Annotated in this window: 28 protein-coding genes and 1 riboswitch (2 of these 29 cut by a window edge); of the genes, 8 read left to right on the plus strand and 20 right to left on the minus strand. The window is 70.3% G+C overall.

Features of this window, described 5'->3' with window-relative positions:
* From groL to ribB, 6 genes are all read right to left on the minus strand, one after another.
* Positions 1-475, minus strand: the 5' end (the start) of a protein-coding gene (gene groL / locus VFE82_RS14745; protein ID WP_325001073.1) for a chaperonin GroEL. It extends 1,172 nt beyond the left edge of the window; only the first 475 of its 1,647 coding nucleotides appear in the window; its start codon is at positions 473-475; its stop codon lies off the left edge, out of view.
* Positions 476-514: 39 nt separating this feature from the next.
* Entirely contained in the window at positions 515-805 is a 291-nt protein-coding gene (groES, locus tag VFE82_RS14750) for a co-chaperone GroES (protein WP_325001074.1), read from the minus strand.
* A gap of 306 nt (positions 806-1,111) precedes the next feature.
* The gene (locus VFE82_RS14755) at positions 1,112-1,612 is read right to left on the minus strand and encodes a C40 family peptidase (RefSeq protein WP_325001075.1); all 501 of its coding nucleotides are present in this window, start codon (positions 1,610-1,612) and stop codon (positions 1,112-1,114) included.
* 230 nt (positions 1,613-1,842) lie between these two features.
* The gene (locus VFE82_RS14760; RefSeq protein ID WP_325001076.1) at positions 1,843-2,892 is read right to left on the minus strand and encodes a hypothetical protein; all 1,050 of its coding nucleotides are present in this window, start codon (positions 2,890-2,892) and stop codon (positions 1,843-1,845) included.
* Positions 2,889-3,278 (minus strand): hypothetical protein, encoded by a 390-nt coding sequence (locus tag VFE82_RS14765; protein ID WP_325001077.1) that lies wholly within the window; start codon positions 3,276-3,278, stop codon positions 2,889-2,891. Before VFE82_RS14765 ends, VFE82_RS14760 begins: the two co-directional genes overlap by 4 nt.
* Positions 3,279-3,721: 443 nt before the next feature.
* Positions 3,722-4,387 (minus strand): 3,4-dihydroxy-2-butanone-4-phosphate synthase, encoded by a 666-nt coding sequence (gene ribB, locus VFE82_RS14770; protein ID WP_325001495.1) that lies wholly within the window; start codon positions 4,385-4,387, stop codon positions 3,722-3,724.
* A gap of 103 nt (positions 4,388-4,490) precedes the next feature.
* A riboswitch (FMN riboswitch) is annotated at positions 4,491-4,644 on the minus strand.
* Positions 4,645-4,693: 49 nt separating this feature from the next.
* On the opposite strand from ribB, the gene VFE82_RS14775 reads away from it, so the two are divergent.
* Positions 4,694-5,641: a DMT family transporter gene (locus tag VFE82_RS14775; RefSeq protein WP_325001078.1), complete on the plus strand. Its 948-nt coding sequence runs from the start codon at positions 4,694-4,696 to the stop codon at positions 5,639-5,641.
* On the opposite strand, the gene VFE82_RS14780 is transcribed toward VFE82_RS14775, so the two are convergent.
* The 3 genes from VFE82_RS14780 to gspF are packed head-to-tail and all read right to left on the minus strand — an operon-like array spanning position 5,642 to position 9,580.
* Entirely contained in the window at positions 5,642-7,393 is a 1,752-nt protein-coding gene (locus VFE82_RS14780) for an ABC transporter ATP-binding protein/permease (RefSeq protein ID WP_325001079.1), read from the minus strand. It lies immediately after the preceding gene.
* Between the two features lie 44 nt (positions 7,394-7,437).
* The gene (locus VFE82_RS14785; protein ID WP_325001080.1) at positions 7,438-8,340 is read right to left on the minus strand and encodes a 5'-nucleotidase; all 903 of its coding nucleotides are present in this window, start codon (positions 8,338-8,340) and stop codon (positions 7,438-7,440) included.
* A 16-nt stretch (positions 8,341-8,356) separates the two neighbouring features.
* The gene (gene gspF, locus VFE82_RS14790; RefSeq protein ID WP_325001081.1) at positions 8,357-9,580 is read right to left on the minus strand and encodes a type II secretion system inner membrane protein GspF; all 1,224 of its coding nucleotides are present in this window, start codon (positions 9,578-9,580) and stop codon (positions 8,357-8,359) included.
* Between the two features lie 154 nt (positions 9,581-9,734).
* Here gspF and VFE82_RS14795 point away from each other — a divergent pair, with 154 nt between their 5' ends.
* From VFE82_RS14795 to VFE82_RS14815, 5 genes are read left to right on the plus strand one after another with little or no spacing between them, the layout of a single operon-like run.
* Positions 9,735-36,590, plus strand: coding sequence for a tandem-95 repeat protein (locus VFE82_RS14795; RefSeq protein WP_325001082.1), 26,856 nt, complete (start codon positions 9,735-9,737; stop codon positions 36,588-36,590).
* Positions 36,587-38,605: a TolC family protein gene (locus tag VFE82_RS14800; RefSeq protein ID WP_325001083.1), complete on the plus strand. Its 2,019-nt coding sequence runs from the start codon at positions 36,587-36,589 to the stop codon at positions 38,603-38,605. The genes VFE82_RS14795 and VFE82_RS14800 overlap by 4 nt, the downstream gene beginning before the upstream one ends.
* Before the next feature lie 31 nt (positions 38,606-38,636).
* Entirely contained in the window at positions 38,637-39,551 is a 915-nt protein-coding gene (locus tag VFE82_RS14805; RefSeq protein ID WP_325001084.1) for an efflux RND transporter periplasmic adaptor subunit, read from the plus strand.
* 6 nt (positions 39,552-39,557) lie between these two features.
* Positions 39,558-40,883, plus strand: a complete 1,326-nt coding sequence (locus tag VFE82_RS14810) for an efflux RND transporter periplasmic adaptor subunit (protein WP_325001085.1) — start codon at positions 39,558-39,560, stop codon at positions 40,881-40,883.
* On the plus strand, positions 40,883-43,021 hold the full coding sequence (locus VFE82_RS14815) for an HlyD family efflux transporter periplasmic adaptor subunit (RefSeq protein WP_325001086.1): 2,139 nt from the start codon (positions 40,883-40,885) through the stop codon (positions 43,019-43,021). Before VFE82_RS14810 ends, VFE82_RS14815 begins: the two co-directional genes overlap by 1 nt.
* A gap of 1 nt (position 43,022) precedes the next feature.
* Here VFE82_RS14815 and VFE82_RS14820 read toward each other — a convergent pair whose 3' ends face one another.
* The gene (locus tag VFE82_RS14820) at positions 43,023-44,654 is read right to left on the minus strand and encodes an AMP-binding protein (protein WP_325001087.1); all 1,632 of its coding nucleotides are present in this window, start codon (positions 44,652-44,654) and stop codon (positions 43,023-43,025) included.
* 22 nt (positions 44,655-44,676) lie between these two features.
* Positions 44,677-45,156, minus strand: a complete 480-nt coding sequence (locus tag VFE82_RS14825) for a MarR family transcriptional regulator (protein ID WP_325001088.1) — start codon at positions 45,154-45,156, stop codon at positions 44,677-44,679.
* Between the two features lie 128 nt (positions 45,157-45,284).
* Between VFE82_RS14825 and VFE82_RS14830 the strand changes: the two genes are divergently transcribed.
* Both VFE82_RS14830 and VFE82_RS14835 read left to right on the plus strand, forming a co-directional pair.
* A complete protein-coding gene (locus tag VFE82_RS14830; RefSeq protein ID WP_325001089.1) occupies positions 45,285-46,547 on the plus strand; it encodes a class I SAM-dependent methyltransferase in 1,263 nt (420 codons plus the stop codon).
* The gene (locus VFE82_RS14835) at positions 46,547-46,870 is read left to right on the plus strand and encodes a DUF1840 domain-containing protein (RefSeq protein WP_325001090.1); all 324 of its coding nucleotides are present in this window, start codon (positions 46,547-46,549) and stop codon (positions 46,868-46,870) included. The genes VFE82_RS14830 and VFE82_RS14835 overlap by 1 nt, the downstream gene beginning before the upstream one ends.
* Positions 46,871-46,969: 99 nt before the next feature.
* Here VFE82_RS14835 and VFE82_RS14840 read toward each other — a convergent pair whose 3' ends face one another.
* The 9 genes from VFE82_RS14840 to VFE82_RS14880 all read right to left on the minus strand — a co-directional run.
* Positions 46,970-47,971, minus strand: a complete 1,002-nt coding sequence (locus VFE82_RS14840) for a tripartite tricarboxylate transporter substrate binding protein (RefSeq protein WP_325001091.1) — start codon at positions 47,969-47,971, stop codon at positions 46,970-46,972.
* Positions 47,972-48,221: 250 nt separating this feature from the next.
* Complete coding sequence (locus tag VFE82_RS14845) at positions 48,222-49,211, minus strand: tripartite tricarboxylate transporter substrate-binding protein (RefSeq protein ID WP_325001092.1); 990 nt, start codon at positions 49,209-49,211, stop codon at positions 48,222-48,224.
* A 121-nt stretch (positions 49,212-49,332) separates the two neighbouring features.
* Positions 49,333-50,580, minus strand: a complete 1,248-nt coding sequence (locus VFE82_RS14850) for a phenylacetate--CoA ligase family protein (RefSeq protein ID WP_325001093.1) — start codon at positions 50,578-50,580, stop codon at positions 49,333-49,335.
* A 21-nt stretch (positions 50,581-50,601) separates the two neighbouring features.
* Positions 50,602-51,534, minus strand: a complete 933-nt coding sequence (locus VFE82_RS14855; RefSeq protein WP_325001094.1) for an ABC transporter ATP-binding protein — start codon at positions 51,532-51,534, stop codon at positions 50,602-50,604.
* A gap of 134 nt (positions 51,535-51,668) precedes the next feature.
* Positions 51,669-52,994 carry an ABC transporter substrate-binding protein gene (locus VFE82_RS14860; RefSeq protein ID WP_325001095.1) on the minus strand — a complete coding sequence of 442 codons (1,326 nt, stop codon included), beginning with the start codon at positions 52,992-52,994 and terminating at the stop codon, positions 51,669-51,671.
* 91 nt (positions 52,995-53,085) lie between these two features.
* Positions 53,086-54,162: a branched-chain amino acid ABC transporter permease gene (locus VFE82_RS14865; RefSeq protein ID WP_325001096.1), complete on the minus strand. Its 1,077-nt coding sequence runs from the start codon at positions 54,160-54,162 to the stop codon at positions 53,086-53,088.
* Positions 54,163-54,173: 11 nt separating this feature from the next.
* Complete coding sequence (locus VFE82_RS14870; RefSeq protein WP_325001097.1) at positions 54,174-55,103, minus strand: branched-chain amino acid ABC transporter permease; 930 nt, start codon at positions 55,101-55,103, stop codon at positions 54,174-54,176.
* A gap of 5 nt (positions 55,104-55,108) precedes the next feature.
* Positions 55,109-55,939, minus strand: coding sequence for an ABC transporter ATP-binding protein (locus tag VFE82_RS14875; RefSeq protein ID WP_414708773.1), 831 nt, complete (start codon positions 55,937-55,939; stop codon positions 55,109-55,111).
* Between the two features lie 58 nt (positions 55,940-55,997).
* Positions 55,998-57,671, minus strand: partial view of an AMP-dependent synthetase/ligase gene (locus VFE82_RS14880; protein ID WP_325001099.1) — the 3' portion only. 273 nt of this gene lie beyond the right edge of the window; only the last 1,674 of its 1,947 coding nucleotides appear in the window; the start codon falls outside the window, past its right edge — the gene reads right to left on this strand; it ends in the stop codon at positions 55,998-56,000.

Raw genomic sequence — 57,671 nt, forward strand, 5'->3', positions numbered from 1 at the left:
CGATCGACTCGTCGCTGTTGGCCGAGATCGAGCCGACTTGCGCGATTTCCTTGGAGGTCGTGGTGGGCTTGGAGGCCTTCTTCAGCTGCTCGGTCAGGGCCAGGACGGCCTTGTCGATGCCGCGCTTGAGGTCCATCGGGTTCATGCCGGCGGCCACGTACTTCATGCCTTCGCGGACGATGGCCTGGGCCAGCACCGTGGCGGTGGTGGTGCCGTCACCGGCGTTGTCGCTGGTCTTGGAAGCGACTTCCTTGACCATCTGCGCGCCCATGTTCTGCAGCTTGTCCTTGAGCTCGATCTCCTTGGCCACGGACACGCCGTCCTTGGTCACGGTGGGGGCGCCGAAGGAGCGCTCGAGCACCACGTTGCGGCCCTTCGGACCCAAGGTCACCTTGACCGCGTTGGCCAGGATGTTCACGCCTTCGACCATGCGGGCGCGGGCGTCGCCGCCGAAAATCACGTCTTTTGCTGCCATTTGCTTTGACTCCGAATGTTCAGTTGAGGGGCGAAAGGATCACTTCTCGACGACTGCGAACAGGTCGTCTTCCTTCATCACCAGCAGTTCGTCGCCATCGACCTTGACGGTCTGGCCGCTGTACTTGCCGAACAGCACGCGGTCGCCCACCTTGATGTTCAGCGCAATGAGTTCGCCCTTGTCGCTCTTGCGGCCGGGGCCGACGGCCAGCACTTCGCCCTGGTCGGGCTTCTCGGCGGCGTTGTCGGGGATCACGATGCCCGAGGCGGTCTTGGTCTCGTTCTCCAGGCGCTTGACGATCACGCGATCGTGCAGGGGACGAAGTTTCATTGGTTCTCCTTGTCTGGTCGGGTTGACAACAAAAGGCGCCAACGGAAGTTAGCGCCTCTGAACTGACGGAAGAGGAGGCTGCAGCTCGACTGTTAGCACTCAACTTCGGCGAGTGCTAATCATAAGGGAAGCCGTGTCGGTTTCAAGCCCCCCGGCGTGTCGGACAGGCTGCCGTGGCGTGGACCACCGGGCAGCGCGCGACCCTGGCGTCAAGATGCCTGACGGTGGCGCCGGCCCATTTCACCGATGGGCCGGTCCCGCCGCGGCGGCCTCCAGAGCCGGCGCCAGCGTCGCGCGCGCCGAACGTCAGGGCCGCCGGTAGTCGAGCAGCCGGCTCTTCCAGTACCGCTCCCGGATGTCGTTCAGGCGGACGGTTCCTCCGGTGCTGGGCGCGTGCACGAAGCGTGACTCGCCTGCGTGGATGGCCGCGTGAGACGGTGAACCGTCGCTGCCGAAGATCACCAGATCGCCCGCACGCAACTGACTGGCGTCCACCGACGCTCCCCAGCGGCCGATCTGCGCGACGGTCCGCGGCGGCGAGATTCCTGCAGACCGCCAGTACACGTAGCCGATCAAGCCGCTGCAGTCGAATCCGGCCTCCGGCGTGTTCCCGCCATAGCGATATGGCGTCCCCACCAGGCCCAGCGCGAGGAAAGCGGCCTCACTGGCCTGCAAGTCCGACATCGGAGAGGGCCGGGGAACGCCGGCGCCCTGACGCCCCACGTTCGCTGGCCCGGCGCAGCCGGCCAGGCCAGCCAGGGCAATCCAGCCCGCGCCGGCGACGAGTCCCCGCCTGTCGAGATTCATCGGTCGATCGTACGTCGACCGTCCGGATCTGTGCCGATTCCGAGCCCGCGAAGAGCGCTCGATGGCCTGCCGGCGCAGCCAGTGCCATCCCCTTCCGGGCCCGCAGCCTCCAGCCCCGTGCACGCTCGGCGACGGCCCGTGCGCGGAGGAGATGTTCAAGAAAGACGCAGGACGGGCTGGTCCATGCGGCGTTCGAGCCCTGGGCGCTCGGCGCCGCGGCCGCGCGCGAGCTACGCGACTTTCCCGATGAAGTCGCTCGCCCGCTTGGCGAGCGTCGTCGGCAGCACGAGCTCGCTCAACCCGCAGAAGATGCCGATCGTGATCGCCAGCATTGCACGGCTGCCAATGTCGGTGATCGGATACGCGCCGATCTTGACTTCCACGAGCCCGAGGACGAACAGGAGACCGATCAGCATCGTGAGGAATCCCGCGAAGATCAGCCGCACCAGCGGAGTCAGCCGGTCACTGTCGCTGACGGTCAGGTCCTGGAGCGTGAACGAGCTCTTTCGCACGCCGTACGACAACCAGACGCCGAGGAAGCACCCGGCCCACAACAGCATGAAGTTGGACAGGACCATCGGGTCCAGGTCGAGCCAGCGCAGATAGCCGGTCCACTTGTCGGGGGCGAGTCGAAGGAGCGCGAAAGCGAGCAGGAAACAGCCGGCCAGCTGGCATGCCTTCTTTCCGAGCTCGCGCAGGTGTCCGTTCTTGATGCGGCCGGCGTGGTCGTCGATCAGGTCCGCGGTCAAACGCTTCAAGGCGTCGTTCGCGACCGGGGTGGCGACGTCCTTCCCCTCCAATCCGAGTTGCCCGAGCGAGTACAGCCGGACGTAGTAGTTGCGGAACGCCTTCTTGTCTGCGACGCTGGATTGCGCATCGGACGGTTTGTAGAGGGCATGCAGCGTGCGAAGCACCTTGTCCATGTCCGCCTGGAGTGCCGCCTGGTCGCTGGGCACGGTCTGTGGCCCATTGGGGTTCACGCCCATGTAGATCTCCACGGCATGCTCGTCGGCGAGATCGGGCTTCTCATCCGGATCGAAAGCGAGAGCCAGGGCGGTGGCGTCGGCGGGCCAGAGCTTGAAGTATCCCTTGTCGTTGCCGCCAGCGGGCCCGTTGGCGCCTGCCGGGAGGCTCGCGGCCGGCCCGGGAGCGCGCGAGGGATTGGTCGACACTCCCGGGCGCATCGCCCCTGCATCCTCACCGCTTGCGTCGCGCGGCGCAGGCTTCACCGGGGAAGCAGGCGTCTGCGGCGGCCCTGCACTGACCGTGGTGTCGATCATTTGCCTTGTGGAGGCCAGGGGCCGACCACCAGGGTCACGACGTCGCGCTGCCGCAGCGCATCGACGAGCTCTTGAGCAGGCTCGGACAGTGGCGGTGGCGGCTTCGCGCGCGTGGTCCTGGGCGGGGGCCACTTGCCCACGACGATGTACATCACTTCCTGGTCGCCGAGGATCGCGTCGAGCTCGTTTTCGTCCAATGCGTCCTTGGCTTCCAGCTTGTCGGCCACCGCTCGCATCCGCTCGGCGGATGGGCCGTCGGTGGCCAGACTGGGCACGACCGCCACCAGCGTGCCGGCGATCGACACCGTTTCCAGCGAGGCGCGCCGGCCTGCGATCGCCGGCAGCATCGGCGGTGCGGGGGCATCATCGTTCGGTTTCGCAGGCACGATGGGTTCTCCAGAAGTCGAGCTGCTTCGCGCGCCGTCGCGCTCGACCGGCTTCTCGCGCGGCGGGCGGAGACGACGCAGTCACGGGGCAGGTGGGCAGCGAGGGCGGTCCGGCGGCTCCGAGGCGGCAGACAAGCATACGCACCCTCACCTGACAAAGCGACGGGAGATCTGTCCTGGCACGTGCCAGGAGAAGTTTCCCTGTCCCCCGGGGAACTGGACGTCGGCGGGCCCGCCCGGCGCGCTCGCGAGCCTCATCGGAGAGCACTCCCGCGTGCATGGGAGCGCGCGGCCGTGCGCCTGGCCCGCAGCTGTGCCATCGCTGGCGCGCCCCGCGCGTTGCCTGCACAGCCTGCGTCGCGGGCGACTGCCACGGACGACCGCCGCGGGCGAAGGCCAGGCACCGCGGCCCGGTCAGGGCACGCAGCGCCGGCCGATCCTGATCACCAGGCCCGGTGCGTGCCGGCCTGCCGCCGGAAGTCCACGATGGCCTCGACCGTGGTGCAGAGCAGCCCGCGCTCGCGCGCGAACGCCGCAACCTGTGCACCGCGCGCCATGCTGCCGTCCGGATTCATCAATTCGCAGAGCACGCCGGCCGGCGCGAGACCCGCGAGCCGGGCCAGGTCGACGGCCGCCTCGGTGTGGCCGCGGCGTTCCAGCACGCCACCCGGACGGGCGATCAGGGGGAACACGTGGCCCGGACTCACGATCTCGCTGTGCTCCAGGGTCGAGCGCAGCGCACATTGCACCGTCTGCACGCGATCGGCCGCCGAGACGCCGGTGCTCACGCCGTGCGATGCCTCGATCGACTGCGTGAAGGCCGTCGCATGGCGCGACCGGTTGACCTCGACCATGGGCCGCAACCGGAGTGCATCGGCCTTGTCCGGCAAGAGGCACAGGCAGACGATCCCGCTGCACTCGCGGATCATCATCGCCATCAGGGCCGGGGTGACCAGTTCGGCCGCGCAGATCAGGTCGGCTTCGTTCTCGCGCCCGGCGTCGTCCATCACGAGGACGGGCCGGCCGGCGCGAATGGCATCCAGCACCGCGGGCAGCGGCGCCAGGTCGATGGCGGGCTGGGCCGCCGCTGGGGAGGGGGATTCGATCATCATGAAACGCTCCTGTCGGTTGAACAAAAACGCTCCAAGGCACGCAAGAACGCTGGCGCGCGACCCGGGGGTCGCACGACAGCACATCGCCGCGCAGGACGCGGCGAATCTTCTTTCATCCGGACTATGACCGTCGGCCTCAGCTTGGACTGAGTCTGCTGACCCTGGCGCGACTCGCATCGCGCCAGGCGCTCGCGGGCTCGTGGCTGGCGCCACCTACCGCCGGTGGGGAATTGCACCCCGCCCTGAAGACCGCGCAAGGATAGACGCTCGCAGCCTCTATAGTTGCCGCCATGGAGACAACGGATGCCGGTTGAGTCGAAGACCGGCGCGTGGCAGCGCCATTCCTGGGTGCGGCGCGCGACCCTGGCCCAGCGCAAGGCGGGCCGCCTTCCGGCCTCGGCGCGCGGCCTGCTCTGGTCGATGGCGGCGGGCCTGCTGTTCGTGCTGCTGAACGCGGTGATGCGCAGGCTGTCGCTGCAACTCGACCCCTTCCAGACCCAGTTCCTTCGCTATCTGGCCGGGCTCGGCGTCATGCTGCCGCTGGTGGCCCGCAGCGGCTGGGGCGCGTACCGGCCCCGCCACATCGGCGGGCAGTTCACGCGCGGCGCGGTCCACACGGCGGGGTTGTGCCTCTGGTTCATCGCGGTGCCGCACATCACCCTGGCCGATACCACCGCGATCGGCTTCACGGGTCCGATCTTCATCATGATCGGCGCCGTGCTGGTCTTCAAGGAACCGATGCGGTGGGAGCGCTGGCTGGCGGCCGGCCTGGGTTTCGGCGGCGTGCTGATCGTGGTCGGCCCGCAGCTCGGAAGCACCGGCGGCTACTATCCGCTGGTGATGCTGGCGTCCTCGCCGGTGTTCGCCGCGTCGTTCCTGATCACCAAGGGGCTGACCCGCTACGAACGGCCCGGGGTCATCGTCGTGTGGCAGGCCATCACGGTCACCGCCTTCAGCCTGCCGCTGGCGCTTGTGCACTGGCAATGGCCCAGCGCCTGGCAGTGGGTGCTGTTCCTGCTGTGCGGCGTGCTCGGCAGCACCGGGCACTACTGCCTCACGCGCTCGTTCAGCATCGCCGACATCTCGGCCACGCAGTCGGTCAAGTTCCTCGACCTGGTCTGGGCCGCTGCCCTGGGCTGGCTGGTGTTCGGCGATCTCCCGAGCCAGTGGACGCTGGCCGGCGGCGCGGTGATCTGCGCCTCGACCCTGTGGATCGCCCGGCGTGAGGCGCGGGGCCGTCCGCCGGCCTGATCAACCCTGCCGCAAGGCGAACGCGGGGTCGCCGTCGTCCCGGCGCGCCAGCTCCCAGCGCCGGTTGTGGAAGGGCTCCAGCGCCGGTCGGTGCGCGATCGAGACCAACCCGCCGCCCCGGCGGTCGATGCGCTCCAGCAGCCGGCCGTACAGCACCTGCTCGGCCGGCGGGTCCAGGGCCGCGGTGGCTTCGTCGGCGAGTACCCAGCGCGGGTTCTTCAGGAACACGCGCGCCAGCGCGAGCCGCTGGCGTTCGCCTCCGGAGAGCCGTTGGCCCCAGGCCGCCTCCTCGTCCAGGCGATCGGCCAGCTGCGGCAGCAGCGCATCGGCCAGGGCCTGCCGCAGGGCTTCGTCCGGGTAGCGCTGGGCCGGCTCGGGGTAGGCCAGTGCGTTGCGCAGGCTCCCGTCGGGAAAGTAAGGGTGCTGCGGGATCGCCATGGTGTCCGCCGGCCGGGTGGCGTGGCCGCGGGCGAACGGCCAGATGCCCGCGATGGCGCGGAACAGCGTGGACTTGCCGCTGCCCGACGGACCTTTCAGCAGCACGTGGTCACCGGCCGCGACGCGCAGGTGGAGGCCGGCCAGCAACCGGGCCCCGGTGGGCAGGGCCAGATCCAGGCCAGCCGTCGAGAGCGCATCGCCGGCCGTCACGGACAGGCCGGTGTCCTGGCGCTCCTGCGCTGCCACGCTCTCCTCGAAGCTCGTGAGGCGGTCGGCCGTGGCCCGCCACGCCGCCAGCGAGCTGTAGTTGTCGACGAACCAGGCCAGCGATTCCTGCACCTGCCCGAACGCCGAGGAGATCTGCATCAGTTCGCCAAGCTGGATGGCGCCGCTGAAGAAGCGGGGCGCCGCGACCAGGAACGGGAACACCACGGCCGCCTGGCCGAAGAAGGTGGTGAACCAGGTGAGGTTCTTCTGCTTGCGGATCAGCGCCAGGTAGTTCACCAGCACCTGCGAGAAGCGCAGCCCGAGCTGCTCGCGCTCCACCAGCTCGCCACGGTCGAGCGCGATCGCCTCGCTGTACTCCCGCACGCGGACCATGTGGTGCCGGAAGTCGGCCTCCAGCCGCTGCTGGCGGAAGTTCAGGCCGATCTGCGGCCGGCCGATGTAGTGGGTGATGAGGCTGCCCGCGACGCAGTAGGCGATCGCGGCCCAGACCATGAACCCCGGCACCTCGTGGTGCGTGCCGCCCAGCGTGAAGCCGAAGCTGCCGCTGAGCGTCCAGAGGATGCCCACGAAGCTCACCAGGGTCACCACGGCGTTCAGCAGCCCCATGCTGAGCGACACGCTGTACGTGGTGAAGAGATTCAGGTCCTCCTGGATCCGCTGGTCGGGGTTGTCCGGCGGCGCGCCGTCCGCGCCGAAACGTGCCAGCTCGAGCCGGTAGAACGCATGCTCGCGCAGCCAGCGGTCCAGGTAGTGCCGGGTCATCCAGGCGCGCCACCGCAGCTCGAGCAGCTGGGTCAGGTAGAACCGGTACACCGCGACGACGATGTAGGCGAACGCGAGAGAGGTGAAGCGGCCCAGCTGCTGCCAGAACACCGGCTGGTCGCGCGCCTGCAGTGCGTCGTAGAACAGCCGGTTCCAGTCGTTGATCAGGACCAGCAGGTAGACCGCGCCCAGGTTGAGCGCGACGATGGCGGCGAGCAGCCCGCGCGCGCGCCACTTCTCGTCGGAGCCGAAGTAGGGGGTGGTCAGCGCCCAGATGCGCCGGCTGGTGGCGGCAGCGGCGCGGCTGCGTTCGGAGAGGGTCATGGTGCGTCCGGTGGATGCGGGGCATCCTACCGGCGGCACCCTGACTAACCGCCGGGGTTGGTGATGCCGCCGGCGACGTGGCCGGCCGGCACGTGGCGCGCCGCCTGGTCGACGTGCCGGGTCTGGTCGTCGAAGAAGAAGTCGGGCTCGAACTCGCGCAGGAACTCGCCCTTGGGCAGCCCGCCCAGGAACATGGCCTCGTCCACCCGGATGTCCCACTGCATCAGCGTGCGGATGGCGCGCTCGTGGGCCGGCGCGCTGCGGGCCGTCACCAGGGCGGTGCGGATCTTCATCCCCGCCGTGCCGGCCGCCTGCAGCCGGTGCAGGGCGGTGAGCAGCGGCTTGAAGGGACCTTCGGGCAGGGGCTGCAGCGCCTTGTGCAACTCGTGCTGCTGGAAGGCGCTCAGCCCTTCCTTCTGGAACACGCGCTCGGCCTCGTCGGAGAACAGGACGGCGTCGCCGTCGAAGGCGATGCGCACTTCGTCCGGGTAGTTGGTGCCGGCCAGCACCGACTCCACCAGCACCCGGGCGGCGGGAAAGCCCGCGGCCAGCGCCTCGCGCACGTCCTCGGCGTTGGCCGAGAGGAACAGGTGTGCGCCGAGCGGGCGCAGGTAGCGAAACGGCGAGCGTCCCTGGGTGAACACGCCGCGTTCGAGGTGGATCTGGTTGGCCAGGCCCGAGCGGAAGATGCGCATGCCCGAGACGGGATCGTTGCGCGACAGGATCACCACCTCGACCCGCTGGGTCGTCGTGTCGTTGAAGGCCAGCAGCTTCTTGATGAGCGAGAAGGCGATGCCCGGTTTTGCCGGCTGCTCCAGCCGTTGCAGCTGCAGCGCCATGTAGGCCTTCGCATCGCCGCTCTCGAAGATGCGGTTCTCCTCCTCGAAGTTGAACAGCGCGCGCGAGGAGATGGCGACCACCAGCCGCTCGTCGGGAAACAGGCTCATGCGGGCATGGTGCGGATCAGCGCACGAACTGGTTGAGCTGAATGATGGGCATCAGCACCGCCAGCACGATCAGCATCACGATCAGGCCCATCGCGACGATCAGCAGCGGCTCGAGGACGGTGGCCAGCTGGATGGCGCGGCGCTGCACCTCGCTGCCGAGCTGGGTGGCGGCGCGCTGCAGCATCACCGGCAACTGCCCGGTCTGTTCGCCCAGCCGCGCGAACATCGACAGCAGGCCGGGGAAGCGCTTCTTCTGTGCCAGCGCCGAGGCCAGCGGTGCGCCTTCGCGCACCAGCACCAGGGCATCGAGCGCATCGGCCCGCATCGCCCGGTTGTTCAGCGTCTGGGCGGCGGCCTGCAGCGCCTTGAGGATGGGCACACCGGCGGAGGTCAGCATGGCCAGCGTGTTCCCGAACTGCGCGCTGTTGTAACCACGAGACAACCGGCCCAGAACCGGCAAACGAAGCCACGCTGCGTCGAATTTTTCACGAAACCCCTCGTTGCGCAGCGACACACGCAATACAGCAACGAGAGCAAGGATGAGCAGACCCAGAATCCAACCCCATTGGCGGACCAGGTCGCTCAAGGCGAGCATCACCACCGTCAACAGCGGCAGCGCCCGCTTGGTCCCGGCGAACACATTGGCCACCTGCGGCACGACGTAGGTGACCAGGAACACGACGATGGCCAGGGCGACGAGCGTGACGATCGCGGGGTAGAGCGCCGCGCCGACCAGCCGGCCCCGCAGGGCCTGGCGGTTCTCGAGGTCGTCCGCCAGCCGTTCCAGAACGATTCCCAGGTCGCCGCCCTGTTCGCCGGCACTGACGACTGCGATGTAGATGTCCGAAAACTCACGAGGAAAGTGCGAAAGCGCCGCGGCGAAAGTCGATCCGGCATTCACTTCGGCCCGCAGCGCCGCCACCAGGTGCCGTTCGCGATCCTCGTCCGACTCGTCCGCCAGCGCAGTGAGCGCGCGCTCAAGTTGCAGGCCTGATGCGACTAGGCCGGCCAGTTGACGCGTCCAGACGGTCAACTTGGTGTCACTGAAGACCCGCCGCCCCCAAGTTCTGCCGGCAACTGCCGAAGAACCCGGGGACTGGCCTCCGACCGCGTCGACGACCAGCGGGATGAGCGACTGCGCGCGCAACTGGCCGCGGGCGGCCTTGGCCGATTCGGCCTCCAGCACGCCCCGCCGGGTTTGCCCCTGGCTGTCAAGCGCCTCGAAAGCATATGCGGGCATTAGCGAATCCAATCGGGAAGGGGCGCCGTATAGCCTTCTGCTCTGGGCCCTCCCAGGCGAGCATGCGGCATAATTGTTTCGAAACGTTTCAAGCCGTTGCAGTTCGTAGCTGCAACAGAACAAGAGGGTCGGCCGCCCTCGGAGGAGTTTAACCATGGCGAAGGTCCCGAAACGCCGTCGGAGTCGACTGCTGGCGCTGGAACCGCGCGTCCTGTTCGATGGCGCTCTGGCGGCCGACCTCGCGGCCCCGCACGTCGCCGACGCAGCGCGCGTCGCCGATGCCGCCGCCATGGCCACCGCCGAGGCCAGCAAGCCGGTCGACACGGCGCCCGCCGCCGCCCCGGCCGCTCCCGCTCCCGCCGAGCCGCTGGCGAGCGACGCCGGCCCGGCGCCGGTCGACACCTCGCCGGCTCCTGCGCCGACCCCGGCCGAGCGCGCCGAAATCGTCTTCGTCGACACCTCGGTCGCGAACTACCAGGCCCTGGTGGCCGACGTCCGTTCCCCATCTGCCACCGTGGTGTTGCTGGACAAGTCGCGCGATGCCATCGACCAGATGGCGGACTACCTGGAAGGACGCTCCGACGTCGGCGCCATCCACGTGGTGGGCCACGGCAGCGACGGCATCCTGGTGCTGGGCGGACAGGCCTACACCGCCGGCGCCCTGGCACAGAACCACGCGGACGACCTCGCCCGCATCGGACGCGCCCTCAGCGCCGACGGCGACATCCTGCTGTACGGCTGCGACATCGGCAAAGGCACCGCCGGCGCGGCGTTCGTGGAGCGTGTCGCCCAGATGACCGGTGCCGACGTCGCGGCGTCGGACGACCGCACCGGCGCCGCCGCACTGGGCGGCGACTGGGACCTCGAGGTCCGCAGCGGCCAGGTGCTGACCCCGCTGTTCGCCTACCAGGCCGACCTGGCGCGCTACGCCGGCCTGCTGGCGCCGCCGGTGGTCGACCTCAACGCCCCCGGCACCTTCACGGCCAGTGACGCGTTCCCCACGTCCAGCTATGCCGGCGGATCGAACTGGGCGACCGGCTGGATCGAGTTCGACGCCGCGCCCTCCGGCGGCGGCAACAGCGACAACAGCCCGACCACCGCCAACATCCGGCTGGTGGCCGACAGCGTCGGCGGCTACGAGATCCGGATGGTCGGCCACGCCGACTCGCCACGCGACTACATCCAGCGCACGCTCAACCTGCTGCCCTACACGTCGGCCTCGCTGACCTTCACCTACCGCATGGCGGGGGTGGAGGCCGACGATCGCATCTCGGTGCAGGTGTCCAACAACAACGGCGCCACGTTCACCACCGTCGGCCTGCTGACCAACGTCGCGGGCAACATGACCCAGACGTTCGACCTGTCGGCCTATGTGGACGACGCCACGGTCATCCGCTTCACCACCAGCAGCGGCTTCCTGGAGGCGGACGACCAGTTCTACTTCGACAACGTCAGCGTCACGGCCACAGGCAACAACCACGACACGACGTACACCGAGAACGGGGCGCCGGTGCAGATCGCCGCGGCAACGGCCACGGTGGTCGATCCGGACGGCAGCCAGATCGCCGGCGCCAACATCGTCCTGAACAACCCGTTCGACGGCGACGTGCTGTCCGTGGGCACGCTGCCGGCCGGCATCACGGCCAGCGTCAACGGCAACACCGTCACGCTGGCCGGCCTGGCCACCGGCGCCGACTATGCCGCCGCCATCCGCGCGGTGACGTTCTCCAGCACCAGCGACACGCCCAGCACGACGATGCGGACCATCTCGGTCCGCGCCACCGACGCGAACGGGGAGCAGAGCCTCGCCTCGACGGCCTTCGTGCGCGTGGTCTCGGTGGACGACGCCATGGTCGCCGCACCGGACGCCTACGCCACCCAGAACTGGGTGCCCCTGACGGGCAACGTCATGGCGAACGACACCGACCCCGACGGCCAGCTCAGCGTGAGCACCACGCTGGTCACGCAGCCGGCCAAGGGCTCGGTGGTGATGAACGCCGACGGCAGCTTCACCTACACCCCTGGCGCCGCCGGCGCCTACACCGACACCTTCCAGTACCAGCTGGTGAGCATGGCCCAGGTGCCGGGCACCACCTACCAGTACTGGAACACGGTGCCGACCGGCAGCAGCCTGGCCACCGGGTTCCCGACCGGGCCGGCCACCGGGTCGGGGTTCCTCAGCTCCTACGACGTCGACAAGGCGGCGGCCGACAACGGGAACACGACCCTCAACAACTTCACCGTGCGGTTCACCAGTTCGGTGACCGTCACGCAGGCCGGCACGTACACCTTCTACACCGGCTCGGACGACGGCTCCATGCTGTACGTGAACGGCGCGCTGGTCGTGAACAACGACGGCGCGCACTCGTTCACCGAGCAGAGCGGCACCATCACGCTGGGTCCCGGCACCTACACCATCCAGGTCGACTTTTTCGAGGTCGGCGGCCAGGAGGACCTGCAGGTCAACTACGCGGGCCCGGACACCGGCGGCGTGCGCACCGACCTGGGCAACGCGGTGGGGGTGCTGGCGCCCACCTACGCGACCGGCACGGTGACGGTGAACGTGACGAACCCCGGCCCGCAGCTGGCGCTCAACGGCGCGACGGCCAATGCGCGCGACGACTTCACGACGCAGGCCTACAACCTCAACGTCGGCAGCTTCAACTTCGCCGGCAACTGGGTCGAGACCGACAACAACAACGCCACGACCGGTGACGTGCTGGTCAACAGCGGCGGCTACCTGCAGATCGCCGAGAACGACGCGACGCGCGGCTCGATCCAGCGCTCGTTCGACATGCTGGGCCTGAGCAACGGTCAGCCCACCCGGTTCGTGAAGACGCTGAGCTTCAACTACACGGACGGCGGCGGCACCGGCAGCGTGGCGCTGGAGATCTCCGCCGACGGCGGCACGACGTGGACGACGCTTGAAACGTTCACGGGCAACACGGCCAGCGCGCTCAAGAGCTACGACATCGCCAACTACGCGTCGTCGAACACTGTCGTTCGCTTCAGCTCCCTCAGCGGGAACAACTACGACTTCCGCGTCGACAACTTCCAGGTCAGTGGCGTCGCGGTCAACCAGGCCGGCACCTACACCGAAAACGGTGCGGCCGTCGCGATCGCAGGCGCAGCCTCGTCCATCGTGGACCCCACCGGCGACCAGATCGCCCAGGCCACGATCACCATCAACGCAGCCGCGCCGGGCGACTCCCTGTCGATCGTCGGCACCCTGCCGGCGGGCATCACCGGCACGATCGCCGGCAACGTGGTCACGCTCAGCGGCAATGCCTCGGCGGCCAGCTACGCGGCCGCGCTGCGGCAGGTGTTCTTCAACAGCACCTCCGACAACCCGCTGGCCGGCGTGCGCGACATCGCCGTCACCGTGCGCGACGTCAACGGCGCCGACAGCAACACGGCCCTGGCCCAGATCACCGTCGTGGCCGTCAACGACGCGCCCAGCGGCGTCGACAAGACCGTCACGGCCAGCGCGGGAACCGCCTACACGCTGGTGCGCAGCGACTTCCCCTTCACCGACGCCGAAGGCCATGCGCTCGCCAACGTGCAGATCACCACGCTGCCGGCGGCCGGCCGCGGCACGCTGCAGTGGTACAACGGGACGGCCTGGGTCGCGGTCACCGCGAACCAGACCATCTCGGCGGCCGACATCGACAACGCCCGCCTGCGCTACACCGCGCCGGCCGGCAGCTCGGGTACCGGCTACACGACCGTGGGGTTCCGCGTCCAGGACGCGGGCGGCACCGCCAACGGCGGCGCGAACACCGATGCCACGGCGAACACCATCACGATCAACGTGCTGGCAGCGGCGGCGAATCCCGTGCTGGCCGGCTCGAACACGCTGGCCTACACCGAGAACGACCCGGCCGCCAGCGTCAATCCGGCGATCACGGTGTCCGATGCCGACAGCTCGACGCTGACCCAGGCCACGGTCTCGATCACCGGCGGCTTCGTCAACGGGCAGGACGTGCTGTCGTTCGCCAACGACGGCGCGACGATGGGCAACATCGCCGCCACGTACACCGCGGCGACCGGCGTCCTGACCCTCACGTCTGCCGGCAACACGGCAACCCTGGCGCAATGGCAGGCGGCCTTGCGCGCGGTGAAGTACGCCAACACCAGCGACAACCCGTCCACGGCCAGCCGGACGATCAGCTTCCAGGTCCGCGACCCCGGCACGCTCGCGAGCAACACGGTGACCAGCACGGTGCAGGTCGCGGCGGTGAATGACGCGGCGGTCATCGGCGGCACGGCCACCGGCTCGACCATCGAGGATGTCACCACCAGTGCCACCGGCACGCTGACGGTCACCGATCCGGACAGCGCGACCACGCTGGCCATCCAGTCCCAGAGCGGCACCTACGGCACCTTCACGCTGTCGGGTACGACCTGGACGTACACCCTGAACAACGCGAGCGCGGCGGTCCAGGGGCTGACCGCCTTCTCGGGCGGCTCGGACACGCTCACCGTCGTCTCGGCCGACGGCACCACGCGCACGATCACGGTCGGCATCCAGGGGCGCAACGATGCGCCCTCGGGCACCGACAAGACCATCACCGCCGTCCAGAGCACGGCCTACACCTTCTCGGCGGGCGACTTCGGCTTCACCGACACGGTGGACGTGGGCGACACGCTGCTCGCGGTGCGCATCACGACCCTGCCCGCCGCCGGCTCGCTGGCGCTGAACGGCGTTGCCGTCACGGCCGGCCAGGTCATCTCGGTCGCGGACATCGATGCCGGGCGGCTGCGGTTCACCCCGCCCGCGAACACGACCACCCGCAGCTTCACCTTCCAGGTGCAGGACAGCGGCGGCACGGCCAACGGCGGCACCGACCTCGACGCCACGGCCAACACGATCACCATCAACGTCAACGCGGCCAATGCCGCGCCCATCCTGTCGGGCCCCTCGGCAGTGACGTTCGTGGAAAACGCGGCGCCGGTCGTGGTCAACGGCGGCCTCACGCTCACCGACGACGGCCCGACGCTGCCGAGTGCGACCGTGTCCATCACCGGCAACTTCGTCGCCGGACAGGACGTGCTCGCATTCGCGAACAACGGCACGACGATGGGCTCGATCACGGGCAGCTACAACGCCGCCACCGGCGTGCTGACGCTCACCGCGAGCACCGGCTCGGCCACGCTGGCGCAATGGCAGGCCGCGCTGCGTGCCGTGACCTACGCCAACACCAGCGAAGCGCCGAACACCGCGGTCCGGACGGTGCGCTTCACCGCCACCGACGGCACGCTCACCAGCACCGGCGTGGCGAGCACCGTGGCGGTCACGGCCGTCAACGACCGGCTCGTCCTGGGCGGCCCGACGGCCACGCTCTCGTACACCGAGAACCAGACGGCCCAGGCGATCGATGCCGGCATCACCGTCACGGATCCGGACAACCCTGCCAACTTCAACGGCGGCTACCTGCTGGTCGCCGTCGCCGGCAACGGCGACGCCGCCGACCAGCTGTCGGTCCTGGCGGCCGGCGGCATCACCGTCAGCGGCTCCAACGTCGTCTACGGCGGCCTGACGATCGGCACGGTCGATGCGGTGCAGAACGGCCAGAACGGCCAGGCGCTGCGGATCAAGTTCAACACCAATTCCAGCACGGCGTCGCTGCAGGCACTGTCGCGGGCCATCGGCTTCTCCAGCACCTCGAACGACTTCGCCGCCGCCACCAAGACCATCAGCTTCACGCTGGACGATGGCGGCAACACGGGTTCGGGTGGAGCGCTCGATGTCACCCGGCTGGCGCTCGTCAACCTCACCAACGTCAACGACGCGCCGACGGTCACGATCACGCCGGGCGCGTTCACCGCCGTCGAGCAGACGGTCCTGACGCTGTCGGGCACCGGCATCGTCATCTCGGATCCGGACGCCCGCTCCGGCAACGTGGTGGCGACCCTGACGGTGGGGCAGGGCGGGCTCACCGTCAATGCCGGCACCACCGGCGTCGCGGTGACCGGCTCGGGCACCGGCACGGTCACCCTGACCGGCACGGTGACCCAGATCAACAACCTGCTGGCCGGCGCGGCCGGCTCGTCGCTGAGCTACCTGAACGGCCTGGACGCACCGGCGGCCTCGACCACGTTCCAGCTGAGCGTCAACGACCAGGGCAACAGCGGCTCGGGCACGGCCCTAGTGGGCGCGGCGAGCCGCACCATCAACATCACTGCCGTCAACGACGCGCCGGTGTTCACGGGCACGGCGGGCGCCAGCTACACCGAGAACGGCGCGGCGGTCGCCATCCTTGCCGGCGGCGCGGTGAACGACCCGGACGCGATCACCGCCGCCGGCAGTTCGCTGACCGCGGCGCTGGGTGTCTACGTGGCAGGCGACACGCTCGCCATCGCCAACCAGGGCACCGGCGCCGGACAGATCGGGGCGGCCGGCGGGACGGTGACCTATGGCGGCGTCGCCATCGGCACGTACACCGGCGGCACGGCGTCCGACCTGGTCATCACGTTGAACGGCAACACCACGCCGCCGGCCATCGCGGCGCTGCTGGCGCAACTGACGTACGCCAGCACGTCCGACGATCCCACCGCCGGCGGCACGGCCACGACGCGCGCCCTCACGCTCACCGTCAGCGACGGCGGCAACACCGGCACCGGCGGACCGCAGACGGCCACGCGCACCGGCACGATCACCATCGCGGCCGTGAACGACGCGCCGGTGAACACCGTGCCCGCCGCGCAGACCACGCCCGAAGATGCCCCGCTGGTGTTCAGCGCTGCCAACGGCAACGCGATCAGCGTGGCGGACCTGGATGCAGCGAATGTCCAGGTGCAGCTGACGGTCACCAACGGCACGCTGACCCTCGGCAGCACGGCCGGCCTGACCATCAACGCGGGCGCCAACGGCACCGCGGGCATCACCTTCACCGGCAGCAAGGCCAGCGTGAATGCCGCGCTGGCTGGCCTGGCCTACAACCCCACCGCCAACTTCAACGGCGCGGCCACGCTGACGGTCGTGACGAGCGACCTGGGCGCGACTGGCACGGGCGGCGCGCTGACCGACACCGACACGGTGGCCATCACGGTGACTGCCGCGAACGATGTGCCGACCCTGACCGGCGCGGCGGCCACGCTCGCCTACAGCGAGAACGGTGCCCCGGCAGCGATCGACACCACCGTGGTGGTGGGCGACGTCGACGGCGGCTTCGCGGGCGGCTTCCTGCAGGTTGGCTTCAGTGCGAACGGCACGGCCGCCGACCAGCTGAGTGTGCTCAACCAGGGCACCGGTGCCGGCCAGATCGGTGTCGCAGGTTCCACCGTCAGCTACGGCGGCGTGGTCATCGGCACCATCGACACCACGCTCAACGGCGCCAACGGCGCGGCGCTCCGGATCGCGCTCAACGGCTCGGCCACGGCCGCCGCCACGCAGGCCCTGGCCCGCGCCATCGCGTTCGGCAACAACTCCGACACGCCCGCGACCACGGCCAGGACCGTGACCTACACGCTCGACGACGGCGCCAACGGCGGCCCCGGCGCGCTGCAGGCCAGCCGCACCGCGACGGTCAACGTGACCGCGGTCAACGATGCGCCCGTGAACACCGTGCCCGGTCCGCGCACCACGGCGGAGGACACCGCGCTGGTGTTCAGCGGCGCCAACGCGATCAGCGTGGCCGACGCCGATGCGGCCACCGTCCAGGTGCAGCTGAGCGTCACCAGCGGCACGCTGGCGTTGTCCGGCGTGGCGGGGCTGAGCTTCAGCGCCGGAGCGAACGGGTCGCCGACCATGACGTTCAGCGGCACCAAGGCCGCGGTCAACGCGGCGCTCGACGGCCTGAGCTACGCGCCGGCCGCCAACTTCAACGGCGCCGCCACCCTCACGGTCACGACCAGCGACCTCGGCGCCACCGGCACCGGCGGCGCGCTGCTCGACACCGACACGGTTGCGATCACGGTGACTGCCGTGAACGACGCGCCGGTGGTCACCGGCACGGCCGGCGGCACCTTCACCGAGAACGGTGTCCCGCTGGCGATCGTCTCCGGTGCGGCCGTGTCCGATGTGGACGCGGCGAACTTCGGCGGCGGCGCCGTCACGGTGTCCCTGGCGACGTACCAGGCGGGCGACACGCTCTCGATCGCCCACCAGGGCACGGCGGCGAACCAGATCGGCGTCTCGGGCGCCACCGTTTCCTACGGCGGGGTCACAATCGGCACCTTCAGCGGTGGCGCAGGCACCAGCCTCGTGGTGACGCTCAACGGCTCGGCCTCGGCCGCCGCCGTCCAGGCGCTCCTTGCGCAGTTGCGCTACGCCAGCAGCTCCGACGATCCGACGGCGGGTGGTGCCGCCACCTCGCGCGCCGTCTCCGTGGTGCTCGACGATGGCGGCAACAGCGGCAGTGGAGGCGCCAGGACCGCCTCCCTGGCCGGCACGATCACGGTGGTTGCCGCCAACGACGCGCCCACGCTGACCGGAGCGCCCGCCGTCCTGCCCTACACCGAGAACGGTGCGGCCGCCGCGATCGATGCCAACGTGGTGGTGGCGGACGCGGATGCCGCTGCCTTCGGCGGCGGCTTCCTGCAGGCCGCCTTCACCGCCAACGGCACATCCGCCGACCAGCTGTCGGTTCTCCACCAGGGCACGGGGGCCGGGCAGATCGGCGTGTCGGGGAGCACCGTCAGCTATGGCGGCGTGGCGATCGGGACGATCGACAGCACTTTGAACGGCACCAACGGCGCCGCACTGCGCATCACGCTGAACGGGGCAGCCACTGCTGCCGCGACGCAGGCGCTCGCCCGCGCGATCGGCTACGCCAACACCTCGGAGGCGCCGTCCCCCGCCGCCCGGACCGTGACGTACACGCTCGACGACGGCGGCAACGTCGGCGGCGCGGCCCAGCAGGCCACGCGCACCGCGACAGTCAACGTCACGGCCGTCAACGACGCGCCGGTCTTGGATCCCACCAGGAGCCCGGTGCTCGCCGGCGTCGCGGAGGATGCCGGGGCACCGGTGAACGGCTCGCCGGCGGGCACGCTGGTGTCCAGCCTGGTGGACTTCGCCACGCCGGCCGGACAACTCGACAACCTCAACGATGCCGACGCGTCGCCGCTCGCGGGCATTGCGATCACGGCCACTTCGGCCGGCGGCACCTGGTACTACTCGACCGACAATGGCGCGACCTGGTCGGCCATGGGGACCGTCAGCGCCGCAGGCGCGCGGCTGCTGGCCGCGGATGCGGCCACCCGCGTCTACTTCGCACCCGCCGCCAATGCCAACGGCACGGTCGGCGCGGCCATCACCTTCCGCGCGTGGGACCGCACCAGCGGCGTCAACGGCGGCACGGCGGACACCAGCGGCGTGAACAGCGGCGGGTCCACCGCCTTCTCGACCGCGACCGACACCGCGGCCATCACGGTCACGGCAGTCAACGACGCGCCGGTGGCTTCCGGCGGCGCGGCGCTCTCGCCGGTCGGCGAGGACACGCCCGCCCCGGCGGGCGCCACGCTCGGCGCACTGTTCGGCGGCAACTACAGCGACGCCGTCGACGCGGTGAGCGGAGGCTCGAGTGCCACGGCGCTGGCCGGTGTCGCGATCGTCGCAAACACGGCCACGCCCGCACAGGGCTCCTGGGAGTATTCGTCGAATGGGGGCACGAGCTGGGCGGCGGTGCCCACCGGCGGTTTGTCCGACACCGCGGCACTGGTGCTCGCGAATGACGGCGCGACGCTGCTGCGCTTCCGCCCTGCAGCCGACTTCAACGGCGTGCCGGGCGGCCTGACCGTCCGCCTGTCGGACGGCACGGGCTTCGCGGCCGGCACGTCGGTCAACCTCGCCACCGCGGGCATCGGCGGCACGGGCGGCTGGTCGTCTGCGACCGTTGCCCTCGCCACGAGCGTCACGGCCGTCAACGATGCGCCGGTGGTCGACCTCAACGGGGCGGCGGCGGGCAGCGACCACACCGCCACGTTCGTCGAGCAGACGCCGGTGCTGATCGCGCCGGGCGCCACCCTGTCCGACGTGGACAGCGGCACGCTTGCCTCGATGACAGTGACGCTGGCCGCCCGGCCGGACGGCGACACGGTCGAATCACTGTCGCTCGACGCAACGGCCAGCAGCGCGGCCACCGCCGCAGGCCTGACGGTCGGCTACACGGCCTCGACCGGAGTCCTGACCATCACCGGCACCGCCACGCAGGCGACCTACCAGGCCATCCTGCGGGGCGTGCGCTACCAGAACACCAGCGACACGCCAGCCACTGTCGCGCGCGCGGTCTCGGTGGCCGTGCACGACGGCGCTGCCGGCAGCACGGTGCGCACCACGACGATCGGCGTGACGCTGGTCAACGACGCCCCGACGGCGGCGGCCACGAGCATCACGACCGCTGAGGACACCGTGCGCAGCGGCACGCTGCCCACCGCCGCCGACCTCGACGGCGACGCCGTCGCGTACGCCCTCGCCACGGGCGCGGCACACGGAACGGCCACCGTGGCCGCCAACGGCACGTACACCTACACGCCGGCCGGCGATTTCAACGGCACGGACAGCTTCAGCTACACCGTGAGCGACGGCCACGGCGGCAGCAACGCGTACACCGTCACGGTGAACGTGACGGCGGTCAACGACGCGCCGACAGCGGGGCCGACGAGCATCACCGTGGCCGAAGACGGTTCCGCCACCGGCGCATTGCCGGCGGCGACGGACGTGGATGGCGACGCGGTCACGTACTCTGTGGCGACGCCGGCGGGCCACGGCACGGTGACGGTTGCCGCCAACGGCACCTACACCTACACCCCGGCCGCCAACTACAACGGCGCCGACAGCTTCAGCTACGTCGTCAGCGACGGCCAAGGCGGCAGCAACACGTACACCGTCACGGTCAACGTGACGGCGGTCAATGACGCCCCGACGGCGGCGAACACCTCGATTTCAGCGACTGAGGACCAGGTCGCGATGGGCAACCTGCCCGGCGCGACGGACATCGACGGCGATAGCGTCACCTATGCGGTCGCGACGAACGCGAGCCACGGCGCCGTGACCGTGGCACCGAACGGTGGCTACACGTACACGCCGGCCGCCAACTACAACGGACCGGACAGCTTCACGTACACCGTGAGCGACGGCAAGGGCGGCTCGAACACGTACACGGTCACGGTGAACGTGACGGCGGTGAACGATGCGCCGACTGCCGCGAACACCTCGATCGCCGTGGCCGAAGACGGCTCGACCAGCGGCTCGCTGCCGGTCGCGACGGACGTGGATGGCGACGCGGTCACCTATGCGGTCGCGACGAACGCGAGCCACGGCGCCGTGACCGTGGCACCGAACGGTGGCTACACGTACACGCCGGCCGCCAACTACAACGGCCCGGACAACTTCACGTACACCGTCAACGACGGCAAGGGCGGCTCGAACACGTACACGGTCACGGTGAACGTGGCGGCGGTGAACGATGCCCCGACCGCCGCGAACACCTCGATCACCGTGGCCGAAGACGGCTCGACCAGCGGCTCGCTGCCCCTGTCGACGGACGTGGACGGCGATGCCGTCACGTACTCGGTCGGAACTGGCGCGAGCCACGGCACGGTGACGGTGGCCGCGAATGGCACCTACACCTACACGCCCGCGGCCGACTACAGCGGCGCCGACAGCTTCACTTACACCGTCACCGACGGCAAGGGCGGCACGAACACCTACACCGTCACCGTGAACGTCACGGCCGTCAACGACGCGCCGACGGCGGGCCCGACGAGCATCACCGTGGCCGAAGACGGTTCGGCCACCGGTTCGCTGCCGGCGGCGACGGACGTCGACGGCGATGCCGTCACGTATTCGATCGGAACTGGCGCGAGCCACGGCACGGTGACGGTCGCCGGCAACGGCACGTACACCTACACCCCGGCCGCCGACTACAACGGCCCCGACAGCTTCAGCTATACCGTGACCGACGGCAAAGGTGGCAGCAACACCTACACCGTCACGGTCAACGTCACGGCGGTGAATGATGCGCCGGTCGCCGCCAACATCTCGATCACCGCAACCGAAGACCAGGTGGCCACGGGCAACTTGCCTGGCGCAGCGGACATCGACGGCGATGGCGTGACCTATGCGATTGCGACGACGGCGAACCACGGCACAGTGACAGTGGCGCCGAACGGTGCCTACACCTACACGCCAGCCGGCGACTACAACGGCGCCGACAGCTTCAGCTACACCGTCACCGACGGCAAAGGCGGCAGCAACACGTACACCGTCACGGTCAACGTCGCCGCGGTCAACGACTCGCCTGTCGCCGGTGGGGCCAGCATCAACGTCACCGAAGACGGCTCGACCAGTGGCGCGCTGCCGGTCGCGACGGACGTGGACGGGGACGCGGTCACGTACTCCGTGGCGACGCCTGCGGCCCACGGCACGGTGACGGTGGCTGCGGACGGAACCTATACCTACACGCCCGCCGCCGACTACAACGGTCCCGACAGCTTCAGCTACACGGTCAGCGACGGCAAGGGCGGCACGAACACCTACACCGTCACCGTGAACGTCACGGGCGTCAACGACGCGCCGGTTGCCGCCGCGACCAGCATCACGGTCGCCGAAGACGGTTCGGCCAGCGGCTCGCTGCCGGCGGCGACGGATGTGGACGGTGATGCCGTCGCGTATGCGGTGACCACGCCCGCCGCACACGGCACCGTGACGGTGGCGTCGAACGGCACGTACACCTACACGCCTGCGGCCGACTACAACGGCGCGGACAGCTTCAGCTACACCGTCTCAGACGGCAAGGGCGGCAGCAACACGTACACCGTCGCTGTGAACGTGGCGCCGGTGAACGATGCGCCGACGGCAGCGAACACGACGATCACCGCGACGGAAGACCAGGTTGCCACGGGCAACCTGCCTGTTGCCGCGGACGTCGACGGCGACGCCATCACCTACACCCTCGTCGCTGGCACCTCGCACGGCACGGTCACCGTGGACGCGACGGGCGCCTACACCTACACGCCGGCGGCCGACTTCAATGGCGCTGACAGCTTCACCTACGCGGTCAGCGACGGCAAGGGCGGCTCAAACACGTACACGGTCTCGGTGAACGTGGTGGCGGTGAACGATGCGCCGACGGCAGCGAACACCTCGATCGCGGCGACGGAAGACCAGGTCGCCGCCGGCACCTTGCCGGGGGCGACGGACGTGGACGGCGATGGCGTGACCTACGCCGTCGCGACGAATGCAAGCCACGGCACGGTGACCGTCGCGGCCAATGGCACGTACACCTACACGCCGGCGGCCAACTACAACGGGGCCGACAGCTTCAGCTACACCGTCAGTGACGGCAAGGGCGGCAGCAACACCTACACCGTCTCGGTGAACGTGGCGGCGGTGAACGACGCGCCGACGGCAGCGAACACGACCATCGGCGCAACGGAAGACCAGGTCGCCACCGGCACCTTGCCGGGGACAATGGACGTGGACGGCGATAGCGTGACCTACGCCGTCGCGACGAATGCAAGCCACGGCACGGTGACCGTCGCTGCCAATGGCACGTACACCTACACGCCCGCCGCCGACTACAACGGGGCCGACAGCTTCAGCTACACCGTCAGCGACGGCAAGGGCGGCAGCAACACCTACACCGTCTCGGTGAACGTGGCGGCGGTCAACGACGCACCGGCCGCTGCGGCGACCAGCATCACCGTCGCCGAGGATGGCTCGGCCAGCGGCTCGCTGCCGACGGCGAGCGATGCCGATGGCGACGCGGTCACCTACGCGCTGGCCTCGGGCCCCGCGCACGGAACCGTGACCGTCGCGGCCACTGGCGCGTACACCTACACGCCCGCCGCCGACTACAACGGGGCCGACAGCTTCAGCTACACGGTCAGTGACGGCAAAGGCGGCAGCAACACGTACACCGTCTCGGTGAATGTGACTGCGGTGAACGACGCACCGACGGCTGCCGCCACCAGCATCACCGTCGCGGAGGACGGCTCGGCCACCGGATCGCTGCCGGCCGCGAGCGATGCCGATGGCGACGCGGTCACCTACGCGCTGGCCTCGGGCCCCGCGCACGGAACCGTGACCGTCGCGGCCACTGGCGCGTACACCTACACGCCCGCCGCCGACTACAACGGCGCCGACAGCTTCAGCTACACCGTCAGTGACGGCAAGGGCGGCAGCAACACCTACACCGTCTCGGTGAACGTGACCGCAGTGAACGATGCGCCGACGGCAGCGAACACCTCGATCGCGGCGACGGAAGACCAGGTCGCCGCCGGCACCTTGCCGGGGGCGACGGACGTGGACGGCGATGGGGTCACCTACGCCCTGCTGGCGAACGCCAGCCACGGCACCGTGATCGTCGCGGCCGATGGCACGTACACCTACACGCCGGCAACCGACTACAACGGCCCGGACAGCTTCAGCTACACGGTCAGCGACGGGCAGGGTGGCAGCAACACCTACACCGTGTCGGTGAACGTGACCGCGGTGAACGATGCACCGACGGCAGCGGCCGCCAGCATCACCGTCGCTGAGGATGGCTTGGCCACCGGTTCGCTGCCGGCCGCGACGGACATGGATGGCGACAGCGTCACCTATGCGTTGGCTGCTGCCGCCGCCCACGGCACCGTCACCGTGACGAACGACGGCACGTACATCTACACGCCGGCGTCCGACTACAACGGACCGGACAGCTTCAGCTACACGGTCAACGACGGCAAAGGTGGTGCGAACACCTACACCGTCTCGGTGAACGTGACCGCGGTGAACGACGCGCCGGTCGGCTCTGCCACGAACATCACGGTCGATGAGGACGGCGCGGCCACTGGATCACTGCCGGTCGCGACGGACATCGACGGGGACCCGGTTGCGTACGTCGTGGCGACGCCCGCAGTGCACGGCGTGGTGACGCTGGCCTCCAACGGTGCGTACACGTACACGCCGGCGGCGAACTACAGCGGCCCGGACAGCTTCAGCTACACGGTGAGCGACGGCAAGGGTGGAACGAACACCTACACCGTCTCGGTGAACGTGACCGCGGTGAACGACGCGCCGGTCGGCTCTGCCACGAACATCACCGTCGCCGAGGACGGCTCGGCCACCGGCTCGCTGCCGGTCGCGACGGACATCGACGGCGACGCCGTGACTTATGCCATCGCGGCGGCCGCCGCGCACGGCACTGCGACCGTCGCGGCCGATGGCACGTACACCTACACGCCCGCCGCCGACTACAACGGCGCCGACAGCTTCAGCTACACGGTCAGCGACGGCAAGGGCGGCACGAACACCTACACCGTCACCGTGAACGTCACGGCCGTCAACGACGCGCCGGTTGCCGCCGCGACCAGCATCACGGTCGCCGAAGACGGTTCGGCCAGCGGCTCGCTGCCGGCGGCGACGGATGTGGACGGTGATGCCGTTGCGTATGCGGTGACCACGCCTGCTGCGCACGGCGCCGTGACGGTCGCCAGCGATGGGACCTACACCTACACGCCGACGGGCAACTACAACGGCGCCGACGGCTTCAGCTACACCGTCAGTGACGGCAAAGGCGGCAGCAACACGTACGTTGTCACGGTCAACGTCACGCCGGTGAACGATGCACCGACCGCGGCGGACACCTCGATCTCCGTGGTCGAGGACGAGGTCGCGACGGGCAGCTTGCCTGGCGCGACAGACGTCGACGGCGATCCTGTCGCCTACGCGCTCGCCACCAGCGCGAGCCACGGCACGGTCACGGTGGCCGCGAACGGCACCTACACCTACACGCCCGCCGGCAACTACAACGGCGCTGACAGCTTCACGTACACGGTCAGCGACGGCAAGGGCGGCAGCACTACCCACACCGTCACGGTGAACGTCACGGCCGTCAATGACGTGCCGACGGCGGGCTCGACGAGCCTCACCGTGGCCGAAGACGGTTCGACCAGCGGCTCGCTGCCGGCGGCGACGGATGTGGACGGTGATGCCGTCACATACTCGGTCGGAACGGGCGCGAGCCACGGCACCGTGACGGTTGCCGGCAACGGCACGTACACCTACACGCCGACGGGCAACTACAACGGCCTCGACAGCTTCAGCTACACGGTGAGCGACGGCAAGGGCGGCTCGAACACCTACGCCGTGTCCGTGAACGTCACGTCCGTCAACGACGCACCGATTGCCGCCCCAACCAGCATCAGCGTGGCCGAAGACGGGGTGGCCACCGGCAGCTTGCCTGGCGCGACCGACATCGACGGCGACGACGTGACCTACGCCGTCGCGACCGAGGCCAGCCATGGCGCGGTGACCATCGCACCGAACGGCACGTACACCTACACCCCAGCCGGCAACTACAACGGCGCCGACAGCTTCAGCTACACCGTCAGCGATGGCAAAGGCGGCAGCAACACGTACATCGTCACGGTCAACGTCACGGCGCTGAACGATGCACCGGTCGCAGCCCACACCGCGATCGCCGTGGCCGAGGACGAGGTGGCCGCGGGCAGCTTGCCTGGCGCGTCGGACATCGACGGCGACGCCGTGACTTATGCCATCGCGGCCGCCGCCGCGCACGGCACTGCGACCGTTGCGGCCGATGGCGCGTACACCTACACGCCGGCCGCCGACTACAACGGCCCGGACACCTTCAGCTACACGGTCAGCGACGGCAAGGGCGGCACGAACACCTACACCGTCACCGTGAACGTCACGGCCGTCAACGACGCCCCGGTTGCCGCCGCGACCAGCATCACGGTCGCCGAGGACGGTTCGACCAGCGGGTCGCTGCCGGCGGCGACGGACGTGGACGGCGATGCCGTCACGTACTCGGTCGGAACGGGTGCGAGCCACGGCACCGTGACGGTTGCCGGCAACGGGACGTACACCTACACGTCGACGGGCAACTACAACGGCCTCGACAGCTTCAGCTATACCGTCACCGACGGCAAAGGTGGCAGCAACACGTACACCGTCACGGTGAACGTCACGGCCGTCAACGACGCGCCCGTTGCCGCCGCGACCAGCATCACGGTCACCGAGGACGGTTCGGCCACCGGTTCGCTGCCGGCGGCGACGGATGTGGACGGCGATGCCGTCACGTACTCGATCGGGACGAACGCGAGCCATGGCACGGTGACCGTCGCGCCGAACGGCACGTACACCTACACGCCCGCGGCTGACTACAACGGACCCGACGCCTTCAGCTACACGGTGAGCGACGGCAAGGGCGGCACGAGCACGTACACGGTGTCCGTGAACGTGACGGCCGTGAACGATGCACCGACCGCCGCGAATGCCTCGATCGACGCGACCGAAGATCTGGTCGCCACCGGCAGCTTGCCTGGCGCGGCAGACGTCGACGGCGACGCCGTGACTTATGCCATTGCAGCGGCCGCCGCGCACGGCGCCGTGACCATCACGGCGGACGGCACGTACACCTACACGCCGGCGGCCAACTACAACGGGCCGGATAGCTTCAGCTACACCGTCACCGACGGCCAGGGCGGCAGCAACACGTACACCGTCGCAGTGAACGTGGCGCCGGTGAACGATGCGCCGACGGCAGCGAACACGACCATCACCGCGACGGAGGACCAGGTTGCCACGGGCAACCTGCCTGGTGCCGCGGACGTCGACGGCGACGCCATCACCTACACCCTTGTCGCTGCCACCTTGCACGGCACGGTCTCCGTGGACGCGACGGGCGCCTACACCTACACGCCGGCGGCCGACTTCAATGGCGCCGACAGCTTCACTTACGCGGTCAGCGACGGCAAAGGCGGCACGAACACGTACACCGTCACGGTGAACGTGGCGGCGGTGAACGACGCGCCGACGGCGTCGGCCACCAGCATCACGGTCGCCGAGGATGGCTCGGCCAGTGGTTCGCTGCCGACCGCGACGGACCTTGACGGCGACACGGTGGCCTATGCCGTGGCAACGCCTGCGGCGCACGGTACGGTGACGGTCGCGCCCACCGGGGCGTACACCTACACGCCGGCAGCCGACTACAACGGCGCGGACAGCTTCAGCTACACCGTCAGCGACGGCAAGGGCGGCACGAACACTTACACCGTCACGGTGAACGTCACGGCAGTGAACGACGCGCCGACGGCGGCGAACACGACCATCAGCGCCACGGAAGACCAGGTTGCCACGGGCAACCTGCCTGGTGCCGCGGACGTCGATGGCGACGCGGTCACCTATGCCGTTGCCACCCCCGCGACGCACGGCACGGTCACGGTCGCGGCCAACGGCACCTACAACTACACCCCGGCGGCCGACTACAACGGCGCGGACAGCTTCACCTATACCGTCAGCGACGGCAAGGGCGGCAGCAACACGTACACCGTCTCGGTGAACGTGGCCGCGGTGAACGATGCTCCGACGGCAGCGAACACGACCATCGGCGCGACGGAAGACCAGGTCGCCACCGGCACGTTGCCGGGGGCCACGGACGTGGACGGCGACGGTGTGACCTACGCGGTCGAGACGAACGCGAGCCACGGGACTGTGACGGTCTCGGCTGGCGGGACGTACACGTACACGCCCGCGGCGAACTACAACGGGCCGGACAGCTTCACCTACACCGTCAGTGACGGAAAGGGCGGCACGAACACGTACACGGTGTCGGTGAATGTGGCGGCAGTGAACGACGCGCCGACCGCGGCAAACACTGCGATCACGGCGACGGAAGACCAGGCCGCCACCGGAGCCTTGCCCGGGGCCACGGACGTCGACGGCGACGCGGTCACCTATGCCGTTGCCACACCCGCGGCGCACGGCACGGTCACGGTCGCCCCCAACGGCACGTACACCTACACCCCGGCGGCCGACTACAACGGCGCGGACAGCTTCACCTACACCGTCAGCGACGGCAAGGGCGGCAGCAACACCTACACCGTCTCGGTGAACGTGACCGCAGTGAACGATGCGCCGACGGCGGCGAACACCTCGATCGCGGCGACGGAAGACCAGGTCGCGACCGGTACCTTGCCGGGGGCGACGGACGTGGACGGCGACGGTGTGACCTACGCCGTCGCGACGAACGCAAGCCACGGCGCCGTGACCGTCGCGGCCAATGGGACGTACACCTACACGCCGGCAACCAATTACAACGGCCCGGACAGCTTCAGCTACACCGTCTTGGACGGCAAGGGCGGCAGCAACACCTACACCGTCTCGGTGAACGTGGCGGCGGTCAACGACGCACCGGCCGCTGCGGCCACCAGCATCACGGTCGCGGAGGATGGCTCGGCCAGCGGTTCGCTGCCGACGGCGAACGATGCCGATGGCGACGCGGTCACCTACGCGCCGGCCTCGGGCCCCGCGCACGGGACCGTGACCGTCGCCGCCAATGGCGCGTACACCTACACGCCCGCCGCCGACTACAACGGCGCCGACAGCTTCAGCTACACCGTCAGTGACGGCAAGGGCGGCAGCAACACGTACACCGTCTCGGTGACCGTGACGCCGGTGAACGACGCCCCGGTGGGCGCCGGTGCCGCGGTCACGACGGCGGAAGACGCGGTGGCGACCGGCAGTCTGCCGATCGCCACCGACGCCGACGGCGACCTGCTGGCCTACACCCTGGCGTCGGCCGCCTCGCATGGCACGGTGACCCTGGGGGCCGACGGCAGCTACAGCTACGTGCCTGCGGCCGACTACCACGGCACCGACAGCTTCAGCTACACCGTCAGCGACGGCAAGGGCGGCACGGCCACCTACACCGTCGGCATCACCGTGACGCCGGTTGCGGACCTCGTGGCGGACGGCGCCCTGTCCACCACGCAGAACAACCCGCTGGTCGTGCCGACGGCGTCGCTGCTGGCGAACGACACCTTCAGCGGCGCGCCGGCGGTCACGGCGCTGGGCACGCCCGCGCACGGAACGCTGTCGCTCTCCGGCGGCACGATCACGTACACGCCGGACGCCAACTACGTCGGGCCCGACAGCTTCACCTACACGGTCACGTCCAACGGCATGACCGAGACCGGGACGGTGGTCCTGGTCGTCACGGCGTTCGACAACCCCACCAGCTTCGGCGGCACGACCGGCGGAACCGGCGCCGAGGATGGCGGGCCGATCACCGGCACGCTCACGGCCAGCGACATCGACGGGCTCGGCACGCCGGGCTGGACCGTCATCGGCGCGCCCGCCCATGGCAGCGCCACGGTCGATGCCACCGGACAGTGGCGCTACACCCCGGCGGCCAACTACTTCGGCCCCGACGCCTTCACCGTGCGCGTGACCGACGACGCCGGCAACCAGGCCACCCAGGTGGTCACCGTGTCCGTCACCCCGGTGAACGATGCCCCCGTGAGCACGGCGGTCGCGCTGGGCTCCGTGCCCGAGGATGGGGGCAGCGTGCTGCTGACCGCGTCCCAGCTGCTGGCCGGCGCCAGCGACCTCGAGCACGACGCGCTCGCCATCGCCGGCGTCTCCGCCAGCAGCGGCACGCTGGTCGACAACGGAAACGGCACCTGGACGTTCACGCCCGACACCGACTTCCACGGCACCGTCACCTTCACCTACACGATCCGCGACAACGGCACGACCGCCGGCAGCGCCGATCCCCTGGCGACCGCCGGAGCGGCGACCCTGGTGGTCACGCCGACCAACGACGCGCCGGTGGCGGCCGCCAGCAGCATCACGGTCGTGGAAGACGGCTCGGCAGCCGGCACGCTGCCGGTGGCCATCGACGTCGATGGCGATGCCGTGACGTATGCCGTCGGGACGCCTGCCGCGCACGGCACGGTGACCATCGCCGCAGATGGCGCGTACACGTACACCCCGGCAGCCGACTACAACGGTGCCGACAGCTTCAGCTACACGGTCAGCGACGGCAAGGGCGGCACCAACACGTACACCGTCTCGGTGAACGTGACCGCGGTGAACGATGCGCCGACGGCAGCGAACACGACCATCGGCGCGACGGAAGACCAGGTTGCCACCGGCACCTTGCCCGGGGCCACGGACGCCGATGGCGACGGCGTGACCTATGCGGTCGCGGCGAACGCCAGCCACGGCACCGTGACCGTCGCGGCCGATGGCACGTACACCTACACGCCGGCAACCAACTACAACGGCCCGGACAGCTTCAGCTACACGGTGGCGGACGGCAAGGGTGGAACCAGCACCTACACCGTTTCGGTGAACGTGACGGCGGTGAACGATGCACCGACCGCTGCGGCCGCCAGCATCACCGTCGCCGAGGATGGCTCGGCCAGCGGTTCGCTGCCGACCGCCACCGACGTCGACGGCGACGCGGTCAGCTACGTGGTGGCAACCCCTGCCGCCCACGGCAGCGTGACGGTGAGCGCCACCGGCGCGTACACCTACACGCCTGCAGAGAACTACAACGGCCCGGACAGCTTCGGCTACACGGTCAGCGACGGGCAGGGTGGCAGCAACACCTACACCGTGTCCGTGAACGTGACGCCGGTGAATGACGCGCCCACCGCTTCCGCCACCACCATCACCGTCGCCGAAGACGGGGCGGCCAGCGGCATGCTGCCGGTCGCGACCGACCCCGACGGGGACGCCGTCACCTACGCGGTGGCCGCGCCGGCCGTGCATGGCACGGTGACGGTCGCCGCCGACGGCACGTACACCTACACGCCGGCTGGCGACTACAACGGTCTCGACAGCTTCAGCTACACCGTCAGCGACGGCAACGGCGGCAGCAACACCTACACCGTGACGCTGAATGTCGTGGCGGCGAACGATGCACCGGTGGCGTCGGGCACGGCCATCACCACGGCCGAGGACACCACCGCCAGCGGCTCCCTGCCGGCCGCCACGGACGTCGACGGCGACGCCGTGGCCTATGCCCTCGCCGCACCCGCTGCACACGGCACCGTGACGGTGGCGCCCAACGGTGTGTACACCTACACGCCGGCTGCCGACTACAACGGCCCGGACAGCTTCAGCTACACCGTCAGCGACGGCAAGGGCGGCAGCAACACCTACACCGTCGCGGTGAACGTGACCGCGACCAACGACGCGCCGACGGCGGCGAGCACCGCGATCACCGCGACCGAGGACCAGGTCGCCACCGGCGCGCTGCCCGTCGCGACCGACGCCGACGGTGACGGCGTCAGCTACACCCTGGCGTCGGGCGCGGCCCACGGCACGGTGACGGTCGCCGCCGACGGCACGTACACCTACGCGCCCGCCGCCGACTACAACGGGACCGACAGCTTCAGCTACACCGTCAGCGACGGGCACGGTGGTTCGACCACCTACACCGTCTCGGTGACCGTTGCGCCGGTGAACGACGCACCGACGGCGGCCAGCGCCACCGTCACCACCGCCGAAGACCAGGTGGCGACCGGCTCCCTGCCGGCCGCCACGGACGTCGACGGTGACGCCCTGACCTACGCCGTCGCCGCGCCCGCGGCCCACGGCACGGTGACGGTCACCCCGGGCGGCGGCTACACCTACACGCCGGACGGCGACTACAACGGCGCGGACAGCTTCAGCTACACGGTCAGCGACGGCAAGGGCGGCAGCAACACCTACACCGTCGCGGTGAACGTGGTGCCCGTCAACGATGCGCCGACGGCAGCCGCCGGCAGCATCACCGTGGTCGAAGACGGCACGGCGACCGGCTCGCTGCCCACCGCATCCGATGCCGACGGCGACCTCGTGACCTACACCCTGGCCGCGCCGGCGGCGCATGGAACGGTCACGGTGGGCGCGAACGGGACCTACATCTACGTTCCGGCCGCCGACTACAACGGCCCGGACAGCTTCAGCTACACGGTGGCGGACGGCCAGGGCGGCACCAGCACGTACACCGTCTCGGTGAACGTGACGGCGGTGAACGACGCGCCGACTGCGGCGAACGGCTCCATCGCGACCGCCGAGGACCAGGTCGCCACGGGCACCTTGCCCGGCGCGATCGACATCGACGGCGACGGCGTCGTGTACGCGGTCGCGGCGCCGGCGGCGCATGGAACCGTCGCCATCGGTGCGAACGGAACCTACAGCTACACGCCCGCGGCGAACTACCACGGCACCGACAGCTTCAGCTACACCGTCAGCGACGGCAAGGGCGGCACCAGCACCTACACCGTGTCGGTCGTCGTGGCGGCCGTCAACGACGCACCCGTCGCCTCGGGCGGCAGCCTTGCCACACCGGAAGACACGCCCCGCAGCGGCACGCTGCCAGCGGCGACCGACGTCGATGGCGACCCGGTGACCTACGCCCTGGCCACCGCCCCGTCGCATGGCACGGTGACGGTCGCGGCGAACGGCGCGTACACCTACACCCCGGCCACCGGCTACAACGGCCCGGACAGCTTCGCCTACACCGTCAGCGACGGCCACGGCGGCAGCGCGACCTACACGATGACAGTCGCCGTCGCACCGGTGAACAACGCGCCCGTCGCCGGCGACCTGACGGTCGGCACGCCGGAGGACAGCACGCTGACCGGGACGCTGCCCGTGGCGACCGACGCCGACGGCGATGCCGTGAGCTACGCACTGGCGTCGGCGGCCACGTACGGCACCGTGACGGTCAGCGCCACGGGCGGCTACACCTACACGCCGGCTGCCGACTACAACGGCGCCGAGAGCTTCAGCTACACGGTGAGCGACGGCCACGGCGGAACGAGCACGTACACGGTGACCGTGAACGTCGGCGCGGTGAACGATGCGCCGGTGGCCGCGGGCACCACGGTCACGGTGACCGAAGACGCCGTGGCGACCGGCACGTTGCCGGCGGCAAGCGACGCCGATGGCGACACGGTGAGCTATGCACTCGCTTCGCCCGCGGGCCACGGCACGGTGACCGTCGCCAGCGATGGCAGCTACACCTACACGCCCGCGGCCGACTACAACGGTCCGGACAGCTTCAGCTACTCCGTCAGCGACGGCAACGGCGGCAGCACCACCTACACCGTGACGCTCGACGTCGTGGCACGCAACGACGCGCCGGTGGCGTCGGGCACCGCCATCACGACGCCCGAGGACACCGCCGCCAGCGGAACCCTGCCCGTGGCCACCGATGCCGATGGCGATGCAGTGACCTACGCCGTCGCGACGCCGGCGGCCCATGGCACGGTAACCGTCACGGCCAGCGGCGCGTACAGCTACATCCCGGCAGCGGACTACACCGGCGCCGACAGCTTCAGCTACACGGTGAGCGACGGCCACGGCGGAACGAACACGTACACGGTGACGGTGAACGTGACGCCGGTGAACGACGCGCCCACCGCCGCCGCCGTCAGCATCACGGTCGGCGAGGACGGATCGACCACCGGATCCCTGCCGGCCGCGGTGGACGCCGACGGCGACGCGGTGACCTACGTGGTGGCCACGCCCGCCACGCACGGTGTCGTCACGATCGCGGCCAACGGGATCTACAGCTACGCGCCGGCAGCCGACTACCACGGACCCGACAGCTTCAGCTACGCGGTGAGCGACGGCCATGGGGGCAGCAACACCTACACCGTCACCGTGACGGTGCTGCCGGTGAACGATGCGCCCACCGGGGCGGGCGGCAGCATCACCGTGGGCGAGGACGGCACTGCGAGCGGCACCCTGCCGGTGGCGAGCGATGTGGACGGCGACAGCCTGGTCTACGCCGTTGGCACCCCGGCTGCCCACGGCACGGTCACGGTGGACGCGAGCGGTGCGTACACCTACGTGCCGGCCGCCGACTACCACGGCGCCGACAGCTTCACGTACACGGTGAGCGACGGCCGTGGCGGCAGCAGCACCTACACCGTCACCGTGGACGTCACGCCGGTGGCGGACGTCCGCGCCGACGCGGCGACGACGACGCAGAACACCGCCGTCGCCACCAACGTGCTGGCCAACGATGGCTTCGTCGGCGCCGGCCGGGTGGTGAGCGCCACCACCCAGGGCGCCCATGGCACCGTGGTCGTGCTGGATGCAGCGGCTGGCCTGGTGCAGTACACGCCGGACGCGGGCTTCACCGGAACCGACAGCTACACCTACTCGGTCACGTTGGGCGGCAGCACCGAGACCACGACGGTCACCGTCACCGTGCGCGACGCCACGGCACCGGCCCGCCCGAGCGTCGTGCTCGAGGCCGGCAGCGACACCGGCACGCCGGGCGACGGCCGCACCAGCGACGCCACGCCGACCGTGCGCATCGACCTGCCCGGCTCCGGCCTGGCCGCGCCGCAACCTGGCGACACGCTGGTGCTGGAAGCCGACGGCCATCCGGCGGTCACCGTGGTCCTGACGGCGGCCGACATCGCAGCCGGCGGGGTGACCCTCACGGTGCCGGCGCTGGCGGACGGGACGCATGGCCTGACCGCGCGCCTCGTCGACGCGGCCGGCAACGATTCCGGCAGCTCGGCGCCGCTGGTGCTCGCGGTCGACACGCTCGCGCCGACGCTGCAGGACGCGGCCGTCCAGGGCGAGCGGGTCGTGCTGGCCTACGTGGAAACCGGCACCGGCCTGTCGCCGGGCGCGGTGGCGCCCGGCAGCTACCAGGTGGTGCGCAACGGCCAGGCCGTGGCGGTCACCTCGGTGCAGGTCGATCCCGTCACCCGCTCGGTCACGCTGGTGCTGGACCAGGCCGTCCTGGCCGGCGACGACGTGCGCGTCAGCTACCTGCCTTCGGGCGTTGCGCTGGCGGACGTGGCCGGCAACCAGGCCGCCGGGTTCTCCTCGGTCGGGGTGCGCAACACCACGGCGGCGCTCCCGCCGACACAGTCCGCGCAGCCGGTGCAGACGCCGCCCACGCTCCCGGCGCCGCCGGTGGCCGTGGCCGTGCCGGACGCCGCCGCCGCCCCCGCCCAGCCGCCGGTGGTGGCACCGGTCGCGCCCGTCGACCCGGCCTCGCCGATGCTCGGTTCGCTGCCCTTCATCCTGCCGTCACTGGAGCCGATGAACTCGCTGGGCCAGGTGCCGGGCGACTACGGCAGCGTGACCCTGGGGTCGACCGCGCCGCCCCGACCCACGCAGGTCGGCCAGCGGCCCGAGATCCTCGAGTCGCTCGATCGCGGCTTCGCCGCCGTCCGGGATGCCACCTACGGCAGCGCCGGCGCGGCGGCCGGTGCGGTGAGCAGCGACGGCGCGATGCTGGCCGTGCTGCAGGGCATCCCGAACCTGAGCACGCCCGACGGCGGCATGAACTTCACGGTCCCGCGCGATGCCTTCGTGCACACCGATGCGAACGCCGTCATCACCCTCGATGCGCGGCAGGCGAACGGTCAGCCGCTGCCCTCGTGGCTCGGTTTCGACGGCGTGACCGGCCTGTTCAACGGGCGTCCGGCCGGCGGCGACGCCATCGCCCAGCTGCAGCTGGAGGTGGTGGCGCGCGACAACGCCGGCCGCGAGGCCCGCACCGGCTTCAGCGTGCTCGGCGAATCGCAGCGCCTGGCGAGCGCGCTCGACGCGGTCGACCGCGGTTTCAACCTGCAGCGCCTCACGCGCGACCAGCTCGGCCTGCCCGCCGCGGACACCGACGTGCTGATGCGCTACCAGCCGATCGGCGACCTGCGGTTCCAGGGCGGCCAGGGCCTGTCGTTCAGCGTGCCGACGGACGCGTTCGTGCACACCAACCCGCGCGCGGTGGTGCGCCTGTCGGCGCAGCTGGCCGACGGCGAACCGCTGCCGGACTGGATGCACTTCGACAGCGTCACCGGCCGTCTGTGGGGAACCCCGCCGGGCGACTTCGACGGTGTGCTGGAGATCCAGGTGGTGGCCCGCGATGCGCGCGGACTGGAAGCGCGCACGCAGTTCAAGCTGTCCGTGCTGCGGGACGGCACGGTGACCGGCTCGCTCCAGCTGGGCGACGGCGAGGGCGGCGAGCTGCCCTGGCGCGATGGTGCCGAACCCGATGGCCGCGACGCCGCGGAGACGGCGCGGGTGCTGCATGCCAGGGACGCGAAGGACGCGACGGATGGCAGGGGCCAGAAGGACAAGGCCAAGGTCAAGCGGGCGGCGCCCAGCTTCTCCGACCAGCTGCGGCATGTCCGTGACCACGGGCCGGCGAAGGAATCCCAGGGCCTGGTGGCCCGCGCGCTGGCGGCCAAGGCGATCGACAAGGGGGCGCCGCACCAGGCGGCTGGCGCCGAGGGGCGGTCGCTGTGATCTCGAACAAGAAGGACAAGCAAGTGCTGGTGGAACAGGAACAAGGATCCGGGCGCGGTCGCGCCACATTGCGCGCAACCGTGGTGGCCACGGCGCTGGCCGCCGCGCTCGCGGGCTGCGCGGTCACGCCGGAGCCGATGACGACCGAGGAGCGGTCGACCCGTGCGCAGGAGGACCTGTCGGCGGTGATCGAGGCCGGCGAGCCGGTGACCGCGCCGCTCACCCTGGCCGACGCGATGGCGCGGGCCGTGCGCCACAACCTGGAGTTCAAGGTGCGGCAGATGGAGGCGGCGGTGCAGGCCCGCCAGCTGGACCTGTCGAACTTCGACATGCTCCCGCGGCTGGCGCTGCAGGCCGGCTACACCAGCCGCAGCAACGACGCGTTCGGCCTCGGCTACCAGCCCAACGGGACCATCAGCTCGGTGCCCAGCAGCGCGGTGGAGCGGTCGCATTCCACCTACAACGCGTCGCTCTCCTGGAACGTGCTGGACTTCGGCGTGAGCTACTACCGCGCCAAGCAGGCCGCCGATTCGGTGCTGGTCGCCGAGGAGCGCCGGCGCCGCGCGCTGCAGAACCTGCTGCTCGAGGTGCAGTTGGCCTGGTGGCGCGCCGAGGCGTCGCAGCGCCTGCTGCCGCAGATCGACGCGATGCTGGTCGACATCGAGCGGGCGGCCGAGCGCTCGCGGCTGATCGAGGCGCGCCGCCTGCTGCCGCCGCTGCAGATCATCGCCTACCGCCGCTCGCTGCTGGACCTGCAGCAGCAGCTCACCGTGCGGCGGCAGGAGCTGGTGCAGTGGCGCAGCGAGTTCGCCGAACTGGCCGGCCTGCGTCCGGGCCAGCCGTACCGGCTCGCCTCGGCCGCGGTCGAGGCGCGCGTGCTGCCCAACCTGGTGACCCGCGTCGACGACCTGGAGGCGATGGCCCTGGAGCGCCGCCCCGAGCTGGCCGAGGAGCGCTACCGCGAGCGCATCACGGCAGCCGAGAGCCGCAAGCAGATGCTCGCCCTGCTGCCCAACCTCACCCTGAGCTACGGCACCACCTACGACAGCAACCGCTTCCTGATCAACAACCAGTGGAACGAACTGGGCAGCCTGGTGACCTTCAACCTGCTGCGGCTGTTCTCGCTGCCGGCCACGCGCCGCAGCCAGGAGGCCGCGGTGCAGCTGGACCAGGCGCGCCGGCTCGCGGTGTCGATGGCCGTGATGACGCAGACCCGCGTGTCGGTCAACCGCTACCAGCTGCTCAAGCACGAGCTGGGGGTCTGGAACGAGGCGCTGGAGGACGACCGGTCGCTGCTGCGTGCGATGCGCGCGACCCAGCAGGCCGGCCTGGAGACGGAACTCGAGCTGATTCGCGCGTCGGCCCGGCTGGCCCTCACCGAGATCAACCGCGACGTCGTGCACGCCAACCTGGAGCACGCGATGGGCCGGGTGATGAATTCGGTCGGCTACGACGTGGTGCCGCCGGACGCCGCCGACGCGACGCCCACGCTGGCCACGCAGATGGCGAGCGCCCTGGCCGGCTTCAACGAGGCGAACTACAGCGCGCAGGCGGCCGCCCCGGTCGAATCGGTGGCCCTGGGCAACCTCACCGGCCTGCCGAACGACGCCCGGCGCGACTTCACCGAGTCCATGCGCACCGTGCTGCGCGTGGTGCGCGTGCCGATCGCGGAGCAGGGCGCGGCCATCCGCACCGACGTCGCGGTCACGCTCGGCCCGAAGCAGGACTCCGGCCGGCCGGTCGCGCTGAAGGTGACGCTGCTCGAAGGCAGCGGCCAGAAGGTGCTGCACACCGCCGAGATGCGCTCGATGCTGGTCGATCCGGTCACGCCCGAGCAGTGGAAGGTGCTGGGCGAGGCGGCGGTGTTCCGCGTCGCCGAAACCCTGAAGTCCCTGCTGTCGGGCGGCCTGCACGAGTCCCCCGCCGCCGACACGCTGTCGCTCACCGACGGCGGCCTGCTGAAACTGGACCGCCGCTGGACCGGGCCGCGCCCCGTGTCGGCCGCCCGGCCTTGAGGCGCGTTGCCGCCCTATCCATGGAATTCCGATGCTGAACCTCTCCTCTCGCCCGACCTTCTTCCTGCGCGCGGTCGTCGCAGGCCTGCTGGCGGCGCACGGTGCCCTCGCCGGCGCGCAGGCACCGGCGGCGGCTTCCGCGCCCGCACCCGCTCCTGCGCGTGCAGCCAGCGGCGGCAGCATGGCGCCGCCCGCTGCCGCCGCCAGTGCAGCGCCTGCCACCGCCACGCCCGCCGCGCCGCCACCACCGGCCAGCGGAACCACCGCCGCCGCGCCGGCCGACAACGCCACCGTGCGGGCGCTGGTGGTGGCCGACATGGAAGCCACCATCTCCTCGCAGTTCGCGGGGCGCCTGACCAGCATGCCCAAGCAGGTCGGCGACACCTTCGCCGCCGGCGACCTGCTGGCCGGCTTCGATTGCGCCGAACGGCAGGCCGCCGTCAAGGCCGGCCAGGCCGAACTGCTGGGCGCTCGCGAGACCCACCTGGCCAAGCTCAAGCTGCAGAGCCTGGGAGCCGTCAGCGACCTCGAGGTCACGATGGCCGCCGCCGCCGCGGAGAAGGCCAAGTCGCAGCTCGCGCTGGTGCAGGCCCAGGAGAAGTACTGCCAGGTCTATGCGCCGTACGCGGGCAAGGTGGTGCGCATGCGCGCCAAGGCCTTCGAGTCCGTGCAGCTGGGGCAGCCGCTGCTGGAGATCGTCAACCTCTCCAGCCTGCGGGTGCAGCTGTTCGTGCCGTCCACCTGGGTGCGCTGGATCAAGCCGGGCAAGCCGCTCACCGTGGCGATCGACGAAACCGGCCAGAGCTACACCGCCCGCGTGAGCAAGATCAGCGGCCGCATCGACGGCGCCAGCCAGACGGTGGAGGTCGTCGCCCGCTTCGACCGGCTGCCGGCCAGCGTGCTGCCCGGCATGATCGGAAGGGCCAGCTTCCCCGAGGCGAAGTAGCGCGCGATGGTGTTCCAGGACCCCGCGCAGGACCTGCTGCAGTACGAGGCCGAGCTGGTGGCCGCGACGTCGGCCGCCGAGGCCGCCTTCGTGGCCGTCAACCGGCTGGGCGTGATCCTGCCCTTCCGGCTCGCGGTGCTGCTGCAGCCCGATCCGGTGCGCCATGCGCGAGTGGCGGCGGTGTCGCACCTGTACGAGGTCGACGAGAACGCGCCGTTCGCCCAGTGGCTGGCCCGCATCACGCGGCACGCCGGCGAGCAGCCGGTCGCCACGCTGACGGCGGCCACGCTGCCGCCCGACCTCGCGCAGGACTGGGGCGAGTGGCTGCCCGAACACGCGGTGCTGTGCCGGCTGGCCACCCCGGCCGGCGTGCTGATCGGCTGGCTGCTGGTCGGCTTCGAGCAGGCGCCGGGCGAAGGCGGTGGGGCAGTGCTGCAGCTGGCGGCGAGGCAGGTCGCGCTGGTGCTCGGGGCCTGGCAGGGGCGCCGCTGGATCTCGCTGGCGCAACTGCGGCGCGTGTTCACGCGCAAGGTGCAGATCGGCGCGGTGCTGGCGCTGCTGCTGCTGGCGGTGGTGCCGGTGCGCCTGGCAGCTCTCGGCCCGGCCGAAGTCACGCCCCTGGTGCCGGCCTCGATCACCGCGCCCACCGAAGGCGTGCTCGCCCGGTTCCATGTCGCCCCCAATGCGCTGGTCAAGGCCGGCGACCTGATCGCCTCGATGGACGACACCGTGCTGCGCAACCGGCACGCGGTCGCCCTCAAGGGCCTGGAGGTCGCGCGCGCCGAACTCGCCCGCGCCGGCTCCAAGGCGTTCGGCGACGACCAGAGCCGGGCCGACCTGCTCACGCTCAAGGCGCGGGTCGACGAGCGGCAGGCCGAAGTCGCCTCGGTCGAAGAGCTGCTCCAGCGCATCCAGCTGCGCGCGCCCTCGGCCGGGCTGGTGATCTATTCCAGCCCCGACGAGTGGATCGGCCGCAGCCTGGCGACCGGCGAGCGCATCGCCACCGTCGCCGATCCGGCCCGCGCCGCGCTCACGGTGCACCTGGCGGCCGAGGACGTGATCGCCGTTTCGCCGGGTGCCGACGTGCGCTTCTTCCAGAACGTGGCGCCGCTGTCGGCGCTCGATGCGCGCCTGACCGTGGTCGGCTACGAGGCCGAGCCCACCGTCGACGCCAGCCTGGCCTACGTGCTGCGCGCCGAGTTCGCCGGCGGCACCGAGCTGCCGCGGCTGGGCCTGCGCGGCACGGCCAAGGTGTACGGCGGCTACGTGCCGCTCGGCTACTACCTGCTGCGACGGCCGCTGGCGTCGCTGCGCCGGCTGCTGGGCGTTTGATGCAGGGCCTGGCACTCGGCACGCCGGGGGATCCGGCCGACGCGCCCCTGCCGCCGTTGCGGCCCGACCTGCACATCCAGCGCGTGGGCACCTTCCGCGACGGTTCGCCGCGCTTTCGCATCCACGATCCGCTGCGCAACCGCTACTTCGAGCTCGGCCTGGTCGACGTCGACATCCTGTACCACTGGCAGGCCGGCGAGAGCGCCCGCGCGGTCGCCGCCCGCATGGAGGAGGAGGGCAGCCTCGCGGTCGACCCCGCCGAGGTGATGGCGCTGCGCGACCTGCTCGCCCGCTACCAGCTGGTGACGGCCGGCGATCGCGCCGGCTTCCTGGCATTGCGCGACATGTGGAAGCGCACCCAGCTGCACTGGTTCACCTGGCTGCTGCACCACTACCTGTTCTTCCGCGTGCCGCTGCTGCGGCCCGATGCCTGGCTGGTGCGCTGGCTGCCCCACGCCCGCCGGCTGGTGTCGCTGCCCGTGCGGGTGGCCCTGGTCGTGATCGGCATCCTCACGCCGGTGCTGCTGGCGCGCGAATGGAACGCCTACAGCGAGGCCCTGGCCGGCCTGCTCACCTTCGACGGCCTGGTGGCATCGGCCGTCGCCGCATCGGTCGCCAAGGTGCTGCACGAGGGCGGCCATGCCTTCGTCGCGCGCCACCACGGCGTGCGGGTGCCGGTGATGGGGGTGGCGTTCCTGGTCATGTGGCCGGTGCTCTACACGGACACCAGCGACAGCTGGAAGCTGCAGGACCACAGGGCGCGCTTTCGCATCGCCGCCGCCGGCATCGCCACCGAGATGGCGATCGCGCTGGTGGCGCTGTTCCTCTGGACCCTGACACCGCCCGGCGGCCTGCGCTCGGCGCTGTTCTTCCTGTCGACCACCTCGCTGCTGCTCACGCTGTCGATCAACGCCAGTCCGTTCATGCGCTTCGACGGCTACTTCCTGTTGTCGGACGCGCTGGACTTTCCCAACCTGCACGAGCGCGCCGGCGCGATGGCGCGCTGGTGGGTGCGCCGCGAGCTGTGGGGCCTGGAGCGACCCGCGCCCGAGCACCACCCGCGCCGCATGGGCCGGTTCCTGGTGGCCTTCGCGCTGGTGACCTGGGCCTACCGCGCCGTGGTGTTCTTCGGCATTGCGCTGCTGGTGTACTTCGCGTTCTTCAAGCTGCTGGGCATCGTGCTGATGCTCGTCGAGCTGGGCTGGTTCCTGGTGGCACCGGTGGCGCGCGAGGCCGGTGCGCTGTGGGGCCTGCGCGAGCACCTGCGCCCGCGCTGGGCCCGCCTCGCGCTGCTGCTGGCGCTGGCCGCGGGTGGGCTCACGCTGTGGGCCTGGACCGGCGAGTCGCGCGCCACCGGCCTGCTGATGGCCGCCGAGGAGACGCGTCTGTACGCGCCCTCGCCGGCCCGCGTGCTGCGCGTCGGCGTGGCACCGGGCCAGCCGGTGCGCCCCGGCGACGTGCTCCTCGAGCTCGAGTCGCCGGACCTGGCCTTCCGCGCGCAGGCCAACGAGGTGAAGCTGCTGCGCGCCCAGGGCGAGCTGGCGCGCATCCCGGCCACGGACGTACAGCGCGAGCGCAGCCTGGTGCTGCAGGAGGAGCTGGCGCAGGCCCTGTCGGAGCAGCAGGCGATCCGGGAGGAGGCCGCCCTGCTCACGGTGCGCGCGAACCACGCCGGCCGGATGGTCGACATGCCGGCCGACCTGCAGCCGGGGCGCTGGGTGCATCCGCGCAAGCTGCTCGGGCGCGTGGTCGGCACCGGCCGCGCCCAGGTGCGCGCCTGGGTGACCGGCTCCCAGGTGCGGCGCCTGCGGGCCGGCGACGAGGTGCGCTTCGTGCCGCGCCTGCCGGAGCAGCCGCGGGTGTCGGGCCGCGTGGTGCGGCTGGACACGACCGGCTCGCGGCTGCTGCCGCATCCGCTGCTGGGCGGCCAGCACGGCGGCGACCTCGTGGCCAGCCAGAACGCCCGCGGCGAATGGGAGATGCGCGAGACGCTCTACCAGGTCGACATCGAGACCGATGCGCCCGCGCCGCCGTTGCTGCTGCCCGGGCGGCTGCACGTGCCCACCGGGCCGCTGGACGCCCTGGTGGCCTCCGTGCGGCAACTGCTCACGGTGCTGGTGCGCGAGAGCGGTTTCTGAGTCAGGCGGCCGCGGCCGCCTGCGCCATCTGCCGCAGCCGGAACCGCTGCAGCTTGCCGGTCTCGGTGCGCGGCAGCGCCGCCACGAATTCGATCTCGCGCGGGTACTTGTAGGGCGCGATGCTGGCCTTCACGTGTTCCTGCAGGGTGCGCACCAGCGCGGCGTCGGGCGCGTGCCCGGGCTTGAGCACGCAGAACGCCTTGACGATCATCCCGCGCTCCTCGTCGGGCTTGCCGACCACCCCGCACTCGGCCACCGCCGGATGCCGCAGCAGCGCGTCCTCGACCTCCGGGCCGCCGACGTTGTAGCCGGCCGTGATGATCATGTCGTCGGTGCGCGCCTGGTAGAAGAAGTAGCCGTCGGCGTCCTGCACGAAGGCGTCGCCCGGGTGGTTCCAGCCGTCCTTCACGTAGCCGGTCTGGCGCGCGTCGTCCAGGTAGCGGCAGCCGGTCGGGCCGATCACCGCCAGCTTGCCCACGGTGCCGCGCGGCACCTCGCGGCCGTCGTCGTCGACGACGCGGGCCTGGTAGCCCGGCACCACCTTGCCGATCGCGCCGCGGCGCACCTCGTGCGGAGCCGACGAGATGAAGATGTGGAACATCTCGGTGGCGCCGATGCCGTCGAGCATCTCCAGCCCGCTGGCCTGCTTCCACAGCTGCCGGGTCGCGTCCGGCAGACCTTCGCCGGCGCTCACGCACAGCCGCAGGCGGCCCACGCCCAGCTCGCGGGCATGCGGGGCCATCTGCCGGTAGAAGGTCGGTGCGGTGTAGCAGATGGTGGCGCCGGTCTGGGCGATGGTGCGCACCAGCGACTCGGGCGTGTACGGCCCCTCGCCGAAGTACACCGACGCGCCGGCCCACATCGGGAAGACGAGCAGGCCTCCCAGGCCGAAGGTGAAGGCCAGCGGCGGCGAGCCGACGACGATGTCGTCCGGGGTGGCCCGCAGCACGTGCCGCGGCCACGCCTCGCAGGCCGCCAGCACGTCGCGATGGGTGTGCACCGCGGCCTTGGGCTTGCCGGTCGTGCCCGAGGTGAACGCCAGCAGCGCGATGTCGTCCGCGGCGGTGGGGCAGGGCGGGACATCGCCTTCCTTCTGCGCCGCCAGCACCGCCAGCGATCCGGGCTGGTTCATCGCATTGAATGCCACCACGGCGCGCAGGCCGGGGTGGCCCCCCCGCGCCAGCTCCAGTTCCTCCAGCAAGGTGGCGTCGCACAGTGCCACGGCCGGCTGCGCGCGCTCCAGGATGTCGCCGAGCTCGCGCGCGCGCAGCAGCGGCATGGTGGCCACGGCGACCAGCCCGGCCTTCACCACGGCCAGCCAGGCGAGCGCCAGGCCGACCGAGTTGCCGCCGCGCAGCAGCACCCGGTTGCCCGGCGCCAGCCCGAGGTCCTCGACCAGCACGCGGCAGATGCGGTCGACCCGCTCGCGCACGTCGGCGTAGCTGAGGGTGATGCGCGGCGACCGCAGCAGCGGCCGCTCGGCCCAGCCCTTGGCGGCCGCCTTGTCCAGCAGCTCCTCCACGAGGTTGAGCCGGTCGGGCAGCTGCAGCTGCGGCAGGTCGTAGCGCAGCTCGGGCCACTGCGCGCGCGGCGGCAGTCGGTCGTGCACGAAGCGATCGGTCTGGGCGGACATGGGAGTGCTCCTCGGGGGCGAATCAGTCGGCCTGCGACACGGAGGCGGCCAGGGCCTGCTCCTTGACCTTGCCGAGCAGGCGGTGCAGGGTGGCCATGTCCTTGTCGGACAGCGTGGAGAAGGCGGCGACGATCCACTCCTCGTGCTGCAGCGCCATCTCCTGGAACAGCTGGCGGCCCTTGGGCGTCAGCCGCACCCGCCAGGCCCGGCGATCGCCTTCGACGTCGACCCGGTCGACCAGGCCCTCGGCAACCAGCTGGTCGGTGATGCCGGTGACGTTGCCGCCGGTGACCATCATGCGGCGCGACAGCTCGCTCATCTTCAGGCCGTCGGGCGCGCGCTCGAGCTGCGCCATCAGGTCGAACCGCGGCAGCGTGGTGTCGAACCGCTCGCGCAGCCGACCGCGGACCTGCTTTTCGACCAGCTGGGTGCAGGTGAGCAGTCGCAGCCACAGCCGCAGGGCCTCCGGGTGCTCGCTGTGCGCGCGCGCTTCCATGTCCATGGCAGGGGAAGAGGAGTCGAGACCTGAATAGTTTAAGTCTCAAGTAAATCCGGTCAAGCCGGGAATGAGGCGCCGTCCTACAAACTCTGCCATTGACGCACGATGCAGCCCGTCGCAAGAATTTGCGAATGGACGCATTGCTCCGCAGGATCGAAACGCAGCTGGCCGGCTCGCCGGTCTCCGTGGCCCTGTGCCTGCCCGGCGGCCGGCGGGTCGGATCGGCGCAGGCGCAGGTGGTCCTCACCTTCCGTGACTGGTCCCATCTGGCCGGGCTGGCCGCCGGCCAGATCGGCAAGCTCGGCGAGGACATCGTCGAGGACCGGGTGCACGTCGAGGGGACCATGCGGGACGTGATGGCTGCTGCCGCGCACCTGCTGCCCGGCAGCCCGGTCAACAGCGACACCGGCTGGTGGGACCAGATGCTGCGGCGGGCCCGTTCGCTGGCGCAGCATTCGCCGCAGAAGGACGCGCAGCAGATCCAGTTCCATTACGACGTGTCCGACGACTTCTACGCCCTGTGGCTCGATCCGCGGCGCGTGTACTCGTGCGCCTACTACCGCGAGGCCGGCATGTCGCTCGCGCAGGCACAGGAGGCCAAGCTCGATCACATCTGCCGCAAGCTGATGCTGCGCCAGGGCGAGCGCTTTCTCGACATCGGCGCGGGCTGGGGCGGGCTGCTGCTGTGGGCCGCCGAGCACTACGGCGTGGATGCGACCGGCATCACGCTCTCGCGCAACCAGCACGCGCACGTGAACCGGCTGATCCAGGCGCGGGGCCTGCAGGGCCGGGTGCGGATGGAGCTGCGCGACTACCGCGACCTGGACGAGGCGTATCCGTTCGACAAGATCGCCTCGGTCGGCATGTTCGAGCACGTCGGCCTGGCCAACATGCCCGTGTACTTCGGCAAGATCCACCGGCTGCTCAAGCCCGGCGGGCTGGTGATGAACCACGGCATCACCGCCGGCGGCGTGAACACGACCGCCCTGGGCGCGGGCATGGGCGACTTCATCGGCAAGTACATCTTCCCCGGCGGCGAACTGCTGCACGTGAGCCAGGTGCTGCGCGAGATGGCGACGGCCGGGCTCGAGATGCTGGATGCCGAGAACCTGCGGCCGCACTACGCGCGCACGCTGTGGGCCTGGTCCGACGGGCTGGAAGCGCAGCTGCCCGAAGCCCAGCGCGTGCTCGAGACCACCGGCGCCGAGCGCGAGGCCGGCAAGGTGCTGCGCGCCTACCGGCTCTACCTGGCCGGTTGCGCGATGAGCTTCGAGCAGGGCTGGATCTCGCTGCACCAGCTGCTCGCGTCGCGGCCTGACGGCCGGCCCGAGACCGGTGCCCTCACGGGCGCACAATCGGTCTACCCGTTCAACCGCGAGTACATCTACCGCTGATGCTGTACAAGTTCAAGAGCAAGGCCGCCGGCGACCTGATCATGCTGGAGCCCAATGGCCGCCGCATCCTGGAGATCATCGGCAAGGATGCCGGACCGCAGGGCATCATCGAACCGGCGCAGATGCCGGCTGCCGTCACCGCGCTGGAGCGCGCCATCGAGCAGGAGGAGGCCGAGCACCGGGCCGCCATCGAGGAGGCCAAGGCCAAGGGCGAGGTGCCGCCGCGATTCGACGCGGTGTCGCTGCGGCAGCGCGCCGTCCCCTTCATCGAGATGCTGCGCCGCTGCGGGCAGGCCGGCAAGGAGATCGTCTGGGGCGTCTGAGCCCCGGACAACCGGCCCGCCCACCGCGCGCCAGACGCCAGAAGGCCGGGCATGCCCGGCCTTCCTGCTTGTGCGCCCGCGTCGCGCGAGCGGCCCCGGTCAGTCCACCTTCGCGCCGGAGGCCTTCACGACCGGCTGCCACTTCTTCAGCTCGGCGTCGATCAGGGCGGCGAACTGGGCCGGGGTGTTGCCACTGGGATTGGCCCCCTGGGCCAGCAGCTTTTCCTTCATCTCCGGCGTGGCCAGCGCCTTGGACACTTCCTGTTGGATGCGGTTGGCGATGTCGGGCGACAGGCCGGCCGGGCCGAGCAGCCCGAACCACGAGCTCGCCTCGAAGCCCTTGAGGTTGGCGGCCTGTTCCACGGTCGGCACGCCGGGCAGCGCGGCCGACGGCTGCGCGCTGGTCACGGCCAGCGCCTTGAGCTTGCCCGACTTGATCAGCTGCATCGAGGACGGCAGGTTGTCGAACATCACGTCCATGTCCCCGCCCACCAGGCTGAGTAGCGCCGGCCCGGAGCCGGTGAACGGGAAGTGCGTCATGTAGGTGCCGCTCATGGTCTTGAACAGCTCGCCAGCAAGGTGGATCGAGGTGCCGTTGCCGCTGGAGGCCATGTTCAGCTTGCCGGGATTGGCCTTGGCGTACTGCAGGAAGTCGGCTGCCGTGCTGATGTTGCGCGCCTTGGCCTTCTCGGTGTTCACCACCATCACGTTGGGCACGCCCGCCACCAGGGTGATCGGGGTGAAGTCCTTCTGCGGATCGAACGGCATGCGGCTGTACAGCCACTTGTTGATCGACTGCGTGCCCACGGTCCCCATCAGGAGCGTGTAGCCGTCCGGCGCCGCCTTGGCCACGATGTCCGCACCGATGTTGCCGCCCGCGCCGGGCTTGTTGTCCACCACGAACTGCTGGCCGAAGGCCTTGCTCAGCTCCACCGCGGTGGCACGGGCCAGGATGTCGGTGGTGCCGCCCGGCGCGAAGGGCACGACGATGCGCACCGGCCGGGTCGGCCATTGCGACTGCGCAAGCGCCGGCGCGGCGAACGCGGACGCCGCCGCGAGCGCCAGCAGGTGCCGGCGGGAAGGTCCGTGGATCTGGATCATGGGAGTCTCCTGGTTCTGGATGGGATCGATCGATGCGGTGCCACGGCGCGCATCGAGAAGGCCGGCGTCCGCCGGCCGCGGTGCGGGCCATGATGCCATCGGGAGGGGCGCTGCGAGGGTGGGGAAAGCGCGGGGCGGCGCCGTCCTGGACCCGAGCCGCCGCCGGATGGCACAAGGCCGCCCGAAGGCGGCCTTGCTGGCGGTCATCGGGCCGGCAGCGCCGCGGGTGCGCGCCGCCGATGTGGCGGCATCAGTCGGCGTAGACGCCGGCCGCCTTGATGATCGGGCTCCACTTGGCGATCTCGCCCTGCACGAACTTCTTGTGCTCGGCCGGCTCGGCGCGCTTGTCGGCCACGACCACGGCACCCAGGCCTTCCTGCTTCTTGATGAAGTCAGGATCCTTCAGTGCCACCTTCAGTGCGTCGTTGAGCTTCTTCTGGATGTCGGCGGGGGTGCCCTTGGGAGCGTACAGGCCGTGCCAGATGGTGACCTGGAAGTCCTTGAGGCCCGATTCCTGCAGCGTGGGCAGGTCCTTCAGCGCCGGGGGCGACAGACGGCCGGCGGTGGTGACGCCATAGGCCTTGACCTTCTTGCCCTCGATCTGCGAGGCGGTGTTGGTGGTCTGGTCGCACATCAGGTCGATCTGGCCGCCCATCAGGTCGGTCATCGCCGGCGCCGTGCCCTTGTACGGAACGGTCGTCATTTCCACCTTCACCGCGTTCTGGAACAGCAGCCCGCACAGGTGCGAGGCCGAACCCACGCCGGCGTTGCCCAGGTTGATCTTGCCCTTGTTCTGGGCGATCCAGGCGGTCAGTTCCCTGTAGTTGTTGGCCGGCAGCGCGGGCTTGCCGATCAGCGTCATGGGCACGTCGTTGATCATGCCCAGGTATTCGAAGTCGGACTCGACCTTGAAGGGGATGTTGCGCACCAGGGTCGGCATGGTCGACATGCCGATGTGGTGGACCAGCAGCGTGTGCCCGTCCGGCGCCGCCTTGGCCACCTTGTTCGCACCGATCGAGCCGCCCGCGCCGGCGGCGTTGTCGACCACCACGGTCACGCCGCCCAGCGGCTTGCGCAGCGCTTCGGCCAGGTCGCGCGCGACGCGGTCGGTCGGGCCGCCGGCCGTGAACGGCACCACCAGGGTGATCGGCTTGTCGCCGGGGAACGCGCCCTGCGCGTGCACGCCCAGGGCGGTGAAGGCCAGCAGCGCGGCCGGAACCACGGTCTTCCATGCGGACATGTCGAGTCTCCTATAAGAAAAATCGGTCAATGGTACGACGCACCCCCGGCGCGGGTCATCGCGGGAATTACGTAGCGGGAAAGACCTGATGCCCGCGCGCACCGCGGGCGCGCGCGGCGTGCTAACGGTAGCTGCGCGCGTCCTCGATGACCTTGCCGTCGTTGGGCAGCGTGCCGGGCGCGACGAGCTCCACGTCGCCACGCAGCTTCGTCACGTCACGGATGACTTCGCCGATGCGCAGCGCCAACCCCGGCGGCGGGTCGACCGCCTCGACCTTCAGCGTCATGGCGTCGCTGGCCATCTCGCCGCTGACCACCAGCCGTGCCCGGAGCACCTGCGGGAAGCGCCGGGCGATGTCGGCCACCTGGCCGGGGTGCACGAACATGCCGCGGATCTTGGTGGTCTGGTCGGCGCGCCCGAGCCAGCCGCGGATGCGCGGGCCGGTCCGCCCGGTGGGACACGGCCCGGGCAGCAGCGCCGACAGGTCGCCGGTGCCGAAGCGGATCAGGGGGTAGTCGGGGTTCAGGCTGGTCACCACGACCTCGCCCACCTCGCCTGGCGCGACGGGGTCGCCGGTGCCGGGCCGCACGATCTCGAGGACCACGCCCTCGTCGACCACCAGGCCCTCACGCGAGGAGGTCTCGTACGCGATCAGGCCGAGGTCGGCGGTCGCATAGCTCTGGTACACGTCGAGGCCCCGCTGCGCAAACCATTCGCGCAGGCTCGGTGGCAGCGCCTCGCCGCCAGTGAGCGCCTTGCGCAGGCTCGCCACGTCCGAGCCGGCCTCCTGCGCCTTCTCCAGCAGGATGCGCAGGAAGCTGGGCGTGCCGGCATAGGCGGACGGGCGCAGTTCGGCGATGGCCTGCAGCTGCTGCTCGGTCTGGCCGACGCCGGCCGGGAACACGGTGCAGCCCAGCGCATGCGCCCCCGCTTCCATGATGAAGGCCCCCGGCGTCATGTGGTAGCTGAAGGCGTTGTGCACCAGCTCGCCCGCGCGGAAGCCGGCCGCGAACATCGCGCGCGCGGTGCGCCAGTAGTCGCGCGCCCGGCCTTCCGGCTCGTAGATCGGGCCGGGCGAGGCGAAGATGCGCCCCATCGCCGGGCCGCGCACGATGGCGGCAAACCCGCCGAAGGGATCGGTGGCGCCCAGCGCGCGCTGCCGCTCCTGCAGTTCGTGCTTGCGCAGCACCGGCAGGCGGGCGAGGGCGGCGCGCGAGGTGATGGCGGCGGGCTCGACCTCGGCCAGCAGGGCGCCGTACGCGGGCGCCGCCTGCCGGGCGTGCCGCAGCTGCCGCCGCAGGGCTTCCATCTGCTGCGCCTCGCGCAGTTCGGGGTCGCGCGTCTCCAGCGCATCGAAGTGGTCGGTCATGGTTCGTGGCCCTGCAGTCGGTCAGGCGAGCCAGCGCTTGCGCCGCTTGTAGCTCTTGACGTCGCGGAAGCTCCTGCGCTCGGCGCCGCCCATGCCGAGGTAGAACTCCTTGACGTCCTCGTTGCTGGCCAGGTCGGCGGCGGGGCCGTCCATGACGATGCGGCCGCTCTCCAGGATGTAGCCGTAGTCCGCGTACTTGAGGGCCATGTTCGTGTTCTGTTCGGCCAGCAGGAAGGTGACGCCCTCCCGCGCGTTGAGGTCCTTCACGATCGCGAACACCTCCTCGACGATCTGCGGCGCCAGGCCCATCGAGGGCTCGTCGAGCAGCACCATGCTGGGGCTGGCCATGAGCGCCCGGCCGATCGCGCACATCTGCTGCTCGCCGCCCGAGGTGTAGGCCGCCTGCGAACCGCGGCGGGTCTTCAGGCGCGGAAAGTAGCCGTAGACCTTCTCCAGGTTGGCCGCGACCTCGGCCCGGCTGGACCGCGTGTAGGCGCCGGTCAGCAGGTTCTCCTCGATCGTCAGGTGGGCGAAGCAGTGCCGGCCCTCCATCACCTGCACCACCCCGCGCCGCACCAGGTCGGCCGGCGAGAGGTTCTCGATGCGTTCGCCGCGCAGCTCGATCGTGCCCTTGGTCACCTGCCCGCGCTCGCCCTGCAGCAGGTTGGACACGGCGCGCAGCGTGGTCGTCTTGCCCGCGCCGTTGCCGCCCAGCAGCGCCACGATGCCGCCTTCGGGCACCTGCAGCGACACGCCCTTGAGCACCAGGATCACATGGTTGTAGATGACCTCGATGCCGTTGACGTCCAGCACGATGCGCCGCCCCTGCGCGCCTGTCTGCGCGCCGGCCTGCGCGCGCGCGGACGCTTCCTCGTGGGGTGGACGCCGGGCGTGGTCGGCGCTGCCGGCGGTGACGCCGACCTTCTCCGGTGGGGCAGCAGTGTCTTGTTCCATGTCCTTGCCTCGGCCAAACGGAAGGCGCGGGCCTTCCGTTTGGCGGCTCCTCCGGAGCCGCCTCGCCTCCCGGCCAGCGGGAGGGCGCGGGCGCCGTCAGTCCGCCGCCAGGCAGAACCGTCGACGCGACGACCTCAGGACTGGCACTCGGCGGCCGTCCGGCGGGTCTGCTTCTTGTCGGCCAGGTACCGCTCGGCCCCCGTCTTGATCATCGGCTTGAGGATCTGCTCGTCGGCCTGGTACCAGTCGCTGCTGAAGTTCCACTTGCTGCCGTCCCAGGTGTGCACGCGCGCCCAGGTCGAGCCCATGTGGTCGGAGCAGCTGGTCGACAGCGGCCGCAGCATCCCGGCGAAGCCCAGCGCGTCGAGCCGCTTCTGGTCGAGGTTGAGGTTCTCCAGGCCCCAGCGCACCTGCTCGCCCGTCATGACCTTGCCCTTGCCGAAGCGCTCCTGCGCCCGGCGCACGGCCTCGATGCTCAGCATCTGGATGATCACGCCGCGCGTGTACAGCACCGAGCCCACTTCGTCCTTCGGTCCGGTGCCCTGGCCCTTGTCGTGCACCAGCTTCAGGATGTCCTGGATCACCTTGGGCTGGGTGCCCGAGGTGTTGAGCGCCAGCGCGTTGTAGCCCTTGGCACCCTCGCCCACGTCCTTGACGTCGGGCTCGGCGCCGGCCCACCAGACGCCGTACATCTTGTCGCGCGGATAGCCGGTGGCCTGCGCCTCCTTCAGCGCGGTGGAGTTCATCACGCCCCAGCCCCAGAGCAGGACAAAGTCGGGGCGCTGCTGGCGCACCTGCAGCCAGGCCGCCTTCTGCTCGACGCCCGGTGCGGTGACGGGAATCAGGCTCAGGTCGAAGCCGTGCATGCGTGCGCGCTCCTGCAGCAGCGGAATCGGCTCCTTGCCGAACGGCGAGTCGTGGTAGACCAGCGCGATCTTCTTGCCCTTGAGCTTGGCCGGCCCGCCTTCCTTCTTGGCGATGTGCTGGATCAGGATGTCGGCGCCGGTCCAGTAGCTGCCCATGAGCGGGAAGTTCCAGGGGAAGGCCTGGCCGTCCTGCGCCACCGACAGCCCGTAGCCCACGGTGATCAGCGGGATCTTGTCGGTCGGCACCTTGTCGGTCAGCGCGAACGTGATGCCCGTGGCCTGCGGGTCGAACAGCGTCACGCCCGGGCGGCCCTTGAGGCGCTCGTAGCACTCGACGCCGCGGTCGGTGGCGTACCCGGTCTCGCACTCTTCCCAGGTGAGCTTGACGCCGTTGATGCCGCCGTCGCGCGCGTTGATCAGCTTCAGGTAGTCCTGTTTGCCGTTGGCCCATGGCGTGCCGTTCGGCGCGTACGGGCCGGTGCGGTACGACAGCAGCGGGAAGAACTGCTCCTTGGCCTGGGCGATCGCCGCCGGCGCGCTGCCGAGCGCGGCCCCGGCCACCAGGCTGGCCAGGAGGAGGGAACGAAGTGCCATCAATGTCTCCTTCGAGGGAATCGTGTGGTTGTGGACAGGGGCAGTGGAAGACGGTGTCCGGCGGCGCGCATCGGGACTTGCGAGCAGCGGCTCAGTGCGGGAAGGGCCACAGGCGCAGCTTCTGCTTGCCGGTGGACCACAGGCGCGCCAGCCCATGCGGCTCGACCACCAGGAACCAGACGATCAGCGCGCCGAAGATCATCAGCTCGGCGTGCGAGAGCCCGGCGGTGGAGATCGGGATTCCGGCCAGGGCCAGCAGCGACGGCAGCACCTGGTTCAGCAGGATCGGCAGCACCACGATGAAGGCGGCACCGAAGAACGCGCCCATGATCGAGCCGAGGCCGCCGATGATCACCATGAACAGCAGCCGGAACGACAGGTCGACCGAGAAGGCCGCCGGCTCCCAGGTGCCCAGGTAGACGAACGCCCACAGCGCGCCGGCGACGCCGACGATGAACGAGCTGACCGCGAAGGCGCTGAGCTTGGCGTACATCGGCCGGATGCCGATCACGGCGGCCGCCACGTCCATGTCGCGGATCGCCATCCACTCGCGGCCGATGGCACTGCGCACCAGATTCTTGGCCAGCAGGCTGATCACGGTGAGCAGGACCAGGCAGAACCAGTACTTGCTCGCGGCGCTGTCGAGCGGCAGGCCGAACACCTGCAGGCCCGAGACGCCGACCGATCCGGACGGCGAGTCGTTCACCAGCCACTTGATGCGCAGGAACATCCAGTCGGCGAAGAACTGCGCGGCCAGCGTCGCCACCGCGAGATAGAGGCCCTTGACGCGCAGGCTGGGCAGGCCGAAGAGGATGCCGAACAGCGTCGCGCACAGCCCGCCCAGCAGGATCGCCGGCACCAGCGGCATGTCGGGGATGCGCACGAAGAAGTTGTAGGCGCCGTAGGCACCCACCGCCATGAAGGCGCCCGAGCCGAGCGAGATCTGCCCGCAGTAGCCCACCAGGATGTTCACCCCGAGGGCGGCCAGCGCCATGATCAGGAACGGAATCAGGATGGCGCGGAACAGGTAGTCGCTGGCCAGGCCGGGGACCACCGCGTAGGCCACCACCAGCAGCAGCACGATCGCCAGCCGGTCCTGCAGGATCGGGAAGATCTGCTGGTCGGCCCGGTAGCTGGTCTTGAACTGGCCGTTTTCCCGGTACAGCATGCTGGCGCACCTCAGACGCGATCGATGATCTTCTCGCCGAACAGCCCCTGGGGCCGCACCAGCAGGAAGGCCAGGGCCAGGACGTAGGCGAACCAGATCTCGATGCCGCCGCCCACCAGCGGGCCGATGTAGACCTCCGAGAGCTTCTCGCCCACCCCGATGATCAGCCCGCCCAGGATGGCCCCCGGCACCGAGGTGAGGCCGCCCAGGATCACCACCGGCAGCGCGCGCAAGGCCACCGTGGCCAGCGAGAACTGCACGCCCAGCTTGCTGCCCCAGATCATCCCCGCCACCAGTGCCACCACGCCCGCCACGCACCAGACGATCACCCAGATGCGGTTGAGCGGGATCCCGATGGACTGCGCGGCCTGGTGGTCGTCGGCCACCGCGCGCAGCGCGCGGCCGGTGCCGGTCTTCTGGAAGAACACGCTCAGCAGCGCGACCATCGCGGCGGCGATCAGCGCGGCGATCAGGTCTTCCTTGTTGATCAGGATGCCGCCCTGGAAGGTGGACTCGAAGGCGATCACCGGGTCCTTGGGCATCCCGATGTCGATCTTGTAGATGCTGCTGCCGAACAGCGTCTGGCCGACGCCCTCGAGGAAGTAGGTGATGCCCAGGGTCGCCATCAGCAGCGTGGCGCCCTCCTGGTTGACCAGGTGGCGCAGCACCAGGAACTCGATCAGCCAGGCGACCACGAACATGATGGCGCCGGCGATGAGGAACGCGCCCACGTTGGCGAACAGCCGGCTGTCGATGCCGGTCCAGGCGGGCAGCCACTCGGCGAAGCGCGCCATCGCCAGGGCGCCGAACAGGACCATCGCCCCCTGCGCGAAGTTGAAGACGCCGGACGCCTTGAAGATCAGCACGAAGCCCAGCGCCACCAGCGAGTAGAGCATCCCGGCCATCAGGCCGCCCAGCAGCGTCTCGAGGAAGAAGCCCATGGCGTCTAGTGCTCCGTGCCCAGGTAGGCCTTGATGACGTCGGGGTTGCCGCGCACGTCGTCCGGCGTGCCGTCGCCGATCTTGCGGCCGTAGTCGAGCACCACCACGCGGTCGCTGATGTCCATCACCACGCCCATGTCGTGCTCGATCAGGACCACCGTGGTGCCGAACTCGTCGTTGACGTCGAGCACGAAGCGGCACATGTCCTGCTTCTCCTCGACGTTCATGCCGGCCATCGGCTCGTCCAGCAGCAGCACCTGCGGCTCCATCGCCAGGGCGCGGCCCAGGTCCACGCGCTTTTGCAGGCCATAGGGCAGCTGGCCGACCGGCGTCTTGCGGAATGCCTGGATCTCCAGGAAGTCGATGATCCGCTCGACGTGCTCGCGGTGGCGGATCTCCTCGCGCTCGGCCGGGCCGATGCGCAGCGCCTGCAGCAGCAGGTTGCTGCGGATGCGCAGGTTGCGGCCGGTCATGATGTTGTCCAGCACGCTCATGCCCTTGAACAGCGCCAGGTTCTGGAAGGTGCGCGCCACGCCCATCTGCGCGACCTGGCGGCTGCGCATGTGCCGGAAGCTCTTGCCGCGGAAAGTGATGGTGCCCTGCTGCGGCTGGTAGACGCCATTGATGCAGTTGAGCATCGAGCTCTTGCCGGCGCCGTTCGGGCCGATGATGGCGCGGATCTCGTGCTCGCGCACATCGAACGAGATGTCGGTCAGCGCCTTGACGCCGCCGAAGGCGAGCGAGATGTTGCGCACGTCCAGGATCACGTCGCCGAAGCGGCGGTCGCCGCCCCGCGCGCCCTGGGGCTGCTGCGCGAGCACGGCGGGGTCGGCCATCATGTTCATCGATCGTCCCCCGGGCACGGCGATGCGGCGGGCGGTGCGGCATGCCGCTTCATGCGGCGGCCCTCACCGGCGGGAAGATCCGCGTGTCGACGATCTTCAGCGTCGCGCTCACGCTGCCGCTGCGGCCGTCCTCGAACTTCACCTGGGTCTCGATGAACTGCTCGTGCCGGCCGTCGTACAGCGCGCCCACCAGCGGCTGGTACTTGCCGGCGATGAACCCGCGGCGGACCTTGTTGGTGCGCGTGAGCTCGCCGTCGTCGGCGTCGAGTTCCTTGTGCAGGATGAGGAAGCGGCTCACCTGCGAGCCGGCCAGCTTCTCGTCGGCTGCCAGGTCGGCGTTGACCTTCTCGACGCAGTCGCGCACCAGCTCGTAGACCTCGGGCTTCTGCGCCAGGTCGGTGTAGCCGGCGTACGGCAGGTTGCGTCGCTCGGCCCAGTTGCCCACCGCGTCGAAGTCGATGTTGACCATCACGCAGACACGGTCGCGGCCGTCGCCGTAGGCCACCACCTCCTTGATGTGCGGGAAGAACTTGAGCTTGTTCTCCACGTACTTCGGCGCGAACATCGCGCCGTCGTTGGGGCCGCCGCTCAGTCGGCCGACGTCCTTCACGCGGTCGATGATCTTCAGGTGGCCGTTGCCGTCGATGAAGCCGGCATCGCTGGTGTGGTACCAGCCGTCGGCCGACAGCACGTCGGCGGTGGCCTGCGGGTTCTTGTAGTAGCCCTTGAGCAGGCCGGGCGAGCGCACCAGGATCTCGCCGTTGTCCGCCACCCGGATCTCCACTCCGTCGATCGGAACGCCCACGGTGTCGGCCCGCGCCTGGTCGTCCGGCTGCAGGCAGACGAACACCGCCGTCTCGGTCGAGCCGTACAGCTGCTTGAGGTTGATGCCGATCGAGCGGTAGAAGGTGAACAGGTCGGGGCCGATCGCCTCGCCCGCCGTGTAGGCGACGCGCACGCGCGAGAAGCCCAGGTTGTTGCGCAGCGGCCCATACACCAGCAGGTCGCCCAGCCGCCAGGCCAGCCGGTCGAGCGTGCGCACGGGCTGCCGGTCCATCAACGCCGGCCCGACCCGGCGCGCCAGCCGCATGCAGGCATGGAACAGGCCGCGCTTGAGGGCGCCGGCATCCTCCATCCGGATCATCACCGTGGTGAGCAGGGCCTCGAACACCCGTGGCGGGGCGAAGTAGTAGGTGGGCCCGATCTCCTTCAGGTCGATCATCACCGTGCCCGCCGACTCGGGGCAGTTCACCACGTAGCCGCAGGCCAGCCACTGCGCGTAGCTGAAGATGTTCTGGCCGATCCAGGCCGGCGGCAGGTAGGCCAGCACTTCCTCGCGCTCGGTGAGCCGGTCGAAGGCGGCGCCGGCGCGCGCGCGGTCGAGCAGCGTGCGGTGCGAATGCACGACGCCCTTGGGATGGCCGGTGGTGCCCGAGGTGAAGAACATGGCCGCCACGTCGTCCGGCGCCGCCTGCTCGATCGCCTCGGGGAAGAACCCGGGATGGTCGGCGGCGAAGGCGCGGCCGCTCTCGATGAGGGTGTCGATGGACGCCAGCCCCGGCTCGGCGTAGTGGCGCAGCCCGCGCGGCTCGTCGAACCAGATCGCCTGCAGCTGCGGACACTGCGGGCGGACCTCCAGCAGCTTGTCCACCTGCTCCTGGTCCTCGGCGAAGGCGAAGCGCACCTCGGCGTTGTTGATCGGGAAGACGCACTCCGCCGCCGC

Source organism: Ramlibacter sp. (genome assembly GCF_035655895.1).
Classification (GTDB): Bacteria; Pseudomonadota; Gammaproteobacteria; order Burkholderiales; family Burkholderiaceae_C; genus Ramlibacter.

Excerpts from the sequence above, each read along its gene's own strand:
- VFE82_RS14755 (WP_325001075.1), bottom strand. The coding sequence starts at position 1,612 with ATGAATCTCGACAGGCGGGGACTCGTCGCCGGCGCGGGCTGGATTGCC.
- VFE82_RS14805 (WP_325001084.1), top strand. The coding sequence starts at position 38,637 with ATGCTGAACCTCTCCTCTCGCCCGACCTTCTTCCTGCGCGCGGTCGTC.
- VFE82_RS14840 (WP_325001091.1), bottom strand. The coding sequence starts at position 47,971 with ATGATCCAGATCCACGGACCTTCCCGCCGGCACCTGCTGGCGCTCGCG.
- VFE82_RS14875 (WP_414708773.1), bottom strand. The coding sequence starts at position 55,939 with ATGGCCGACCCCGCCGTGCTCGCGCAGCAGCCCCAGGGCGCGCGGGGC.
- VFE82_RS14830 (WP_325001089.1), top strand. The coding sequence starts at position 45,285 with ATGGACGCATTGCTCCGCAGGATCGAAACGCAGCTGGCCGGCTCGCCG.
- groES (WP_325001074.1), bottom strand. The coding sequence starts at position 805 with ATGAAACTTCGTCCCCTGCACGATCGCGTGATCGTCAAGCGCCTGGAG.
- VFE82_RS14835 (WP_325001090.1), top strand. The coding sequence starts at position 46,547 with ATGCTGTACAAGTTCAAGAGCAAGGCCGCCGGCGACCTGATCATGCTG.
- VFE82_RS14760 (WP_325001076.1), bottom strand. The coding sequence starts at position 2,892 with ATGATCGACACCACGGTCAGTGCAGGGCCGCCGCAGACGCCTGCTTCC.
- VFE82_RS14855 (WP_325001094.1), bottom strand. The coding sequence starts at position 51,534 with ATGGAACAAGACACTGCTGCCCCACCGGAGAAGGTCGGCGTCACCGCC.
- VFE82_RS14815 (WP_325001086.1), top strand. The coding sequence starts at position 40,883 with ATGCAGGGCCTGGCACTCGGCACGCCGGGGGATCCGGCCGACGCGCCC.
- VFE82_RS14775 (WP_325001078.1), top strand. The coding sequence starts at position 4,694 with ATGCCGGTTGAGTCGAAGACCGGCGCGTGGCAGCGCCATTCCTGGGTG.
- VFE82_RS14865 (WP_325001096.1), bottom strand. The coding sequence starts at position 54,162 with ATGCTGTACCGGGAAAACGGCCAGTTCAAGACCAGCTACCGGGCCGAC.
- VFE82_RS14820 (WP_325001087.1), bottom strand. The coding sequence starts at position 44,654 with ATGTCCGCCCAGACCGATCGCTTCGTGCACGACCGACTGCCGCCGCGC.
- VFE82_RS14785 (WP_325001080.1), bottom strand. The coding sequence starts at position 8,340 with ATGAGCCTGTTTCCCGACGAGCGGCTGGTGGTCGCCATCTCCTCGCGC.
- gspF (WP_325001081.1), bottom strand. The coding sequence starts at position 9,580 with ATGCCCGCATATGCTTTCGAGGCGCTTGACAGCCAGGGGCAAACCCGG.
- VFE82_RS14860 (WP_325001095.1), bottom strand. The coding sequence starts at position 52,994 with ATGGCACTTCGTTCCCTCCTCCTGGCCAGCCTGGTGGCCGGGGCCGCG.
- VFE82_RS14795 (WP_325001082.1), top strand. The coding sequence starts at position 9,735 with ATGGCGAAGGTCCCGAAACGCCGTCGGAGTCGACTGCTGGCGCTGGAA.
- VFE82_RS14780 (WP_325001079.1), bottom strand. The coding sequence starts at position 7,393 with ATGACCCTCTCCGAACGCAGCCGCGCCGCTGCCGCCACCAGCCGGCGC.
- VFE82_RS14850 (WP_325001093.1), bottom strand. The coding sequence starts at position 50,580 with ATGACCGACCACTTCGATGCGCTGGAGACGCGCGACCCCGAACTGCGC.
- VFE82_RS14810 (WP_325001085.1), top strand. The coding sequence starts at position 39,558 with ATGGTGTTCCAGGACCCCGCGCAGGACCTGCTGCAGTACGAGGCCGAG.
- VFE82_RS14845 (WP_325001092.1), bottom strand. The coding sequence starts at position 49,211 with ATGTCCGCATGGAAGACCGTGGTTCCGGCCGCGCTGCTGGCCTTCACC.
- VFE82_RS14825 (WP_325001088.1), bottom strand. The coding sequence starts at position 45,156 with ATGGACATGGAAGCGCGCGCGCACAGCGAGCACCCGGAGGCCCTGCGG.
- ribB (WP_325001495.1), bottom strand. The coding sequence starts at position 4,387 with ATGATCGAATCCCCCTCCCCAGCGGCGGCCCAGCCCGCCATCGACCTG.
- VFE82_RS14870 (WP_325001097.1), bottom strand. The coding sequence starts at position 55,103 with ATGGGCTTCTTCCTCGAGACGCTGCTGGGCGGCCTGATGGCCGGGATG.